Source organism: Enterobacter cloacae complex sp. ECL411 (genome assembly GCF_021869665.1).
In the GTDB taxonomy this organism is placed as follows: Bacteria; Pseudomonadota; Gammaproteobacteria; order Enterobacterales; family Enterobacteriaceae; genus Enterobacter; species Enterobacter intestinihominis.
Genome location: NZ_CP091486.1, coordinates 3,841,555 through 3,898,597, shown reverse-complemented (window position 1 = coordinate 3,898,597; position 57,043 = coordinate 3,841,555). Strand labels below are relative to the sequence as shown.

Here is a 57,043-nt window from a genome sequence, read left to right as displayed (position 1 = left end):
GCTGGTGACGTTCACTTCGGTCAGACGATCGCCGATGATATCGAGGCCAACGAAGATCAGGCCTTTGGCTTTCAGCGTAGGGGCGACGCGGCGGGCAATTTCCCAGTCGCTTTCGCTTAACGGACGCGGTTCGCCACGGCCTCCGGCCGCCAGGTTGCCACGGGTTTCACCACCCTGCGGGATACGCGCCAGGCAGTAAGGCACCGGCTCGCCGTCTACAACCAGCACACGCTTGTCACCGTCTTTAATGGCCGGCAGATAGTTTTGCGCCATGCAGTAGCGGGTCCCCAGCTCGGTCAGCGTTTCGGCAATTACGCCAATGTTCGGGTCGCCCTCTTTCACGCGGAAGATCGATGCGCCGCCCATGCCGTCCAGCGGCTTCATGATGATGTCGCCGTGCTTCTGCCAGAATTCTTTCAGCTGCGTTTTGCTGCGGGTGACCAGCGTTTCCGGCGTCAGGTCAGAGAACCATGCGGTATAGAGCTTCTCGTTGCAGTCGCGCAGGCTCTGCGGCTTGTTGACGATCAGCGTGCCTTTCTCTTCGGCACGCTCAAGGATATAGGTGGAGTAAATGTATTCGGTGTCGAACGGCGGATCTTTACGCATCAGGATGACGTTAAGGTCGGCCAGGGCAATATCCTGCTCGGTGCCGAATTCGTACCATTTTTCGTAGTTCTGCTCGACGTTAACGATGCGGGTACGTGCGCGGGCTTCACCGTTGATCAGGTACAGATCGTTCATCTCCATATAGTGGAGTTCATAGCCGCGACGCTGCGCTTCCAGCAGCATAGCGAAGCTGGAATCTTTCTTAATGTTAATGTTTGCGATGGGGTCCATCACGATGCCGAGCTTAATCATGTTCTTCTCCGGTTATGGGTCAGGCTTTGCTTCAACCCAGATCGCCAAATCGCACTTGTAGGGCGGTAATGGCGGTGAGTGCCGTTGTCTCAGTGCGCAGAACGCGAGGTCCCAACAGAATATCAGTAAACTGGTAACGCGCCGTCATGGCGATTTCGTCAGCCGACAGGCCGCCTTCCGGGCCAATCAGCAGGCGTACGCGCTCAACGGGCAGCGGCAGCGTATTGATGCTGGCGCTGGCGCGCGGATGAAGATTAAGCTTAAGCCCGCTTTCCTCTTCTGCACACCAGTCCTCCAGATCCATCGCCGGGCGGATCTCCGGGATGCGGTTGCGGCCACTCTGTTCACAGGCTGCAATGGCAATTTTCTGCCACTGCTGGATCTTTTTGTTCAGACGTTCCGCATCCAGTTTAACGCCGCAGCGCTCAGAAAAAAGTGGCGTAATGAGGCTTACACCCAGTTCAATGGATTTCTGAATGGTGAACTCCATCTTTTCCCCGCGCGACATCACCTGGCCAAGGTGAATGTGCAGCGGGGATTCCCGGTCGTCCACGTCGCCACGCAGCACCTTCACGTGCACGCTTTTTTTATCGGCGCGCGTAATTTCAGCGTCAAAAATCTGATTAGAGCCGTCAAAGAGCTGAATCGCCTGGCCTGCGCCCATGCGCAGCACGCGGCCTACGTGGTTTGCGGCATCATCAGACAGGGCGATTTCGCCGCCTGGGGTAATCAGTTCAGGGTGATAGATGCGAGGGATGCGCATAGTCAGAAATTCCATGTGTCATGCGATATAAGCGAATTGCCGTAGTGTAGGTTAGCTCTTTTGCGCCTGGCAAGCCCGCTGGACGTAAGGGTTGTGATTCCCCTGGACTTTGGCGATACGTTCGTCGCGCTGGCATTCCCAGTCCGTCACCGGGTAGAGCTTGTCCCAGGCATTGAAGAGCTGCGTCTGCTGGCGGGAAAGGTTGAGATCGTAGCGGTCGCGCATATAGAAGTAAGTGCGGGCGATGCTGCCGCGCGCGCGGGCAGGCGGTTCGGCGAGTTTCTCTTTGAAATCGACCTTCATGGCGCACTGACCGTACTGGCCTTCGCCACCGTTCCACTGGCTGTACATGAAGTTTCCGCGGTCGCCATTGACTTCACCCACGGCGGGTTGCAGGTTGTGCATATCGCTTTCCATCTGGCGGTAGACCGGATCTTTTGCGCAATTTTTACGTCCACCGTCCCGCCAGCACTGGCGCTGGTGGCCAAACTGCCAGGCCGGAACAACGTGTTCCCATTCGATTCGGCTGGCGCGGTTCTCGTTCTTGCGCACCTTATAGCCGCAGGATCCCAGATCCACGACCCCTTTCTTACCCTGCCAGTTAATTTTACAGCCGCAGTAGAAATCACCCGGTACGTCGGCGTTAATCTTTACGCCTGCGGTTTTTGCCTGTGAGAAACTGTGAATACCGTCGGCCAGAGCATGGCCGGAGAGCGCCGTCGCCAGAAAAGCGACTGCGAGAGAAACATTACGGGACATCTTACACTCCGTGTCAAAACGAGCCCGCAACGTAACGAATGTTGTTCCCGTATGCAATCAGTCAGATCAGGAAAGTTCCTGAAAGTTCGAGTGATTATTCCGCCACCAGTGGTTCGCCGCACTTTACGCAGCGATAGGTAGCCTCGCCGCGCACCACGCGGTTGTGACGGCGGACGGTAAGCTGGTGCTGCTGGCACTGGCAGCGGTAGGGAAACGTATTGCGGCGTACCGATTCCAGCTCGAACTGGTGGGTGCGGCGAGCCGGAACGCCGAGCACCGCCTCCATCATCCATTTCCACTCTTTGCCGTGCGGCGCGACGCGGCCAAAGTGTTTCCACACCAAAAGGTGGGCCAGCTCGTGCGGCACCACTTCTTCGATAAACGCCTGCTGATTTTCCATCATCAACACCGGATTCAGGCGGATCTCATACGATTCCAGCCAGGCGGTGCCTGCCGCGGTGCCACGCTGCTGATAGACCAGCTTCGGTTCAGGATAATCGCGGCCGAGCTTCAGGTTGGCCTGGGCGAGTTTTTCCCGCAGGCTGCGCATAACGGCTTGCTGAATGGCGATGGGGAGACGGGGAGATTTCATAGGGGCAGAGCATAAAGCGGGAAGCGGGGAGGCGCAAGAGGCGCCTCCCCGCAGGAGGATCAGTCGTGTGCGCCGATTTCGCGCAGAGGACGACCTTTCATCAGGTTACGTTCAATGTGTTCCAGTGAAACATGTTTGGTTTCAGGAACCAGCCAGATCGTGAGAACAATAAAGAACAGGTTCAGACCGGCGTAGACCCAGAAGGTATTGGCATTACCCAGGGTATTGAGCATGGTCAGGAACGTTGCGCCGACGATCATGTTGGCAATCCAGTTGGTTGCGGTAGAGCAGGTGATACCAAAATCACGCCCTTTCAGCGGCTGGATCTCAGAACACAGTACCCAAATCAGCGGACCGGCGCTCATCGCAAACCCAATAATAAACATCAGCAGCATCGCCACGGCGAAGTACTGTGCCGTTGGGGAGTGAATGCCCATGTGCATCATGGTACCCAGCACGCCCATCCCGACGGCCATGACCAGGAAGCCCAGCGTCAGGGTTGGCTTACGCCCCCAGCGGTCCACCAGACCGATAGCAATAAAGGTCGCCAGCACGTTGGTCAGGCCGACGATCACGGTGCCCCACATCTGTTCGGTGGTGTTGGTGTAGCCCGCCAGTTCGAAGATTTTCGGCGCGTAATACATGATGACGTTCATCCCGGTGAACTGTTGCATGATCTGTAACAGCACACCGAGGAACACCGCGCGGCGGAAGTTGCTGTTCTCTTTGAACAGCGCCCAGCCGGACTGTTTGACCTTAAGGCTTTCGCGGATCTCTTCCAGCTCGTTTTTGGCTTCGGCGCTGGTATCACGCAGGCGTAAGAGCACGCGTTCGGCATCGTGGAAGCGGCGTTTGGCGGCGAACCAGCGCGGGCTGTCCGGCAGGAAGAAGACACCAATCAGCAGCAGAATGGCCGGAATGATGATGACGCCCAGCATCCAGCGCCATGCGCCGCTGTAGCTGAAGGCGGTATCGGAAAGATAAGCCCCCAGAATACCGATGGTGATCATCAGCTGGTACATGGAAATCATGCTGCCGCGGATTTTTTCCGGTGCGATTTCAGACAGGTACAGCGGGGCAGTATAAGACGCCACGCCCACTGCCAGACCGAGCAGCACGCGGGAAAGGATCAGCACTTCAACGTTAGGCGCAGCGGCAGAGAACAGTGAGCCGGCAACGAACAGGATCGCGCCGATCATCAGGCTCTTTTTACGCCCGAGCTTAAAGGAGAGCCAGCCGCTGCCGACCGCGCCGACGGCGGCACCGAACATCATGGAGCTGACCACCCATTCCTGAGTGTGTGCGCTAATCTGGAACTCATCGGTGATGAAAGGTAATGCACCGGCAATTACGCCAATATCCAGGCCAAAGAGTAATCCTGCCAGAGCGGCGAGGAAGCAGACGAAGAACGTCATTGCCTTATTGGACGTACGCCCCTGTTTATTATTGTCAGGCATTATGCCCTCCAGTTGGGTTATCAGTTTTTACGATATTAAGAGTAGGTGAGCGGCTCATAAAAATATGTGAGTCAAATCACAACGGTGTAATCGGTTACACTAGTTTGTAACCGTAAAAATAATTAAAGCTTTGAAAATATAGAGGTAAATTAATTGATATGCATCGCGTTTGCACAAATTTCAGACTTAACTGAAAGGGAATGTAACAGCAGAAGAAATGCGATCATGCAAAGAGAATATTCTGAAAGCGGGGTATAGAGAGTGAGGTGTAAACGGTTCCAAACATTGCCGGGTGGCGGCTGCGCCTTACCCGGCCTACAAAAATTCACTACCCGTAGGTCGGGTAAGGCATAGCCGCCACCCGACATAAAAAAGGCCAGCACAAAGGCTGGCCTGTTTAAGCTGCTGGCAGTCGTTTATTTCAGACCGGCAGCATCACGCAGCAGGGCGGCTTTGTCGGTTTTTTCCCAAGGGAAATGTTCGCGACCAAAGTGACCGTACGCTGCGGTTTCCTGGTAGATTGGGTGCAGCAGATCCAGCATCTGAATCAGACCGTATGGACGCAGGTCGAAGAACTCACGCACCAGCAGGGTCAGCTGTTCAGAAGGCACTTTTTCAGTACCGAAGGTTTCCACCATGATGGAGGTTGGCTCAGCCACGCCGATGGCGTAGGAAACCTGAATTTCACAGCGGTCAGCCAGGCCCGCAGCAACGATGTTTTTCGCCACATAACGTGCAGCGTACGCCGCAGAACGGTCCACCTTAGACGGGTCTTTACCGGAGAACGCGCCGCCACCGTGGCGCGCCATGCCGCCGTAGGTATCTACGATGATTTTACGACCGGTCAGACCGCAGTCACCCATTGGGCCGCCGATAACGAAGCGTCCGGTTGGGTTGATGAAGAATTTGGTCGCAGAGCTCAGCCATTCAGTTGGCAGAACCGGCTTGATGATCTCTTCCATCACCGCTTCCTGCAGGGATTTCTGGTCAATATCTTCAGCATGCTGCGTGGAAAGAACCACGGCATCAATGCCGACGATTTTCCCGTCGTCATACTGGAAGGTCACCTGGCTTTTCGCATCCGGACGCAGCCACGGCAGGGTGCCGTTTTTACGCACTTCAGCCTGACGCTGCACCAGACGGTGTGCGTAAGTCACCGGCGCTGGCATCAGCACGTCGGTTTCGTTGGTCGCGTAGCCGAACATCAGGCCCTGGTCGCCCGCGCCCTGTTCCAGCGGATCGGCACGGTCAACGCCCTGGTTGATGTCCGGGGACTGTTTGCCGATAGCGCTCAGTACGGCGCAGGAGTTGGCATCAAAGCCCATATCAGAATGTACATAACCGATCTCACGCACCGTGTTACGGGTGATCTCTTCGATATCAACCCATGCGCTGGTGGTGATCTCACCGCCAACCAGAACCATGCCGGTTTTGACATAGGTTTCACACGCTACGCGCGCTTTTGGATCCTGCGCGAGGATCGCATCCAGCACCGCATCGGAGATTTGGTCAGCAATTTTATCAGGATGTCCTTCTGATACGGACTCGGACGTAAACAGGTGTTTTGCCATGTTTTATTTCACCTAAAAGGAATTTGGTTAGCTCGAACTGCTGTGTGGAATAGCCAAAGGAGATAATTCTACCAAGGCCTGCAGGATTTTGACACTGGCAGTCTGAGTGTTAATCGGTATGGATGGATTAACATCTGGACGTCTATTTTAGGTCACTTCTTCACCCGATTTCCAGTTTTTTTTGACTCACCTCTCACTGCGTTGAAAACACGGCTGGAAATTTTTCCTGACGGCGCTGGCAACCTGCGCATTTTTGTTTTGCTTTTTAGCGACCTTCTCGGTATAAAACGCGGCGCGCGGCTCATATAAAATAAGCGCTCGATGAACACATCGTGTCGCCACTTCCAGCCGGGTTAAGCAGTGAACTTTTAGCTTTGGCTTGTGGTCCGTTTCAGCAGAGGCGGCCGTGGAGGTGATACGAGATAATGAACCATTGTTTTCCGCTCATTCAGCGCAGTCGTTCTGGCGCGCATTTGATTCCCACCCGCACTTCTGGTCTAAACACCTGCCGATGTTATACCCATCTCGGTGCTTCTCAGGATTCCAGAGCCGGTCACGCTTTGTGAAAACTGAACAAGGGCGCTCTTGTTAATACAGGAGTTTTCTCGTGGTTTCGCCGAACCTTGTCATACAGAGTTCGGATACGTGTTTTACAATGATATGAATAAGAAACCGGTCGCACGGTCTGGATTTCAGCATACTCTGCTGGGAAATGGAGCCGTTAATGGGTTGTTATCGCCGTATAACGCTGCGATAGTAGTCAACTGTTTTACACTTAATACAAAGAGTTGAGGTTCGCTATGTCTGACGACATGTCTTCGCTTTCGCCTTCGTCAGCAGGCGAACAGGGTGTACTACGTTCTATGCAGGAGGTTGCGATGAGCTCCCAGGAAGCCAGCAAGATGCTGCGCACTTACAATATTGCCTGGTGGGGCAATAACTACTACGACGTTAACGAGCTGGGCCACATCAGTGTCTGCCCGGATCCGGACGTCCCGGAAGCGCGCGTGGATCTCGCTAAGCTGGTGAAAGCCCGTGAAGCCCAGGGTCAGCGCTTGCCTGCACTGTTCTGCTTCCCGCAGATCCTGCAACATCGCCTGCGTTCTATTAACGCCGCGTTCAAACGCGCGCGGGAATCGTATGGTTATAACGGCGACTATTTCCTCGTTTACCCGATCAAGGTAAACCAGCACCGTCGCGTGATTGAGTCCCTGATCCACTCCGGCGAACCGCTGGGCCTGGAAGCTGGCTCCAAAGCGGAGCTGATGGCGGTTCTGGCGCACGCGGGCATGACCCGGTCGGTGATCGTCTGTAACGGCTATAAAGACCGCGAATACATTCGTCTGGCGCTGATTGGCGAGAAGATGGGCCACAAGGTCTATCTTGTGATCGAGAAGATGACCGAAATCGCGATCGTGCTGGAAGAGGCCGAGCGTCTGAACGTGATCCCACGCCTTGGCGTGCGTGCGCGACTGGCGTCGCAGGGTTCCGGTAAATGGCAGTCTTCCGGCGGTGAAAAATCCAAGTTCGGCCTCGCGGCGAACCAGGTGCTTCAGCTGGTGGAAATTCTGCGCGAGCGCGGTCGTCTGGACAGCATTCAGCTGCTGCACTTCCACCTTGGCTCGCAGATGGCCAACATTCGCGACATTGCCACCGGCGTGCGTGAATCGGCACGTTTCTACGTTGAGCTGCACAAGCTTGGCGTAAATATTCAGTGCTTTGACGTGGGCGGTGGCCTGGGCGTGGATTACGAAGGGACACGCTCGCAGTCTGACTGCTCGGTCAACTACGGCCTGAACGAATACGCCAACAACATTATCTGGGCGATTGGCGATGCCTGCGAAGAGCACGGCCTGCCGCACCCGACGGTGATCACCGAATCCGGCCGCGCGGTCACTGCGCACCATACGGTGCTGGTCTCTAACATCATCGGCGTTGAGCGCAGCGAAATCACTGAAGCCACGCCTCCGGCAGACGATGCTCCACGTTCCCTGCAAAGCATGTGGGAAACCTGGCAGGAGATGCACGAGCCGGGCACGCGTCGTTCTCTGCGCGAATGGCTGCACGACAGCCAGATGGATCTGCACGACATTCACGTCGGTTATTCTTCAGGCACCTTTAGCCTGCAGGAACGCGCGTGGGCGGAGCAGCTCTATCTGAACATGTGCCATGAAGTGCAGAAGCAGCTCGATCCGAGCAACCGCGCACACCGTCCGATTATCGACGAGTTGCAGGAACGTATGGCGGACAAAATGTACGTCAACTTCTCCCTGTTCCAGTCGATGCCGGATGCCTGGGGTATCGACCAGCTGTTCCCGGTTCTGCCGCTGGAAGGGTTGAATCATGCGCCTGAACGCCGCGCGGTGCTGCTGGACATTACCTGTGACTCAGACGGCGCGATTGACCACTACGTCGACGGTGACGGTATCGCTACGACCATGCCAATGCCGGAGTACGATCCGGAGAACCCGCCAATGCTGGGCTTCTTTATGGTGGGTGCGTATCAGGAGATCCTCGGCAACATGCACAACCTGTTCGGTGATACCGAAGCGGTTGACGTGTTTGTCTTCCCTGACGGCAGCGTGGAGGTTGAGCTGTCCGACGAAGGGGACACCGTGGCGGATATGCTCGAATACGTTCAGCTGGATCCGAAAAAACTGCTCACCCAGTTCCGCGATCAGGTCAAAAACACCGGTCTGGACGATGCCTTGCAGCAGCAGTTCCTGGAAGAGTTTGAAGCGGGTCTGTACGGGTATACGTATCTGGAAGACGAGTAGTAAAACCTCCCTCTCCCGGTGGGAGAGGGTTGGGGTGAGGGCATCAGACCGCACGATGCCCTATACTCACTTGAACCCGTATGAATTAACGGCGATAATTCGCCCCACTATGCGATTTACGAATCAATCCCTTCCTCGTCGGGTTTAACGACGCGGAGGGGATTTTTTTTCATCTGTTTTAATGTATCGACTTTATAAGAGGTCAGGACATGAGCACTTTAGGTCATCAGTACGATAACTCTCTGGTATCTAACGCGTTTGGTTTTTTACGCCTTCCGATGAACTTCCAGCCTTACGACAGCGATGCTGACTGGGTGATCACCGGCGTACCGTTCGACATGGCAACGTCCGGTCGTGCGGGTGGACGTCATGGCCCGGCGGCAATCCGTCAGGTTTCCACCAACCTGGCCTGGGAGCACAACCGCTTCCCGTGGAACTTCGACATGCGCGAGCGCCTGAACGTGGTGGACTGCGGTGATCTGGTGTACGCCTTCGGTGACGCGCGCGAAATGAGCGAAAAATTGCAGGCGCACGCCGAGAAGCTGCTGGCGGCCGGTAAACGCATGCTCTCCTTCGGCGGTGACCACTTCGTGACCCTGCCGCTGCTGCGCGCCCACGCGAAGCACTTCGGTAAAATGGCGCTGGTGCACTTTGACGCGCATACCGACACCTACGCGAACGGCTGCGAATTCGACCACGGCACCATGTTCTACACCGCGCCGAAAGAAGGCCTGATCGATCCGAACCACTCCGTGCAGATCGGCATCCGCACCGAGTTCGACAAAGACAACGGCTTCACCGTACTCGACGCGGGCCAGGTGAACGATCGCGGCGTGGACGATATTCTGGCTCAGGTTAAGCAGATCGTCGGCGATATGCCTGTCTACCTGACCTTCGACATTGACTGCCTGGATCCGGCATTTGCGCCGGGCACCGGTACGCCGGTGATCGGCGGCCTGACCTCAGATCGCGCCATCAAGCTGGTGCGCGGCCTGAAGGATCTGAACATTGTCGGGATGGACGTGGTGGAAGTGGCTCCGGCCTATGACCAGTCCGAGATCACCGCGCTGGCCGCGGCGACCCTGGCGCTGGAAATGCTCTACATCCAGGCGGCGAAAAAAGGCGAATAAGCCTTACGCGCTGATTGCTGCTGCGCGGTGCATGCGCAGCAGCAACATTCCCCAGGCCAGCGTGAAGGTGTAGACAAACCCCGGTTATTTCGCGGGCGATGACCATTCCCGTCAGCGAGCCTAACAAAGGCGAAACCGCGCAGACCGCGGCCCAAATCGCAATGCTGCTTAATAATCCCTGCCGATAATGAAGTTTGCTTTCAATAACCGGCGTTAATAATAGAGCGGAAAAACCATAACCCAGAAGAAAGCAGGTCATGAGTAGACCCTGTAATATTCTGTTTTCATTTAACTGAAAATGTTCGGCAAATTCCGGGTAATGATACCAACGTGTTGATTTCGTATTTTCACTGACACCAGGATCATCCTGATGTTACAAGGATTGAATGACTACAGATTAAAATAGTCATCAACAGGTTGACAGCATTACCAAATTCCGGGTTTAAAATCGTTACCGAGATATTTACCCGATCGACGTACGAAATAATAATGAGTAATAAAAACGCAATCGTGCCTTGCCATCTTGCCGTCATCATGTCCGCCTTACGTTTTTTGTAACTTATATTTTTCATCAATGTGATTGTCACGGAGCTAAAATGATTCACCTGTGAAACTCATTGTTTATTAAAGATAAATTAAAAATCAGTTTCACCGGTGAAACGCGAAAGAGGTGACGTTAATTTATTTTTAAAGAGTAAAAAGAAAGGAAGTCAATATCTTTTATTCAAAATAAGAGACCATTAAAAAAACGTATTTCTCACGCTGTAATAATGAAAATTTCATATCGCTGCATTTTTTCGTGATCCCTTGCACACTTAGTTAATTAATTGCCGATCGATTAACAAATTCGTCACATTGTCGCTTGACGAAACATTCATCGCTTTTATATTGACCGTATTAAATAAGAAACAGAGTTTCATATATGAAACAAAAGCCTGGAGGATCGTGATGAGCTGGATAGGCGTATGTGACGCAGAACAAGTACAGGAAGATTTCCCTTTTAGCGGCAACGTCGACGGGAAAGAGATCGGCGTTTACCTGATCGACGGTGAATATTATGCGCTGGAAGACGTATGCCCCCACGCCTATGCCCTGCTGAGTCAGGGCTTCGTAGAAGACGGCAAGGTGGAATGCCCGCTGCACGAGGCGGTGTTCGACGTCAAAACCGGCCAGTGTCTGCACGGCCCCGGAGGACGCAACCTCAACCGTTACCCGGTTCGGGTCTTTGAAAATCAGATTCAGATTACCTTTGTTGAGGAGACCGTGGCATGAGCGACACGCTGAACTACAACCCGGCGCTGCCGGAAAGCCGCCAGTTTACCCCGCCGGCAGAGGGCGGTAATGGCGCCATTCACAAGCCGGGCGAGTACCAGAACCTGATCTGGCAGACCCGCAGCCGTGAGCCGGAAAGCTGGGAGGTGAAGCTGATTGCGACGCTGGAAGAGCTCTTCGAACAGGGCGTTGAAACCCTGCCGGAGCTGGTAAACGGGCTGAACGCGGTGCGCATGCACGACCAGCAGGGTGAGCCGTGGAGCGACGCCAGCTTCCAGGCATTCTTACAGGTTAACGGCTACTGAGGGCAACGCGATGACGACGACCGTACAACACTATCTGGATAAAGGCCTGCGCGGCCTCTGGTATCCGGTGCTGGCGAGCTGGGAAGTGCAGTCTGCGCCGGTGGGCATCACCCGCCTGGGCGAGCAGATTGTGGTCTGGCGCAACAAAGACGGCCAGGTGCAGGCGCTGGAGGACCGTTGTCCGCACCGCGGCGCGCGCCTGTCGATGGGCTGGAACCTCGGCGACCGCATCGCCTGCTGGTATCACGGCGTAGAGGTGGCGGGCAACGGCGAGGTGAAAGACGTGCCCGCTGTGGATAAATGTCCGCTGGTCGGCCAGCAGTGCGTGCGCAGCTATAACGTGCAGGAGGCGCATGGCGCCATCTTCCTCTGGTTTGGCGTCACCGCGGATCAGCAGCCGGACGAACTGACCTTCCCGGATGAACTCGCCGACACGGACAGCTTCAGCAACTTCCTCTGCACCGCCGCGTGGAAATGCAATTACCAGTACGCGCTGGAAAACGTGATGGACCCGATGCACGGCACCTATCTGCACTCCTCCTCGCACTCGATGGCGGAAGGGGATCGCAAGGCCGACATGGTGCTCCAGCCGACCAAAACCGGCTTTATCTTTGAGAAGAAAGGGCAGAGCGGCGTCAACTTCGACTGGGTGGAGCTGGGCAACAGTGGCACCTGCTGGATGCGTCTCTCCATTCCGTACAAGAAGCGTTTCGGGCCGGGCGGCCACTTCTTTATCGTCGGCATGGTGGTGCCGGAAGATAACGACAACTGCCGCGTCTTCTTCTGGCGCATCCGCCGCGTGCAGGGCTGGCAGCGCGATATGTGGCGCTTCATGTACCGCAACCGGCTGGAAAAACTGCACTGGGAAGTGCTGGAGCAGGACCGCGTGGTGCTGGAGAGCCTGGCGCCAAACGCGCGCGATCATGAATACCTGTATCAGCACGACGTTGGCCTCTCGCGCCTGCGTCGCATGATGCAAAAGGCCGCCAAAGAGCAGCTGGCGATGCGTGAAGCACAGCAGGGGGCCGCCTGATGAACGGGCTGCTGAGCGGTAAGCGCATCGTCATAACCGGCGCCGCGCGCGGGCTGGGCTTTCACTTTTCCCAGGCCTGCGCGGAGCAGGGCGCGGCGGTGGTGATGTGCGACATCCTCAAAGGCGAGCTGGCCGAGAGCGCCCACCGGCTGAGCGAGCGGGGATATGCGATCGAATCGCACGTTATCGATCTGGCCGATCCGCAGTCCATTGAGCAGGTGTTCAGCGCGATTGGCGAGCAGGGGCTGATTGACGGCCTGGTGAACAACGCGGCGATGGCGACGGGCGTCGGCGGCAAAAATATGCTCGATTACGATCCGGATCTCTGGGATCGGGTGATGAGCGTCAATGTCAAAGGCACCTGGCTGGTGACGCGCGCCGCGGTGCCGCTGCTGCGCGAGGGGGCGGGCATCGTGAACGTTGCGTCCGACACCGCGCTGTGGGGCGCGCCGCGCCTGATGGCCTACGTCGCCAGCAAGGGCGCCGTGATTGCCATGACCCGCTCAATGGCGCGCGAACTGGGTGAAAAGCGTATACGCATTAACGCCATCGCGCCGGGGCTAACCCGCGTCGAGGCGACGGAATATGTCCCCGCCGAACGGCATCAACTCTACGAAAACGGCCGCGCGTTAACCGGGGCACAGCAGCCGGAAGACGTCACCGGCAGCGTGGTCTGGCTGTTAAGCGATCTGTCGCGGTTCATCACCGGACAGCTGATCCCGGTCAACGGCGGTTTTGTCTTTAACTAAGGTAGGGCGATGATGGCAAACGATCAGGAAGTGAAGTATCTGGTGCCGGGGCTGGAGCGCGGTTTACAGCTGCTGTTGGCCTTTGGCGAGCAGCATCGCGATCTGACCTTTGCCGAACTGCATCGGCTGGTGGATATGCCGAAGGCCACCGCCTATCGCGTGGTACAGACGCTGGAGTACATGGGATTTCTGGAGCGCAACACGCGCACCAATACCTTTTCGCTGGGCATGAACGTGCTGCGTCTTGGCTTTGAGTACATCGCCTCGCTGGACGTGGCGCAGGTCGGCCAGCCGGTGATCGAGCAATTGCGCGACGTGAGCCAGTGCAGCAGCCATCTGGCGATCCGCGACGGGCGCGACATTATCTATATCGCCCGCGTCAGCGCCGCCGGGTCGCGTATCAACCAGGTCAGCATTGGTACCCGTCTGCCGGTGCACTGCACCTCGCTGGGCCGCATGCTGTTGACCGATATTTCCCGCGCTGATTTCGAACAGCTGTTCCCGCATGAGCGCCTGCCGGGCAACACGCCGGGGCAGCTTCACGACCGCGAAGCCCTGTGGCAGATGGTGCAGCAGGACAAAGCCCGCGGGTATGTCATCGGCGAATCCTTCTTCCGCCACGGCATCTCTTCCATCGTCTACCCGGTGTATGACCGAAGCGGCCGCGTGGCGGCGGTGGTCAGCATTCTGGTGCCGTCGGAGGAGATCCCACTGAGCGACCGCGAGCGCCTGCAAAACGAGGTTCGCCTTGCGGCGGATAAAATTTCTGGCTTCTTAGGGTATCTGTCACAGGCCAGTTAAATCAGTGAGTTAACGTCAGGCGCTTGACTGCGTCGGGCATGTTTTACGCCCAATCTGGGCCAGATGAGGCAACGAACGATGAGTATAACCGGAATTGAAAAGCTGGAATTTGGTGTGGAAGATCTGACGCACTGCGCCAAATTTATGCGTGATTTTGGCCTGACGGGCGATGCCAGCGGCCAGCGTTTCACCACCCTGAGCGGCGCGCGCGTGGAGCTTAACCCGATCGACAGCCCCGACCTGCCGCCCGCGTTTGAAGCGGGCAACACCCTGCGCCGCATGACCTGGGCGGTTGCCAGCCAGTCTGAGCTGGATGCGCTGCGCCCGAAGCTGGCGCAACAGCCAGGTTTTCGTGAAGTGGGCGACGCGCTGGAATGCCTGGATCCGAACGGCATGACGCTGCGCGTGCAGGTGACCCAGCAGACCGACGTGGAGCTTAACGTCGAGCCAATAAACCAGTGGGGCGATGCCCGCCGTATCGACACACCCAGCCCGGTTTACGATCGCGCCCAGCCGATCAACGTGGGGCATGTGGTGTTCTTCGTGGAAGAGCTGGCGGCAGTAGAGAAATTCTACCGCGAGGTGCTCGGCTTCCAGGTCTCGGATCGCTATATCAACCGCGCCGTGTTCCTGCGCTGCGGGGCGCGTGGCGGCCATCACAACCTGTTCCTGCTGCAACTGCCGAACCGCAAGCGCGGCCTTAACCACGTGGCCTTCACCGTGCGCGACATCCACGAGGTGATCGGCGGCGGTATCGCGATGAATAAACATGACTGGAGCACCTTTATCGGGCCGGGCCGTCATCCGGTGTCGTCGGCGTACTTCTGGTACGTCAACAGCCCGACAGGCGGCGCGTTTGAGTATTACACCAACGACGACTACCTGACCGAAAACTGGCAGCCGCGCGAGCTGGAGCACTCCCTGGTCTCCTTTACCGAATGGGCGGTGGAGGGCGGGATTGACCACGACACGCGCCGTCAGCAGAAAAAGCCGGAGGCGGTATGACATCGCGCATTGTCATTATCGGCGGCGGCCAGGCGGGCGGCTGGGCGGCGAAAACCCTGCGTGACGAGGGCTTCGACGGCGAGATTTGCGTGGTGGCGGAAGAGGAATGGGATTTCTACGAGCGGCCGCCGCTGTCAAAAGCGTCTCTGCTGGAGCCGGACTCCGCGCTTCCGCGGCTGTTTAGCGAAGAATCGCAGCAGGCACTGAACCTGATCTGGTACCGCCCGCTGCGTGCTGAATCAGTCGATCGTGAAGAGAAAATCGTGCGTTTAAGCAACGGCGAATGTCTTAGTTACAACATCCTTTTAATCGCTACCGGCGGTCGGGCGCGCCTGCCTTCGCAGGCGTGGGCCAGCCATCCGCAGGTCTATACCCTGCGCCACTGGCAGGACGCGCAGCGCCTGAAAAGTCGTCTGGCGGAAAGTCACAAACTGGCGATCGTCGGCGGCGGCTGGATTGGCCTTGAGATTGCCGCTTCCGCGCGGAAAAGCGGCGTGGCGGTCACCCTGTTCGAGCAGCAGCCTGCGCTCTGCATGCGCTCGGTGAGCGGCGAGGTGTCCCAGCGCCTGGAGGCCATCCACCGCGAGCAGGGGGTGGAGATCCGTACCGGCTGCGGCGCGCTGGAGCTGGAGGACGACGGCGGCCTGCCGGTCATCCACTGCGACGGCAACCGTGAAACCTTTGATGCGGTGGTGGTCGGGATCGGCGTCGATCTCAATCTGGAACTGGCGCGCGATGCGGGGCTGAAAACCGGGCGCGGGATCGTGGTGGATGCCCAGGGACGCACGTCGGATCCGTTCATCTTTGCCGCAGGAGATGTCGCCCAGCACCATCACTACGGCTTGTGCATCCAGTCCTGGGCCTTCGCCCAGAACCAGGCGGCGGCGACGGCGAAAGCGATGCTCAACCCCGATGCGCCAGGCTACGACGACGCGCCGTGGCTGTGGTCGGATCAATATCAGCACAATATTCAGATCCTCGGTATTCCGCAGCCAGGCAGCAGAACGGTCGTGCGTGAAGAGGCGCTGTTCTTCTCGCTGGATGAAAACGGGCGGCTGACGCAGCTGGTAGCGTTCAACGATGCGCGCACCGTCAAGCTGGCGAAGCGCTGGATGGCGGCGGGGCGGGATCTGTCGAACGTACCGCTTGCCGACCCGACATTTTCACTGATGTCACTGCGATAGCTAACCCGCACCCGTAGGGGGAGAGATGACCACACTAGAGACGAACACCGCGCCGGTTGAGGCGAGCGGTGAGGGGACCCGCACGCCCGAAAAAGCGGTGCGCTGGGCCATCCCGCTGTCGCTGCTGGCCTGCGTGCTGCTGGCGTTTTTCGACAAAATCAGCATCGCGGCGCTCTTTTCGGATACCCATTTCCAGCAGGCGATGGGCATTGATTTCGACACCACGCGCCTCGGCATATTGATGAGCGCCTTCCTGCTGAGCTACGGCTTTTCGTCGGTATTTTTGAGCGGTTTAGGCGACAAAATCGCGCCGCTGCGCCTGCTCACCGGGATGATGGCTGTGTGGTGCGTGCTGATGGTGGCGATGGGCTTTACCCATAACTACACGCTGATGATCGTCCTGCGCATCCTGCTGGGCGTGGCGGAAGGGCCGCTGTTCCCGCTGGCTTTCGCCATCGTGCGCCACAACTTCCCGCAGCATCTGCAGGCGCGCGCCACCATGCTGTGGCTGCTGGGCACACCGGTAGGGGCGGCAATTGGCTTCCCGCTCTCCCTCTGGCTGCTGAACACCTTCGGCTGGCAGAGCACCTTCTTTGTCATGGCCATGCTTACCGTGCCGGTGCTTATCTTTGTACGCATCGGCCTGCGCGGGATCCGTCTGGAGGCTAAACCCGGCACTTCGCAGGCGTCACAGGACGAGCGGCGTGCCGCGCGGCGCGAGCTGTTCGTCAGCCCGCACTTCTGGATCATCTGCATCTTTAACATCGCGTTCCTGACCTACCTGTGGGGCATCAACGGCTGGCTGCCGGGCTACCTGATCAAAGGCAAAGGCATTCACCTTGAGCATGCAGGCTGGCTGTCGTCGATGCCGTTCATCGCCATGCTGGCGGGGGAAGTGATTGGCGCGTGGCTCTCGGACAGGGTCGATAAGCGCGCGGCGGCCTGCTTTATCTCGATGGCGGGGGCGGCGGTGGGGCTGGCGGCTGTGATGCACCTCGATACCCCGCTCGCCGTCATCGCGGCGATGAGCTTCAGCACCTTTATGTGGGGCACCGGCGCGCCCAACATTTTCGCCCTGCTGGCGAAGGCCACCCATCCCCGGGTGAGCGCCACGGCGGGCGGCATTTTCAACGGGCTGGGAAACTTTGCAGGCGCGCTGTCGCCGGCGGTGATGGGCGCGCTTATCGCCTTCACCCACAGCATGGATTCCGGGCTGATTTTTCTGGCGGTGATGGCGGCGGTGGGCTGCGTCCTGTTACTGCCGCTGCTGAGACGTTACTGAGGAGAGTGTCATGACTGATTCAACCGTAACCCACAAAACGGGCATCAAACCTGACCATCTGACGATGGAAGAGTGGGTCGAGTCGCGCATCGCGCGCTTCGAAGGCCGTAAATACGACTGGAACGCGCTGAAGTTCCAGGCCGATTTTGACCCGAAATACCGCCGGGCGCAGATGCGCTACATCGGCACCGGCGCAACCGGCGTGGCGAACGACACCAATACCGTGCAGGCGGACCATTTTACCTTCTCCACCATGGTACTGCCGTCGAAGTGCGAAGGGCCGCTGCACCTGCACGACGACGTGGAAGAGGTGTTCTTCATGCTCAAGGGGCAGATCACGCTGATGATCCAGGACGGCGACAACTACACCGAAACCGTGCTGCGCGAGCGTGACCTGATCTCCGTCCCGCCGGGCATCTATCGCGGCCTGTTTAACCACGGGGAAGAAGAGGCGCTGATGTGCGTCATGCTGGGAACCAACAAGCCGGAAATCCCGACCTATCCGTCCGACCATCCGCTCTCGAAAGTGAAGCGGAACTAAGGGGGCGCCATGACGGGTTTTCGTGAACAGGGAAGCGGCATTCCGCTGATGCTGCTACACGGGATCAGCTCTGGCGCTGCGTCCTGGCACAAGCAGATGGCGCTGAACGGTTTTCGCGTGCTGGCGTGGGACATGCCCGGTTATGGCGAAAGCCCGATGCTGGCCGTCGCGCGGGCAAACGCGGGGGATTACGCCGACGTGCTGGCGGCGATGCTGGATCGCGCCGGTGTCTGGCAGGCGGTGCTGGTGGGCCATTCCCTGGGGGCACTGGTCGCAAGTGCGTTTGCGGCGAAGTTCCCGGATCGTGTCATTCATCTTGTACTGGCCGACGCTGCGCAGGGCTACGGCAATGCCGCGCCGGAGCAGCGGGAGCAGGTCTGGCGCAACCGCGAGCAGCAGATGGCATTGGGCGGCGAAATCCTCGCCCAGACCCGTGCCGCGAAGCTGCTGCGCCCCGGCGCGCGCGCGGAAGATATCGCCACCGTCGCGGCGGGCATGCGCACGCTGCGCCCGGAAGGCTACCTTGCAGCCGCGTGGATGCTGGCGCATGACGACATTCACGGCTGGCTTAAACGATACTCCGGCACGTTTGAAGTCTGGTGTGGCGAGCAGGACGCGATAACGCAGCCCGAACTGGTGCAGGGGCTGGCGCTGCGCTACGGCATGCCGTTTACCGCCATTCCGCAGGCCGGGCACGCCAGCTATCTCGATAACGACGTGTTTTTCAACCAACAGCTTTTACGCATTAACGAAGAGGTGCGCGATGAATGCACAAATTGACGGGCGCGTAGCGGTAGTCACCGGCGGTTCTTCTGGCATTGGCTTTGAAACGCTGCGCCTGCTGCTGGGGGAAGGGGCGAAAGTCGCCTTCTGCGGCCGTGACCCGGACCGGCTCGCCAGCGCCCATGCGACGCTGCAAAACGAATTCCCCCACGGGGAGATTTTTTCTTACCGCTGCGACGTGCTGAACGCCGACGAGGTTCAGGCCTTTGCGGATGCGGTGCAGGCGCGCTTTGGCGCGGCTGATCTGCTGATCAACAACGCCGGGCAGGGCTACGTGGCGCACTTCCATGACACCCCGCGCGAGGCGTGGCTGCACGAGGCAGAGCTGAAGCTGTTTGGCGTCATCAATCCGGTGCAGGCGTTTCAGCCGCTGCTGGAGCAGTCAGACATTGCCTCTGTTACCTGCGTCAACTCCCTGCTGGCGCTACAGCCGGAGGAGCACATGATCGCCACCTCCGCTGCTCGTGCCGCGCTGTTGAACATGACGCTCACGCTCTCGAAAGAGCTGGTGGGTAAAGGCATTCGCGTCAATTCCATTTTGCTCGGCATGGTGGAGTCCGGCCAGTGGCTGCGCCGCTTTGAAAACCGGGCGGACAAAAGCCAGAGCTGGCCGGAGTGGACGGCGGATATCGCGCGCAAGCGCGGCATTCCAATGGCGCGCCTCGGCAAGCCGCAGGAGCCCGCGCAGGCGCTGCTGTTCCTCGCCTCGCCGCTGGCCTCGTTTACCACCGGCGCCGCACTGGACGTTTCCGGCGGCTTCTGCCGCCATCTGTAAGGACGCATCATGAAAAAGGTAATGTTGATTGGTTTTGGCGCCATGGCGCAGGCGGTGATTGAGCGCCTGCCCGCCGGTGTGGCTATCGGCTGGATCGTGGCGCGCGCGTCTCACCATGCCGCCATTCACGACCAGTTTGGCGATGCGGTCGAGGCGCTGACGTCGCCAATGGTGTGCGCGCAAACGCCGGATCTGGTGCTGGAATGCGCCAGCCAGCAGGCGGTGGCCCAGTACGGGGAAGAGATCCTGCGTCGCGGCTGGCATCTGGCCGTCATTTCCACCGGCGCGCTGGCGGACAGCGCGCTGGAGCAGCGTCTGCTCGCCGCGGGCGGAAAACTGACTCTGCTTTCCGGTGCAGTGGCCGGTATCGACGGGCTGGCGGCAGCGAAAGAGGGTGGGCTTGAGCGCGTCACCTATCAGTCGCGCAAAAGCCCGGCCAGCTGGCGCGGCAGCTATGCCGAGCAGCTTATCGATCTGAATGCGGTGTCAGAGGCAGAGGTCTTTTTTGAAGGCAGCGCCCGCGAGGCGGCGCGGCTGTTCCCGGCGAACGCCAACGTGGCGGCGACCGTGGCGCTCGGCGGCGTCGGGATGGATGACACCCGCGTGCAGCTGATGGTTGACCCGGCAACGAAACGTAACACCCACACGCTGCACGTCGAAGGATTATTCGGCGAGTTCCATCTGGAGCTGAGCGGGCTGCCGCTGGCGTCTAACCCTAAAACCTCCACCCTGGCGGCACTGAGCGCGGTGCGCGCCTGCCGCGAGCTGGCCCTGAGCTGAGGAGTGACGATGGACGATCTGAAGATTTTTATCGGCGGACAGTGGCGACACGGCGGAGGTAACCCGATGCAGAGCCACTTCCCGGCAGACGGGTCGATCAACGCGACGCTGAACGCCGCCAGTCTGGATGACCTGGAGGAGGCGGTAGACGCCGGAGAGCGCGCCTGGCGCGATCCCGCCTGGCGTAACAGCCTGCCGCACGTGCGGGCGAAGATCCTGCACAAGGTGGCGGATCTTATTGAATCCCGTGTGGATGAACTGGCGCAGATGCAGAGCCGGGATAACGGCAAGCCGCTGGCGGAAGCGTGCGGGCTGGTGATGAGCGCGGCGGGAACGGCGCGCTACTTTGCCGCCGCCTGCGAGCTGCTGGAGGGTGAACTTCCGACACCGCGCCAGCCGGATCTGCTGACGCTGAGCCGCTACGAGCCCCTTGGCGTGGTGGCGGCCATCACGCCGTGGAACTCGCCGATTGCCAGCGAAATGCAGAAGGTCGCACCGGCGATTGCCGCCGGGAACGCGGTGATCCTCAAGCCCGCCGAAGCCACGCCGCTGATGGCGCTGGAGCTGGCGCGGATTTTTGAACACGCCGGGCTGCCCGCCGGGCTGCTGAGCGTGCTGCCGGGCAAAGGCTCGGTGATTGGCGATGCGCTGGCGCGTCATCCTCGCGTGCGCAAAATTTCCTTTACCGGCGGAACCACTACGGGCCGTCATCTGGCGCACGTGGCGGCGGAAAAACTGATCCCGGCCTCGCTGGAGCTGGGCGGCAAATCGCCGACTATCGTGCTGGAGGATGCCGATATCGAACAGGCCGCGCGCGGGATCTGCTACGGCATTTTCAGCTCGGCGGGGCAGGCGTGCATCGCCGGATCGCGGCTGTTTATCCACGAGAGTATTTACGCCCCGCTGATGGCGAGGCTGCTGGAATTAACTCGCGGGCTGCGCGTCGGGCATCCGTTTACCGACGGCGTGCATGTAGGACCGCTGATCGGCGAGAAACATCGCCAGAGCGTGATCGAGTACGTCGAACTTGCGAAGCGGGAAGGGGGCCGCGTGCTGTGCGGCGGCGAGATCCCCGCCGATCCCGCTCTGGCAAACGGCAGCTTCTTCCAGCCAACCATTATCGAAGGGCTACACAACAGCGCCCGCGCATGTCAGGAAGAGATCTTCGGCCCGGTGCTGGTGGCGATGCCGTTTGGCGATGAAGCGGCGCTTATTCGCGAGGCGAACGACTCGGTTTACGGCCTGGCGGCGGGGATCTGGACGCGCGATTCCGGGCGCGCCCTGCGTCTCAGCGAGCAGCTGGAGGCAGGCACGGTGTGGATCAACACCTACAAAGTTTTTGCGATTTCGACCCCGTTCGGGGGCTTTAAAGAGAGCGGTCTGGGCCGCGAGAAGGGTATCCAGGGGCTGAAAGCCTGGATGCAACAAAAGAGCATTTATCTGGCGACGGGTAACAGCGTCAACCACTGGTGCGACTGAGAAAGGGTGAGCAATGAGCGAAATGATAACCGTCGGCGACGCCATCGCCAGAACGCTGGAGCAGTATCAGGTTGAGGCCATCTACGGCGTCATCTCCATTCACAACCTGCCGATAGCGGATGCGGTTGGGCAGCGGGGCAATATCCGCTTTGTACCCGCGCGCGGTGAAGCCGGTTCCGTCACCATGGCCGATGCTCACGGGCGCTTTTCCGGCCTCGGCGTGGCGCTGACCAGCACCGGCGCGGGGGCCGGGAACGCGGTAGGCGCGCTGGTGGAAGCGATGAATGCCTGCACGCCGCTGCTGCATTTAACCGGGCAGGTAGAGAAAGCCTGGCTGGACGCCGACACCGGGTTTATCCATGAAACCCGCGACCAGCTGACCTTCCTGAAGGCCAGCTCAAAACGGGCGTACCGTATCAGCAATACGAATCAGGCGATAGCCATTCTGCATAAAGCCATCCAGGACGCGCAGACCCCGCCGTGCGGACCGGTTTCAGTGGAAATCCCGATTGATATTCAGGGCGCCAAAATTCCGCTGTCGCTGGTAACTGCCCCGGTCAAACCGGCATCGGTTCCAGCCGTGGATACCGGGATGGTTGACGCGCTGTGGGCGCAGCTCAAACAGGCGAAACAGCCGCTGCTGTGGCTGGGCGGCGGGGCGCTGGGAAGCGCTGAGGCGGTGAAAAAACTGGCGGATGCGGGCATCACCGTGATTTCCAGCACCCACGCGCGCGGCGTGCTGCCGGACGACCACCGCGCCAGCCTGCGGGCGTTCCACAACTCGCCGTCGGTGGAGGCGCTCATTGCGCAGTGTGATTTTACGCTGGTCGCCGGTTCACGTCTGCGCAGCAACGAAACCCGCTCCTGGACGCTTGAGCTGCCGTCCCCGTGCGTGCAGATTGATATCGACCCGGCGGCAGCCAGCCGTAACTACTTGATGGATAGCACGTTGATAGCCGATTGTTCCGCGCTGCTTGGCGCGCTGGCTGAAAAAGTGCAGGGCCGCGAGTGGGGCAACGCGCAGTGGGATATGCAGGTGCAGCAGGCGGTCGGGCAAGCTGAGCAGGGGCTGCGCGAGCAGTGCGGCGCCTATGCGAAGCTTAACGACGCCATAGAAAAAGCCCTGCCGAAAGACGGCCTGCTGGTGCGCGATATCACCGTGTCCGGCAGCCTGTGGGGTAGCCGTCTGTTCAGGGCTAACGGTCCGCTGCTGAACATTCACTCCCTCGCCGGGGCGATTGGTATGGGACTGCCGATGGCCATCGGCACCGCGATTGCTAACCCGCAGCGCAGGGTGGTGGGACTGGTGGGCGACGGCGGCCTGAGCCTGAATTTAGGCGAGCTGGCGACGCTGGCGCAGGAGAAAGCCAACGTGACGCTGCTCATCATGAACGACGGGGGCTACGGCGTAATGCGCGGTATTCAGGATAAATATTTTGGCGGGCGTCAGTATTATAACGAACTGCATACACCGGACTTTACCCTGCTGGCGCAGGCGATTGGCCTACAGGCCTGGAGCGTTGAGCGGGCTGAGGACTTTGATGCGGTGATGACGGAAGCGCTGGCGATGCCGGGGCCGTCGGTGGTGGAAGTGCGGATGGGGCAGATTGGCGCCCTGAAGTTTGCCGGGCCGCCACAGAAAACGCTGTACTGATTGAGCCTTGTTGCCCGGTAGCGCGGCGCGCACCGGGCCGAAGTTTTATTTAATTCCGTCTGCCGCCATGCGGTCACGGATATGCTGCGCGCGTTCAACGGAGGCCGGGTGATCGTCAAACATGGAGCTTTGACGGCCTTCCTCCAGTTTCGCCAGTTTTTCGAAGCTGGTGGCTAAACCCGATGGATTGATGCCGCGTTTGCGCAACAGATCGTAAGAGTAGTCATCCGCTTCCGACTCCTGACGCTGGGAGAACTGGGAGTTAACCAGTTTCTCACCCACGTCGCCCAGCTGCGACTGGGACAGGCTGCCGACAATGCCGCCCGCAGAGGCCGCCGCAGCACGCACGGCATTGGTGCCCAGCGCAACCTGCATCCCTTTCTTCACGTGACCGAGAGCAACGTGACCCATTTCATGGCCGATCACCGCTTCCACTTCGTTGTCGGTCATCATGTCCATCAGGCCGCTGTAAACGCGGATACAGCCGTTAGCCATCGCGAAGGCGTTGACGTCTTTCGCCATATACACCTTGTAGTTCACCGGCTGACCGTTAATGTTGTCGCCCAGCGCGGAAGCAATCTTGTTCAGACGCTGCGTGTAGGTGCTGTTTGCCGGGGCAAGCGTAGCTTTTCCATCCATATCCTTACAGGCCTCGTCGCTCAGCGCTTTCACCTGCGCATCGCTCAATGAGTAGGCCTGAAAAGCTTCTGCGCCTGAGGTCATCAGGCCGTTAGAATCCATATTCTGACAGCCGCTTAGCAGGAGCGTTGTTCCCACAGCCAGCCCAATTGCACGCATTTTCATGATGTTGCTTCCGTACTCGTTAATCTGAATTAATTCCGAAAAATGCACCGTCAACGAAGCCGGTGTCGGGCTAAGTATAAGGAATATCTACAGGGGCGGGCGAGTAGATTGCGCAACATGCGAGCATGATCCAGAGATTTCTTAAGCTGCAAAAGAATGGTCCATGTACATGCCCTGCGGCTTGGGTTACATTGTTGGCACTTTTTTCCGGCGTAGCCCAAAACGCGCTGTCGTCAAGGGCATGGCCTTTAACAGTCCGATCTGGAGTTAAAATGTCCTCACGTAAAGAGCTTGCTAATGCTATTCGTGCGCTGAGCATGGACGCAGTACAGAAAGCCAAATCCGGCCACCCGGGCGCCCCTATGGGCATGGCTGACATCGCCGAAGTCCTGTGGCGTGATTTCCTTAACCACAACCCGCAGAACCCGGGATGGGCAGACCGCGACCGTTTCGTGCTGTCTAACGGCCATGGCTCTATGCTGATCTACAGCCTGCTGCACCTCACTGGCTACGATCTGCCAATCGAAGAGCTGAAAAATTTCCGTCAGCTGCACTCCAAAACTCCAGGTCACCCGGAAGTGGGCTACACCGCTGGCGTTGAAACCACTACCGGTCCGCTGGGTCAGGGCATTGCGAATGCCGTGGGTATGGCGATTGCTGAGAAGACCCTGGCGGCACAGTTCAACCGTCCTGGCCACGACATCGTTGACCACTTCACCTATGCGTTCCTGGGCGACGGCTGCATGATGGAAGGCATTTCTCACGAAGTGTGCTCCCTGGCAGGCACCCTGAAGCTGGGTAAACTGGTTGCGTTCTACGACGACAACGGCATCTCCATCGACGGTCACGTTGAAGGCTGGTTCACTGACGACACCGCCGCACGTTTCGAAGCCTACGGCTGGCACGTTGTGCGCGGCGTTGATGGCCACGATGCTGACTCGATTAAACGTGCCGTAGAAGAAGCGCGCGCCGTGACCGACAAACCGTCCCTGCTTATGTGCAAAACCATCATCGGCTTCGGTTCTCCGAACAAAGCGGGCACTCACGACTCCCACGGCGCACCACTGGGCGACGCGGAAATCGCACTGACCCGTGAAGCGCTTGGCTGGAAACACCCTGCCTTCGAAATCCCATCTGAAATCTACGCGCAGTGGGATGCGAAAGAAGTGGGCCAGGCGAAAGAAGCGGCCTGGAACGAGAAGTTCGCGGCTTACGCGAAAGCCTTCCCACAGGAAGCGGCTGAATTCACCCGTCGTATGAAAGGCGACATGCCGTCTGACTTCGACGCGAAAGCGAACGAGTTCATCGCGAAGTTGCAGGCGAACCCGTCTAAAATCGCCAGCCGTAAAGCGTCTCAGAATGCGATCGAAGCGTTTGGTCCTCTGCTTCCAGAATTCCTCGGCGGCTCCGCTGACCTGGCGCCATCTAACCTGACCCTGTGGTCTGGCTCTAAGCCAATCAACGAAGACACTGCCGGTAACTACATCCATTATGGTGTACGTGAATTCGGTATGACTGCGATTGCCAACGGTATCGCTCTGCACGGTGGTTTCCTGCCGTACACCTCTACCTTCCTGATGTTCGTAGAATATGCACGTAACGCCGTGCGTATGGCTGCGCTGATGAAACAGCGTCAGGTGATGGTCTACACCCACGACTCCATCGGTCTGGGCGAAGATGGTCCAACTCACCAGCCGGTAGAGCAGGTGGCTTCCCTGCGCGTGACCCCGAACATGAGCACATGGCGTCCATGTGACCAGGTTGAATCTGCGGTGGCGTGGAAATACGGCGTTGAGCGTCAGGACGGCCCGACCGCGCTGATCCTCTCCCGTCAGAACCTGGCGCAGCAGGAACGTACCCCAGAGCAGCTGGCAAACATCGCCCGCGGTGGTTACGTGCTGAAAGATTGCGCGGGCCAGCCTGAGCTGATCTTCATCGCGACCGGTTCAGAAGTTGAACTGGCCGTTGCAGCATGGGAAAAACTGACTGCTGAAGGCGTGAAAGCGCGCGTGGTTTCCATGCCGTCTACCGATGCGTTCGACAAGCAGGATGCCGCGTACCGCGAATCTGTACTGCCTAAAGCGGTCTCCGCTCGCGTGGCAGTGGAAGCGGGTATTGCTGATTACTGGTTCAAATACGTGGGCCTGAACGGCGCTATCGTCGGTATGACCACCTTCGGTGAATCTGCTCCGGCAGAGCTGCTGTTCGAAGAGTTCGGCTTCACCGTTGAGAACGTTGTCGCTAAAGCGAAAGAACTGCTGTAAATCTCTCCGTGAGGCAAACGGGTCGCTCAGGCGGCCCGTTTTTATTTTGGTGGTATTTTCTTTGGTGTTAACAACATATATTTGGTGATTTCCATCACAAATACGAAAAGTTATAATATGTTTAATTTGCAATGGATATCACATATATAGGCTTGCTTTTTAATTTCTTATTTTTAACGATCTGTTTTTATTCGTTTTATTAAAATCTACTCTGACATGCTCGCTATTTTCTCTCCATTTGATTTCATTTTACCGCAGGCGTATTTTGTTTTTAGCGATACGTTGTACCCTAAAAATAAAATAAGGATGATATATGCGGTTAATTGATTATTTCCCTGGATCCTCAATATCAATAAAATCCGCAGCAAAGGACTGGCAGGAAGCCATTGATTTTTCCATGTCGTCTTTGCTGCAAAATCATTGTATTAACGCTGATTATATTGAAGCAATTAAAACCTCGACGCTCACTAATGGTCCTTATTACATTCTCGCTCCGGGTGTAGCAATGCCTCATGCCCGTCCGGAGTGCGGTGCCTTAAAAACAGGTATGTCATTAACGCTTCTTAAACAGGAAGTGCAGTTTGCCGACGACGATGAGCCCGTAAAATTACTCATTGGTTTATCTGCGGCGGATGCGGATTCACATATCGACGCTATCCAGGCATTAAGCGAATTATTATGTGAAGAAGATATGCTGTCAGCGTTGTTAACCGCTAAGTCAGAAAAGCAACTGGCGGATATTATCGCTCGCGCATAATTATTCTCTCCTTTACAGGATATTATTATGGAACACAAGTCTGCTCGTGCAAAGGTCCAGGCTTTTGGGGGCTTTTTGACTGCAATGGTCATCCCGAATATTGGCGCTTTTATTGCCTGGGGATTTATTACCGCATTATTTATACCAACCGGATGGATGCCAAATGAGCATTTCGCCAAAATTGTCGGACCGATGATCACCTATTTACTGCCGGTGATGATTGGCTCTACCGGTGGACACCTGGTTGGCGGCAAACGTGGGGCGGTGATGGGGGGGATCGGCACTATCGGCGTGATCATCGGCGCGGATATTCCTATGTTCCTCGGCTCAATGATCATGGGGCCACTCGGCGGCCTGGTGATTAAGCATATCGACCGAATGCTGGATAAACGCATTCCAGCGGGTTTTGAGATGGTCATCAACAACTTCTCGCTGGGTATTGCGGGCATGATCCTCTGCCTGCTGGGGTTTGAAGTCATCGGTCCTGCGGTGTCGATTGCCAATAACTTTATTAAAGAGTGTATTGAATCACTGGTACATGCAGGCTACTTGCCGCTGCTGTCGTTGATTAACGAACCGGCAAAAATCCTGTTTTTAAATAACGCTATCGATCAGGGGGTTTATTATCCGCTGGGGATGCAGCAGGCTTCCGAGACGGGTAAATCCATCTTCTTTATGGTGGCCTCCAACCCCGGGCCGGGTTTAGGCCTGCTGCTGGCTTTTGCTTTTTTCGGCAAAGGAATGGCGAAAAAGTCAGCCCCCGGCGCGATGATCATTCACTTCCTGGGCGGCATTCATGAGCTCTATTTCCCTTACGTACTGATGAAACCACTGACGCTGATTGCGATGATTGCTGGCGGCATGAGCGGGACGTGGGTATTTAACCTGTTAGGCGGCGGACTGGTGGCTGGCCCAAGTCCGGGTTCGATTTTCGCCTACCTCGCGTTAACGCCTAAAGGCGCATTCCTCGCCACGATTGCTGGCGTAACGGCAGGCACGCTGGTCACCTTTGCGGTCGCCTCTTTAATCCTGAAGATGGATAAAAATAGCGAAGCTGAAACGGAAGATACCTTCAATGATTCTGCCAACGCCGTTAAAGCCATGAAGCAGGAAGGCAAGTTTTCTTACCAGGATGTTAAGCATATCGCTTTTGTCTGCGATGCCGGAATGGGCTCCAGCGCTATGGGCGCGACGACATTCCGGAAGCGCCTGGAAAAAGCCGGACAAAATATCGAAGTAAAACATTATGCCATCGAAAATGTGCCTGACGACGCGGACATTATTGTTACCCATGCCAGCCTGGAGGGGCGCGCTAAACGGGTTAGTGACAAACCGTTAGTGTTGATAAAAAACTATCTCGGCGATCCGAAGCTTGACGAATTATTTAAGCATCTAACGGCGAATTAATCTATCTGGTTCCTGGAGTCATTATGAAAACGAAAGTGGCTGCCATTTATGGCAAGCAGGATGTTCGTATCCGCGAATTTGAACTGCCCGAAATAAGCGACAATGAACTGCTGGTGAGCGTAATTTCCGACAGCGTTTGTTTATCCACCTGGAAGGCAGCCAAATTAGGCAGTGAACATAAACGTGTGCCGGACGATCTGGAAAATCATCCGGTCATTACCGGACATGAATGCGCCGGGGTGATTGTTGAGGTCGGAAAAAACCTTGCCGGGAAATATAAAAAAGGTCAGCGCTTTGTTTTACAACCGGCAATGGGATTGCCAAGCGGTTATTCCGCTGGATACAGCTACGAATATTTTGGCGGCAATGCGACGTATATGATTATTCCAGAAGTCGCGATTAATCTGGGCTGCGTTTTACCTTATCATGGCTCCTATTTTGCGGCAGCTTCGCTGGCGGAACCCATGTGCTGCATTATCGGCGCGTATAACGCCAATTATCATACGACGCAATATGTCTATGAACACCGGATGGGTGTGAAACCGGGAGGTAATATTGCGCTTCTGGCCTGCGCCGGGCCGATGGGAATTGGCGCTATTGATTATGCGATTAACGGCGGGATTCAGCCGTCGCGCGTTGTGGTGGTAGATATTGATGAGGCCCGCCTTGCGCAGGCGGAAAAACTCCTGCCGGTTGAGCTGGCGGCACAAAAGGGTATTGAGCTTATCTATGTCAATACCTCTGTACTGGAGAACCCGGCCGCTACGTTACGCGCATTAACTGACAATGCAGGCTTCGACGACGTGTTTGTCTATGCTGCGGTTCCGGCGGTCATTGAACTGGCTGACGATCTTCTCGCCGAGGACGGGTGCCTGAATTTCTTCGCCGGACCAACGGACAGCAATTTCAAGGTGCCGTTTAATTTTTACAACGTCCATTACAACAGTACCCACGTGGTGGGCACCTCCGGCGGCTCGACGGAGGACATGAAAGAGGCGATTGCGCTGAGTGCGACGGGCCAGCTTCAGCCGTCGTTTATGGTGACCCACATCGGCGGCCTTGATGCGGTGCCGCATACGGTACTCAATCTGCCGGACATTCCTGGGGGCAAGAAGCTTATCTATAACGGTGTCACCATGCCGTTAACGGCCATTGCCGATTTTGCCGAAAAGGGTAAAACCGATCCGCTTTTCCGGGAGCTGGCAAGGCTTGTGGAAGAGACTCACGGCATCTGGAATGAAAAAGCAGAGCGCTATTTGCTGGCGAAGTTTGGGGTGGATATTGGGGAGGCGGCAGCATGATGTCTCTGGCATGGCCGCTCTTTCGCGTTACGGAACAGGCGGCGCTGGCCGCCTGGCCGCAAACCGGATGCGGCGATAAAAACCGAATCGACGGGCTGGCGGTAACCGCCATGCGCGAGGCGCTAAACGCGATAGCGATTCGCGGGCGTATCGTCATCGGCGAAGGTGAGATTGACCATGCGCCAATGCTGTGGATTGGTGAGGAGGTTGGAAGCGGCGTCGGCCCGGCGGTAGATATTGCCGTCGACCCCATAGAGGGCACCCGCATGGTGGCGATGGGGCAAAGCAATGCTCTGGCAGTGATGGCGTTTGCGCCTGAGGGCAGCCTGTTTCATGCCCCTGATATGTACATGAAAAAACTGGTGGTTAACGCAGCGGCCGCCGGGGCAATCAGCCTCGATCTCCCGCTGGCAGAAAACCTTCGCAACGTTGCCCGGGCGCTGGGCAAGCCGCTGGAGCATCTGCGGATGGTGACGCTGGACAAACCGCGCCTGCAAAATGCAATTGCCGAGGCGACGCAGCTGGGCGTGAAAGTGTTTGCGCTGCCCGATGGCGATGTCGCTGCCAGCGTACTGACCTGCTTACAGGATAACCCTTATGATCTGATGTACACCACAGGCGGCGCGCCGGAAGGGGTGATCTCCGCCTGCGCGGTGAAAGCGCTGGGCGGCGATATGCAGGCGGAACTGATCGATTTCTGTGAAGCGAAAGGGGAGAGTCCTGAGAACCGTCGGGTCGCCATGCAGGAGCACCGCCGCTGTGCGGAGATGAAAGTGGAAGTCAATCGTATCTATACCCTTAGCGAACTGGTAAAGGGCAATGACATCCTGTTCAGCGCGACGGGCGTGACGGGCGGCGAACTGGTTAAAGGTATTCAACAGGTTGCGAAGGGTGTGCGCACGCAAACTTTACTGATCGGCGGCGCAGATCGAACGTGTAATATAATAGACTCTCTGCATTCACGGTGATTTATCGAGATACAAATGACGACGCTGACAGAAGACGATGTGCTTGAGCAACTGGATGCTCAGAATAACCTCCTCGCATTCATGACGACGGCACAGTCTTTTTTGCTCCAGGGCATTAAATGTTTTCTGCCGTCGCTGTTTGTCGATAACGATGAAGAGATCGTGGAATATGCAGTGAAGCCGTTACTCGCCCGGAGTGGGCCGCTTGATGACATCGATGTGGCGTTACGCCTGATCTATGCGCTGGGGAAAATGGAAAAATGGCTCTACGCCGACATTACGCATTTTTCGCAGTTTTATCAGTATCTGAAAGAGCAGGATACGATCCCTGGCTTCGCCGATGACATCACCTGGGATTTTATCAGCAACGTTAATTGCATCACCCGTAACGCGACGTTATTCAGCGCGCTGGAGTCGATGAAATTTGCTGACTTTGCCGCATGGTCTGAGGTGCGCTTTACCGCAATGATCAAGACGGCGCTCACCCTGGCGGTAACGACAATTTTAAAGGAACTGACGCCGTGAAAATTGGGCTAACGGTTAACGGGCTACATGTAGAAGCACATTACCCTGATGACGAAATCGAAAATGTTCATAAGCCTTTGCTGCGGCAACTGGCGAAACTGCATTCTGCCAGCGCCAGCAAACGTACGATTGTTTTTCTCAGCGCGCCGCCCGGGACGGGCAAATCCACGTTGACCGCCTTCTGGGAATTCCTCTCTCGTCAGATGGAGGGGATGCCGCCGATCCAGACGTTGCCGATGGATGGTTTTCATCACTACAACGCGTGGCTTGAGGCCCATAACCTGCGTGCGTACAAAGGCGCGCCCGAGACCTTTGATGTCGACAGGCTTGCGCAACATCTGCGGCAGATAAAAGAAGGCGACAGTACCTGGCCGCAGTATGACCGACAAACGCACGATCCTGTCGAAGAGGCTATTGTGGTAACGGCCCCTGTCGTGATTGTTGAGGGTAACTGGCTGCTGCTTGATGACGAACGATGGCGAACGCTGATGGAATACTGCGATTTTTCATTGTTCATTCGCGCGCCCGCTGAAGTGTTACGTACGCGCCTGGTAGCGCGTAAGCTGGCCGGGGGACTCTCTCAGGCCGACGCCGACGCGTTTTATGCGCGCACCGACGGGCCAAACGTGGAGCGTGTTTTGCGTCACAGCCGTTCTGCCAATGTGGAACTGATGATGTTGGCAAATGGCAAATACCGACTCGTCTGATCTTTCGCGGCTTTCCATGGGGGCACCGTTCAACCCGCCGCGTTTTACGTGGCGGGAAGAAAAGGGATTATTCCGGAAAAATGTGATGGAGATCAGATAAAATCGCTCTTGATCTGTACAGAGATTCCTTTTATTCCCCGATTCGCTTATTCTTGCTGAAGCGTTTCAGTCGATTAAATGTTCGACAATTGACCAATCAATCGCAGTTTGTGACAGCAAGGATTCCCCTTCGGGCGTCGCTGGATTACTCTTTCAGCCACCTCAAACTCAGGGATAGCTTTGCAGGAGATCTATGACCGTACGCGTAGCGATTAATGGCTTCGGTCGCATCGGGCGCAACGTGGTTCGTGCTTTATATGAATCCGGGCGTCGTGCGGAAATCACCGTGGTGGCAATCAATGAACTGGCGGATGCTGCGGGCATGGCGCATTTGTTGAAATATGACACCAGCCACGGTCGCTTTGCCTGGGACGTTCGCCAGGAAAGGGAACAGCTGTTCGTCGGTGACGATGCCATCCGCGTGCTGCATGAGAACAGTATTGAAGAGCTGCCCTGGCGCGAACTGGGTGTGGATGTGGTGCTGGACTGTACCGGCGTGTACGGTAACCGTGAACATGGCGAAGCGCATCTGAATGCTGGCGCGAAAAAAGTGCTGTTCTCCCATCCCGGCAGTCACGACCTCGACGCCACCGTCGTGTTTGGTGTCAACCAGCACGAGCTGCAGGCTGAACACCGCATTGTCTCCAACGCCTCCTGTACCACCAACTGCATTATTCCGGTCATTAAACTGTTAGACGATGCGTATGGCATTGAATCCGGTACCGTGACCACGATTCACTCCGCCATGCACGATCAGCAGGTTATCGACGCCTACCATCCGGATTTACGACGCACTCGCGCGGCGAGCCAGTCCATCATTCCGGTGGATACGAAACTGGCTGCCGGGATCACGCGTATTTTCCCGCAGTTTAACGACCGTTTCGAAGCGATTGCCGTGCGCGTCCCGACGATAAACGTCACCGCAATCGATCTTAGCGTGACGGTGAAAAAACCGGTAAAAGCCTGTGAAGTCAACCTGTTGCTGCAAAAAGCGGCACAGGGAGCATTTCATGGTATAGTTGACTATACGGAATTACCGTTGGTCTCAGTAGATTTTAACCACGACCCGCACAGCGCCATCGTGGATGGCACGCAGACGCGAGTCAGTGGTGCGCACCTCATCAAGACGCTGGTCTGGTGTGATAACGAATGGGGCTTTGCTAACCGAATGCTCGACACCACGTTAGCCATGGCCGCAAAAGGTTTCAGGTAGAGCGCACCTTGCGCTTGCAAAACTTTAAGAATCAACGAGAGGATTCACCATGTCTGTAATTAAGATGACCGATCTGGATCTGGCAGGTAAACGCGTTTTCATCCGTGCCGATCTGAACGTACCGGTTAAAGATGGCAAAGTGACCAGCGACGCGCGTATCCGTGCATCTCTGCCAACCATTGAACTGGCTCTGAAGCAGGGCGCTAAAGTGATGGTCACCTCCCACCTGGGCCGTCCAACTGAAGGCGAGTACAACGAAGAGTTCTCTCTGCTGCCGGTTGTTAATTACCTGAAAGACAAACTGTCCAACCCGGTTCGCCTGGTGAAAGATTACCTGGACGGCGTGGAAGTTGCCGAAGGTGAGCTGGTTGTTCTGGAAAACGTTCGCTTCAACAAAGGCGAAAAGAAAGACGACGAAACCCTGTCCAAAAAATACGCTGCGCTGTGCGACGTATTCGTGATGGATGCATTCGGTACGGCTCACCGTGCGCAGGCTTCTACCCACGGTATCGGTAAATTCGCAGACGTCGCCTGTGCAGGTCCACTGCTGGCTGACGAACTGGAAGCGCTGGGTAAAGCACTGAAAGAACCTGCTCGTCCGATGGTCGCTATCGTTGGTGGTTCTAAAGTTTCTACCAAACTGACCGTTCTGGATTCCCTGTCCAAAATCGCTGACCAGCTGATCGTTGGCGGTGGTATCGCGAACACCTTCGTTGCTGCGCAAGGCCACAACGTGGGTAAATCCCTTTACGAAGCGGATCTGGTTGACGAAGCCAAACGCCTGCTGAGCACCTGTGATATCCCGGTTCCAACTGACGTTCGCGTGGCGACCGAGTTCTCCGAAACTGCTACCGCAACCCTTAAATCTGTTAATGACATCAAAGATGAAGAGCAGATTCTGGACCTGGGCGACGTTTCTGCACAGAAACTGGCTGAAATCCTGAAAAACGCAAAAACTATCCTGTGGAACGGTCCTGTCGGCGTGTTCGAATTCCCGAACTTCCGCAAAGGGACTGAAATCGTGGCTAACGCTATCGCAGACAGCGAAGCGTTCTCTATCGCAGGCGGTGGTGACACCCTGGCAGCTATCGACCTGTTCGGTATCGCTGACAAGATCTCCTACATCTCCACTGGTGGCGGCGCATTCCTCGAATTCGTGGAAGGCAAAGTCCTGCCAGCAGTAGCAATGCTCGAAGAGCGCGCTAAGAAGTAAGCCATTCAGGGGCAGGGAAACCTGCCCAATTTTCAGCGCGCTTATCAGAGCTCGCACCTTTTCTAACGGCCGAAGATACAGGACTAAGCAACATGTCTAAAATTTTTGATTTCGTAAAACCTGGCGTTATCACTGGTGATGACGTACAGAAAGTGTTCCAGGTAGCTAAAGAAAACAACTTCGCTCTGCCAGCAGTTAACTGCGTAGGTACCGACTCCATCAATGCCGTACTGGAAACCGCTGCAAAAGTTAAAGCACCGGTTATCGTTCAGTTCTCTAACGGCGGCGCTGCGTTCATCGCAGGTAAAGGCGTGAAAACTGACGTTCCTCAGGGCGCTGCCATCCTGGGTGCTATCTCTGGCGCACATCATGTTCACCAGATGGCTGAGCACTACGGTGTTCCGGTTATCCTGCACACTGACCACTGCGCGAAAAAACTGCTGCCATGGATCGACGGTCTGCTGGACGCAGGTGAAAAACACTTCGCAGCAACCGGTAAGCCACTGTTCTCTTCTCACATGATCGACCTGTCCGAAGAGTCTCTGGAAGAAAACATCGAGATCTGCTCTAAGTACCTGGCGCGTATGTCCAAAATGGGCATGACCCTGGAAATCGAACTGGGTTGCACCGGCGGTGAAGAAGACGGTGTGGACAACAGCCACATGGACGCTTCTGCTCTGTACACTCAGCCAGAAGACGTTGATTACGCTTACACCGAGCTGAGCAAAATCAGCCCACGCTTCACCATCGCAGCATCCTTCGGTAACGTGCACGGCGTGTACAAGCCAGGTAACGTGGTTCTGACCCCGACCATCCTGCGTGATTCTCAGGAATATGTGTCTAAGAAACACAACCTGCCGCACAACAGCCTGAACTTCGTCTTCCACGGCGGTTCCGGTTCTTCTGCTCAGGAAATCAAAGATTCCGTAAGCTACGGCGTAGTGAAAATGAACATCGATACCGACACCCAGTGGGCAACCTGGGACGGTATCCTGCAATACTACAAAACCAACGAAGCTTACCTGCAAGGTCAGCTGGGCAACCCGAAAGGCGAAGACCAGCCGAACAAGAAATACTACGATCCACGCGTATGGCTGCGCGCTGCCCAGACTTCTATGATTACTCGTCTGGAGCAGGCTTTCAAAGAACTGAACGCGGTTGACGTTCTGTAATTTGAACTGCTGACAGCACATCAGAAGGCCCGCAAATGCGGGCCTTTTTTTATGCTTTTTCAATATCCTGCAATACCTGATTTTGTGATCTGTTTGGCATTACCCGCTCTTTTTGTTTACCCTTTACTGACCTGCCTGTCCCCTTAAGGGATAGATTTTGTGTTTTGGTTTAGCAAAAGGAAGAATAAATGGAACAACTTGATGTTGTAGACAGCATCAATCACGCGGGTAACTGGCTGGTGCGCAACCAGGCGCTACTGCTGAGCTACGCTGTGAATATTGTTGCCGCTATTGCCATCATCATTGTCGGGATGATCGTGGCGCGTATCGTATCGAACGCGGTCAACCGGGTGATGGTTGCACGACACATTGACGCCACGGTCGCCGATTTCCTCTCCGCGCTGGTGCGTTACGGCATCATCGCCTTTACGCTGATTGCGGCGCTGGGGCGTGTCGGCGTGCAGACGGCATCCGTCATCGCTGTGCTCGGTGCTGCCGGTCTGGCCATTGGTCTGGCATTACAGGGTTCGCTGTCGAACCTGGCGGCGGGCGTACTGCTGGTAACCTTCCGTCCGTTCCGTTCCGGTGAATACGTGGATTTAGGCGGGATCGCGGGTACCGTGTTGCAGGTACAGATTTTCTCTACCACTCTGCGTACTGTCGACGGTCGTATTGTGGTGGTACCGAACGGGAAAATCATTGCCGGCAATATCATTAACTTCTCCCGCGAGCCGGTGCGTCGTAACGAGCTGATCATCAGCGTGGCGTACGATTCCGATATCGATCAGGTGAAGTCTCTGATTACCAACATCATTGCTTCAGATGACCGTATTCTGAAGGACCGCGAGCAGACCGTTCGTCTGAATGAACTGGGCGCATCATCCATTAATTTTGTGGTGCGCATCTGGAGCAAAAGCAGCGATCTGCAAAACGTATACTGGGATGTGCTGGAGCGCATTAAGCGTGACTTCGATGCTAACGGCATCAGCTTCCCGTACCCGCAGATGGACGTAAACGTCAAAAAAGTCAAAGAAGCAGAGTAACGTCTCCGTAGGCCCGGTAAGCATCAGCGACACCGGGCTTTTCTTTTATTAGCCTCGCTAATCCCCAATTAATATTATCCATTTCCTCTAATGTCGTTCCCGCAGTATAGTCTGCCCCAGGACAACTCTGCGAGAATTACGTTATGTTATCTTACTATTTTCAAGGGCTTGCGTTAGGTGCGGCCATGATCCTTCCCCTTGGTCCACAAAATGCGTTCGTGATGAATCAGGGCATTCGCCGTCAGTACCATCTGATGATTGCCTTGCTGTGCGCGGTGAGCGATCTGCTGCTGATTTGCGCCGGGATTTTTGGCGGCAGCGCCCTGTTGATGCAGTCGCCGTGGCTGCTGGCACTGGTTACCTGGGGCGGCGTAGCGTTTCTGCTGTGGTACGGGTTTGGCGCCCTGAAAACGGCCATGAGCAGCAATCTTGAGCTGGCGAGCGCCGAAGTGATGAAGCAAGGGCGCTGGAAGATTATCGTCACCATGCTCGCCGTGACATGGCTTAACCCGCACGTTTATCTTGATACGTTCGTGGTGCTCGGCAGCCTGGGTGGACAGCTGGACGTTGAGCCGAAACGCTGGTTTGCGCTCGGTACGGTCAGCGCCTCCTTCCTCTGGTTCTTTGGTCTTGCGATCCTGGCGGCGTGGCTGGCGCCACGACTGCGTACCGCCAAAGCGCAGCGCATTATCAATACCCTGGTGGGGCTGGTGATGTGGTTTATTGCCTTCCAGCTGGCGAAAGAGGGCATTCATCACGTACAGGGATTGTTCAACTAAGCGTTGTCTTATGGACATCTGAACAAGACCCGCTAAGCTTGCTGGCATGAGCCCTGTTAACAGGGCACTCTTCGCAACATGGAGGAATGACAGTGAAGTTTAAGGTGATGGCCCTGGCGGCATTAGTAAGTTTAGGTGCGGTGTCGGTGCAGGCGAATGAACTGCCAAACGGCCCGCACATTGTCACTTCAGGTACGGCAAGCGTGGATGCGGTACCGGATGTTGCAACCCTGGCAATTGAAGTGAACGTGGCGGCGAAAGATGCTGCTTCCGCCAAGAAACAGGCAGACGATCGTGTTGCGCAATACCTCTCTTTCCTGGAACAGAACGGTGTCGCGAAAAAAGACATCAGCTCTGCGAACCTGCGTACTCAACCGGATTACGATTACCAGAACGGCAAAAGCATCCTGAAAGGCTATCGCGCCGTGCGTACTGTAGAAGTGACCGTCCGCCAGCTTGATAAGCTCAACGGATTGCTGGATGGTGCGCTGAAGGCAGGGCTGAACGAAATTCGTTCCGTCTCGCTGGGCGTTGCGCAACCGGAGAAGTATAAAGACGAAGCGCGTAAAGCGGCGATTGATGATGCCATTCATCAGGCACAGCAGCTGGCATCCGGCTTCAAGAGCAAGCTCGGTCCGGTTTACAGCGTGCGTTACCACGTCTCAAACTACCAGCCAAGCCCGATGGTGCGGATGATGAAAGCGGACGCCGCGCCGGTTTCTGCTCAGGAAACCTACGAGCAGCCAACCATTCAGTTCGACGATCAGGTTGATGTGGTGTTCCAGCTGGAGCCGACTGAAAAGCCAGCTCAGTAACCCGTAGGCCGGGTAAGGCGAAGCCGCCACCCGGCTTGTTTTTCAATCCTGTCTTAACACCTTATGCCCAAACGCCAGCAGCGCGTCGGTGACGTTGCGCATCATGCGGCTTTCCGGCGCAAAACGGTGCCAGTACAACATCCGGCGCTGATACAGCCCCGGAGTTAAATCAATCAGCTCACCGCTTTTCAACTCTTTCTCAATCTGCAGATGCGGGATCATGCAGCAGGTGGTTCCCTGACGTGCAAGCTGCACGAAGGCTTCGGACGAGTTAACGATATGACACGGCACGCTGCCCGGCGGCAGATCGAAGTTTTGCTGCAGGAAGGCCTGATGCATATCGTCCAGATGGTCGAACGCGACGGCAGGCGCTTTCAGCAGCGCGGCGCGGGTCACACCGTTCGGGAAATAGCGCTCGGCAAAGGCTTTTGAACCGACGAAGAGGTAATCCAGCGCGCCCAACTGATCCACCAGACAGCTTGGCAGCGCCTGAGGCTGAATACTGACGGCACCAACCACTTCGCCGCGACGCAGACGTTCCTGGGTGCGGGTTTCATCTTCAACCTGGAGATTCAGGCGGATAGGGGAGTCGGCCAGCACCGGCGCAAGGGCCGGCAGCAGCCAGGTTGCCAGACTGTCGGCGTTCACCGCCAGCGACAGCAGCAGCGGCGTGGAGCCGGTCTGTTCATCGCCCAGCCACTCATCTTCCAGCAGTTCAACCTGACGTAGCAGGGCGAGGAGCTTTTGTCCTTGCTCCGTTGGACGCGGCGGTACGGTACGCACCAGCAGCGGCTGCCCGAACATGTTTTCAAGCTGTTTGATACGCTGTGATACGGCGGACTGGGTGATGCACAGCTTTTGCGCTGCGCGCTCAAAACCGCGTTCACGAATAACTGCATCAAGTGCCTGTAGTGTTCTGTAGTCCGGACGTTTCATTGCTCTGGCTGACTCCTTAATTTTGCTTAATCTGCACTATGACACAATTTTCCCTTCGTGGCAGACGAAATCCATTCGACGTGTTCTATAATGCGCCCTGAGTTTTCACACCACAGGCAAAACGATCATGACGCAGGATGAACTGAAAAAAGCAGTAGGATGGGCGGCTCTCCAGTACGTACAGCCGGGTACCATTGTCGGTGTTGGTACGGGATCGACGGCGGCGCACTTTATCGATGCGCTGGGCACGATGAAGGGGCAAATCGAGGGCGCGGTTTCGAGCTCCGATGCTTCCACGGAAAAGCTGAAAAGCCTCGGCATCACTGTTTTCGACCTCAACGAAGTGGACCGTCTGGGCATTTACGTTGATGGCGCGGATGAAATCAACGGCCACATGCAGATGATCAAAGGCGGTGGCGCGGCGCTGACCCGCGAAAAAATCATTGCCTCCGTGGCGGATAAGTTCATCTGCATCGCGGACGCCTCCAAGCAGGTCGACATTCTGGGGAGTTTCCCGCTGCCGGTCGAAGTGATCCCGATGGCGCGCAGTGCCGTGGCACGTCAACTGGTGAAGCTGGGTGGTCGTCCGGAATACCGTCAGGGTGTGGTGACCGACAACGGCAACGTGATCCTCGACGTTCACGGCCTTGAGATCCTCGATGCCATTGCGCTGGAAAATGCGATCAACGGCATTCCGGGCGTCGTTACCGTAGGGTTATTTGCCAACCGTGGCGCGGACGTAGCGCTGATCGGCACGGCTGACGGTGTAAAAACCATCGTAAAATGATCTGACGGGGGGAGCGCTCCCCCCGCTAAAAAATTTTGAAAAGCTAAATTCGGTGACTTGTGTCACGTTTTTCCGCCTCTTTTGCCGATCCTGCCGCGTTTGTAAATTTCCATAGCATTTTCCTCTGTCATTTTGCTCTGTATGACTTTTCTTCAGAGTGCCGACGCAAACGTTCATATTGCTGCAATAGTTTTTTTTGATATGTTGGCTGCACGGGATTTATATCCAGCACAACATCAGTTCAGATAAAAACAGGGTCGGGTAAATGGCAAAGGTATCACTGGAGAAAGACAAGATTAAATTCCTGCTGGTTGAAGGCGTGCACCAGAAAGCGCTCGATAGCCTTCGCGCTGCAGGTTACACCAACATCGAATTTCACAAAGGCGCGCTGGATACTGAAGAGCTGAAAGCGTCCATCCGTGATGCCCATTTCATTGGCCTGCGATCCCGTACCCAACTGACTGAAGACGTTATTGCTGCGGCGGAAAAGCTGGTGGCGATTGGCTGTTTCTGTATCGGTACCAATCAGGTTGATCTGAATGCCGCCGCAAAACGCGGTATCCCGGTTTTTAACGCCCCGTTCTCCAACACCCGTTCCGTGGCGGAGCTGGTGATTGGCGAGCTGCTGCTACTCCTTCGCGGTATTCCGGAAGCTAACGCCAAAGCGCACCGCGGCGTGTGGAATAAGCTGGCCGCGGGCTCCTACGAAGCGCGTGGTAAAAAACTCGGGATTATTGGTTACGGCCACATCGGTACGCAGCTTGGTATTCTGGCGGAATCCCTTGGCATGCACGTGTTTTTCTACGATATCGAAAACAAACTGCCGCTGGGTAACGCGACGCAGGTGCAGCATCTTTCTGACCTGCTGAACATGAGCGACGTGGTCAGCCTGCACGTGCCGGAAAATGCGTCCACAAAAAACATGATGGGAGCGGAAGAGCTGGCGCTGATGAAGCCGGGCTCACTGCTGATCAACGCCGCGCGCGGTACAGTAGTCGATATTCCTGCGCTGTGCGATGCGCTGAAGCGTAAGCATCTGGCGGGTGCGGCGATTGACGTGTTCCCGACGGAACCGGCCACCAACAGCGATCCGTTCACCTCTCCACTGTGCGAGTTCGACAACGTGATCCTGACGCCGCACATCGGCGGTTCTACTCAGGAAGCGCAGGAGAATATCGGCCTGGAAGTGGCGGGCAAGCTGAGCAAATATTCCGACAACGGTTCAACGCTCTCTGCGGTAAACTTCCCGGAGGTGTCTCTGCCGCTGCACGGTGGGCGTCGTCTGCTGCACATTCACGAAAACCGTCCTGGCGTGCTGACCGCCATCAACCAGATCTTTGCCGAACAGGGCGTTAACATTGCCGCGCAGTATCTGCAAACGAACGCGCAGATGGGTTATGTGGTGATTGATATTGAAGCGGATGAAGACATTGCCGAGAAAGCATTGCAGAGCATGAAGGCCATTCCGGGGACGATTCGCGCGCGTCTGCTGTACTGATAGTGCGGTCTGTGGTGTCGGGTGGCGCTTACGCTTACCCGACCTACAGCGGTCGTGCGGTCTGCGTGTCGGGTGGCGCTTACGCTTACCCGACCTACAATGTTCGTGCGGTCTGTGTGTCGGGTGGCGCTTACGCTTACCCGACCTACAATGTTCGTGCGGTCTGTGTGTCGGGTGGCGCTCACGCTTACCCGACCTACAAAGTTCGAGGATTTATGTAGGCCGGGTAAGGCGTAGCCGCCACCCGGCTTTGTTCTACCAGGTCCAGGTTTTACTGGGCGTCACCACCGCCGGCAACGGCACATCCCATTTCTCCACGGGTAATGCCTCCACGCCCTGACAATCATGCGCATAGCCCACCGGCTGCAACCCGTACTGCTGCCAGTTTTGTAGCGTTCTGTCGTAAAAACCACCGCCCATTCCCAGGCGCTGTCCCTGCTCGTCAAACGCCACCAGCGGCGTAATCAGCACATCCAGTTCAGATAGCGGCAGCACATCGCGCACGTCGAGTTTGGGTTCGGTGATTTTCAGACGATTCACCACCAGCTCGCTGTGCGGATGGTAGTGCAGAAACAGCAGATTGCCCCGGCTAAAGGGATGCAGCACCGGCAGATAAACTTTTTTCCCGGCGCGCCAGAGCTGGTCGATAAGTGGTTGGGTATCCAGCTCACCATCAAACGAAAGAAACAGGGCGACGGTGTTTGCCATCACCACAGGCGGATAGGCCATCATACGGGCGGCGGCCTGCTGGGCAAACTGTGTCTGTTGTTCGGCGCTTAAGGCACGACGACGCTGGCGAATGAGCTGACGGATATCCTGGCGTGAAGCAGAAACTTCAGGGAATTGAGTCATGGTTGTTGGTAGAAGAAGAGAGAGGGAATCTCCGAGATGCCGCCGCAGGCTGTAACCCTTGAACCCTTGGTTCAAGGTGAATGTGTCGTCATAGTTTTAAGGCTTCTCGGACGGACCGAGCATGCTCACCAACCATGGAGCGCCACATTCTTGTGGTATGAAATATCGGCTCAGGGGACTGGCCCGCTTGCAAACATCTCAGAGAAATTTTGTCTTCACAGTTACTCTACCATAGTCAACTGAGAAGTGTTATTCAAACTTTGGTCCCGGTCTTTCAGGACTGCGACCTTGATCAAGCAATGCCTGTTCAATGGTCTGCTGGAGCATTTTAATGCGCTGCTCCATGCTTGCCGCGTAATCGCGGGTCTTCGCTTTTTCCTGAGTCAGTTCATAGCTGATGTTCAACGCGGCGATGAAAACCAGCTGCTCAGTATTTGTGACTCTAGTGCGTTCTTTTAGATCTTGCAACCGCTGATTCAAATCGTCCGCAGCCTGATTCAAAGCATCCCTTTGTTCAGGCGGACAATTCACTCGCAGTGAACGGCCAAAAATCTGGAGATCGACGGGTTGTGCAGACATGCCACCTTCCTGCTGATTGACTGCGCTGCCTTCGCTTACTGCCCTGGGGGCTGCGAAGGGGCGACACTATAGCTACCCTGATGTGAAGATACAAGCCCTTTTCTGGTATCACCAGGGTCCAAAGTGGTAGCATATCATGAATATCCTCCCTTTGATGACGAATGCGTATGTCTATACAGAACGAAATGCCTGGTTACAAGGATTTAAACCAGTTACTGAACCAGCAGGGAGTCGGTCTAACCCCTGCCGAAATGCACGGTCTGATCAGCGGCATACTGTGCGGCGGAAACAGCGACAGCTCATGGCAGCCGCTGATCCACGACCTCACCAACGAAGGGCTGGCGTTTGGCCACGAACTGGCGGAAGCGCTGCGTAAAATGCACGCCGCAACCAGCGATTTCCTGGAAGACGATGGCTTTCTTTTTCAGCTTTATCTGCCTGAAGGCGACGATGTCAGCGTCTTCGATCGCGCTGATGCGCTCGCGGGTTGGGTAAACCACTATCTTCTTGGCCTGGGCGTAACCCAGCCTAAACTGGATAAAGTGACCGGCGAAGCGGGTGAAGCCATCGACGATCTGCGCAACATCGCCCAGCTCGGCTACGATGAAGACGAAGACCAGGAAGAGCTGGAGATGTCTCTCGAAGAGATTATCGAGTACGTGCGCGTGGCGTCTCTGCTGTGCCACGACAACTTTACGCGCTCGCAGCCGACCGCGCCGGAAGTTCGCAAGCCAACATTACACTAAGAAAAATAACGCACAGGAGGGTGTCATGGTTATCTCCAGTCAAGAGTATTCTCGCCGTCGTCAGGCGCTGCTGGCAAAAATGCAGCCGGGAAGCGCTGCCCTGATTTTCGCCGCGCCGGAAGTGACGCGCAGCGCCGACAGCGAATACCCCTATCGCCAGAGCAGTGATTTCTGGTACTTCACCGGGTTTAACGAGCCGGAAGCGGTACTGGTGCTGATTAAAAGCAATGACACCCACAACCACAGCGTGATTTTTAACCGCGTGCGCGATCTGACCGCGGAAATCTGGTTTGGCCGCCGCTTAGGGCAGGAGGCGGCGCCGGAAAAACTGGGCGTGGACCGCGCGCTGGCCTACAGCGAAATCAACCAGCAGCTCTATCAATTGCTCAACGGCCTGGACGTGCTGTACCACGCGCAGGGTGAATACGCGTATGCGGATGAGATTGTTTTCACTGCGCTGGATAAGCTGCGTAAAGGCTCACGTCAGAATTTGTCTGCACCCGCAACCCTGACAGACTGGCGACCGGTAGTGCACGAGATGCGCCTGTTTAAGTCTGAAGAAGAGCTGAATGTGATGCGCCGCGCGGGCGAAATCAGCGCCCTGGCGCATACCCGTGCCATGGAAAAGTGCCGTCCCGGTATGTTCGAGTACCAGCTTGAAGGCGAAATTCACCATGAATTTAACCGTCACGGCGCGCGCTTCCCGTCCTATAACACCATCGTAGGCGGCGGGGAAAACGGCTGCATTCTGCACTACACCGAAAACGAAAGTGAACTGCGCGACGGCGATCTGGTGCTGATTGACGCCGGCTGTGAATATCAGGGTTACGCGGGCGACATCACCCGTACCTTCCCGGTGAACGGTAAATTCACCCCAGCGCAGCGTGAAATCTATGACATCGTGCTTGAGTCTCTGGAGACCGCGCTGACGCTGTTCCGCCCTGGCACCTCCATCCAGGAGGTTACGGGCGAGGTGGTGCGCATCATGATTACCGGGCTGGTGAAGCTCGGCATTCTGAAAGGCGATGTGGACACCCTTATAACCGAAAACGCCCATCGTCCGTACTTTATGCATGGCCTGAGCCACTGGCTGGGGCTGGATGTGCATGACGTGGGGGCATACGGTCCGGAACGTTCGCGCGTGCTGGAGCCAGGCATGGTGCTGACCGTTGAGCCGGGGCTGTACATCGCGCCGGATGCCGACGTGCCGGAACAGTACCGCGGGATCGGCATTCGTATTGAAGATGACATCGTCATCACCGAAACCGGTAACGAAAACCTGACCGCGACCGTGGTGAAAAAAGCCGACGACATCGAGGCGCTGATGGCGGCGGCACGCGGATGAGCGTAATCATCGTTGGCGGAGGCATGACCGGCGCTACTCTGGCGTTGGCTATTTCTCAGTTAACCCAAGGCCAGCTTCCGGTGCATCTGGTTGAGGCGGTCGCGCCGCAGGCGGCCGATCATCCCGGTTTCGACGCCCGCGCTATCGCGCTGGCGCAGGGAACCTGTCAGCAGCTTACGCGTATTGGGATCTGGCAGGCGATAGCGGATTGCGCAACGGCGATCGGCACCGTTCACGTCAGCGATCGCGGGCACGCCGGGTTTGTGACGCTGGATGCCCACGATTACCGGATCGAGGCGCTGGGGCAGGTTGTCGAGCTGCATGACGTAGGGCTGCGGCTGTTCCGTCTTTTACAGGACGCGCCTGGCGTCACGCTGCACTGTCCGGCGCGCGTCGCCAGCTTTAGCCGCCGTGACGAAGCCGTCAGCGTGACGCTGGACAACGGCACCACGCTGGAGGGGGAACTGCTGGTGGCGGCGGATGGTTCACGCTCCGCGATCGCCACGCAGTGCGGCGTCGAATTGCGCTCTGAACCCTATGGGCAGGTGGCGGTCATCGCTAACGTCTCTACGGCTGGCACGCATAACGGCAGGGCATTTGAGCGCTTCACTGAGCACGGCCCGCTGGCCATGCTGCCGATGTCGAACGGGCGCTGCTCGCTGGTGTGGTGCCATGCGCAGGACCGGGCCGATGAGGTTCTCTCCTGGTCCGACGAACGTTTTAGTTCCGAGCTGCAGAAAGCCTTCGGCTGGCGGCTTGGGCGTATCACCCAGGCCGGAAAACGCGTGGCCTATCCGCTCGCGCTGACGACCGCATCGCAGACTGTCTCCCATCGCGTCGCTCTGGTCGGCAACGCCGCGCAGACGCTGCACCCCATCGCTGGGCAAGGCTTTAACCTTGGCCTGCGCGACGTGATGAGCCTGGCTGAACTACTGGCGCAGACGTGGAGCGAACAACAGGATTGTGGCGCATACTCAGTGCTTAGCCATTACCAGAAACGACGTCAGGCGGACAAAGCGGCGACCATTGGCGTTACCGACGGTTTAGTCCACCTGTTTGCCAATCGCTGGGCACCGCTGGTTGCGGGTCGCAACCTTGGGCTGATGGCGATGGAACTGTTCATTCCGGCACGTGACGTGCTGGCGCAGCGGACCCTGGGTTGGGTCGCGCGTTAAGGAGTAATCACCGTGCAAAATGTTGATGTCGCCATTGTCGGCGGCGGAATGGTAGGACTGGCGCTGGCCTGTGGTTTACAGGGCAGCGGCCTGCGCGTGGCGGTGCTTGAGCAAAACGCGCCGCAGCCTGTGGCGCAGGATGCACCGCCGGAGCTGCGCGTCTCGGCGATCAATGCCGCCAGCGAAAAGCTACTGACGCACCTTGGCGTCTGGTCTGAAATCGTGGCGCTGCGTGCCAGCTGTTACCATGGCATGGAAGTGTGGGATAAAGACAGCTTCGGCCATATCGCGTTTGACGATGAAAGCATGGGCTACAGCCACCTTGGGCACATCGTTGAAAACGCGGTGATCCACCACGCGCTGTGGCAAAAAGCGCAGCAGTGCAGCGACGTCACGCTGATCGCGCCGGCGAAACTTCAGCAGGTGGCGTGGGGCGAAAACGACGCGTTTATCACTCTTGAAAGCGGCGACATGCTGACCGCGCGGCTGGTAGTGGGTGCCGACGGCGCCAATTCCTGGCTGCGTAACAAAGCGGATATTCCGCTGACCTTCTGGGATTACCGTCATCACGCCCTGGTTGCCACAATCCGCACCGAAGAGCCGCATGGCGGCGTGGCGCGCCAGATTTTCCACAATGATGGCATTCTGGCCTTCCTGCCGCTTGCTGATCCGCATCTCTGCTCCATCGTCTGGTCTTTAGAGCCGGAGAAAGCGCAGCAGATGCAGGAGGCGACGCCGGACGCCTTTAATCAGGCGCTATGCGTGGCGTTTGATAACCGTCTGGGCCTGTGCACGCTTGAAAGCGAACGCCAGGCGTTTCCGTTAACCGGTCGCTACGCGCGTCAGTTTGCGGCGCACCGTCTGGCGTTGGTGGGGGATGCGGCGCATACGATTCATCCGCTGGCCGGGCAGGGGGTGAACCTCGGCTTTATGGACGCGGCCGAGCTGGTTGAAGAGCTGCGTCGTCTGCATCGGGAAGGTAAAGATATTGGTCAGCATCTGTATCTGCGTCGCTACGAGCGCAGCCGCAAACACAGTGCGGCGATGATGCTGGCGGGTATGCAGGGCTTCCGCGAGCTATTTGCCGGAGCGAACCCGGCGAAAAAACTGCTGCGCGATATCGGCCTCAAACTGGCCGACACCCTTCCCGGCGTCAAACCGCAGCTTCTTCGTCAGGCAATGGGCCTTAACGATCTTCCCGACTGGTTACGTTAATCTCGATCCCCGTCACACTTTATTTTCCCGGCCTTCGCGCCGGGGAAATCTCCTCGTTTGAAATAATCTAATTTCACGTCATTTTTCGCATTAGAAAATCTAATCTTACTATTTTTATGTTACTGAAATTCGGCCCGTTTTTCCGCACGAAATATCACCATCTGCTAAATCCTGTTAGCTCGATGTTAATTTTATGCGGGTTTAATCGCATTTTACCAGTGAATAACTCTGTAGGCTTTTCAGCGATTTTTGGTCATAAGCTAATGTGATGACCCGTTTTACCTTATGGTTAACCGCCGGTTTCGGTGGTAAGTTCAGGTAAAAGAGAACGTTTGCGTCGGCCCTCGATCGCGAGGTCGACACCGGGTTTCACGGTGAATTTTTCAACGAGGAAAAGATGGCTCAACAGACTCCTTTGTACGAACAGCACGTGTTATGCGGCGCCCGCATGGTGGACTTCCACGGCTGGATGATGCCGCTGCACTACGGCTCGCAGATTGATGAGCACCACGCGGTGCGCACCGATGCCGGTATGTTCGACGTGTCTCATATGACGATTGTCGACCTGCGCGGAAGCCGCACCCGGGAGTTTTTGCGTTATCTGTTGGCAAACGACGTCGCCAAACTAAAAACGCCGGGCAAAGCGCTCTATACCGGCATGCTCAATGCCTCTGGCGGCGTGATTGACGACCTCATCGTCTACTACTTCACCGAAGATTTCTTCCGCCTCGTTGTAAACTCCGCCACCCGCGAAAAAGACCTCTCCTGGATTTCCCAACACGCTGAACCTTACGCCATCGACATCACCGTTCGTGACGATCTGTCGCTGATTGCGGTGCAGGGGCCAAACGCCCAGGCGAAAGCCGCGTCTCTGTTCAGCGACGAGCAGCGCAAAGCAACCGAAGGCATGAAGCCGTTCTTCGGCGTGCAGGCGGGGGATCTGTTTATCGCCACCACCGGCTACACCGGTGAAGCGGGCTACGAAATTGCAATGCCAAACGAAAAGGCCGCCGATTTCTGGCGTGCGCTGGTGGAGGCGGGTGTGAAGCCTGCGGGCCTGGGCGCGCGCGATACGCTGCGTCTGGAAGCGGGGATGAACCTCTACGGTCAGGAGATGGACGAAGGCGTCTCACCGCTGGCGGCCAACATGGGCTGGACCATCGCGTGGGAACCGGCTGACCGTGATTTTATTGGCCGTGAAGCGCTGGAGATGCAGCGCGAGAAGGGCACTGAACAGCTGGTTGGCCTGGTGATGAAAGAAAAAGGCGTTCTGCGCGGCGAGCTGCCGGTGCGCTTCACCGATGCCGATGGCAATCATCGCGAAGGCGTGATCACCAGCGGAACGTTCTCCCCGACGCTCGGCTACAGTATTGCACTGGCACGCGTGCCAGCGGGGATTGGCGAAACGGCGGTGGTGCAGATCCGCAACCGCGAAATGCCGGTCAACGTGACCAAACCGATTTTTGTTCGCGCCGGTAAGCCGGTCGCCTAACTATTTTTATCAGGAGAACTTCAATGAGCAATGTGCCAGCAGAACTGAAATACAGCAAAGAACACGAGTGGCTGCGCAAAGAGGCGGACGGCACTTACACCGTTGGGATCACCGAGCACGCGCAGGAACTGCTGGGCGACATGGTGTTTGTTGACCTGCCGGAAGTGGGCGCAACCGTGAGCGCAGGCGACGACTGTGCGGTGGCGGAATCCGTTAAAGCGGCCTCTGACATCTACGCTCCGGTGAGCGGTGAAATTGTTGCCGTGAACGACGCGCTGAGCGACTCCCCGGAGCTGGTGAACAGCGAGCCTTATGAAGGCGGCTGGATCTTTAAGATCAAAGCCAGCGACGAAGCGCAGGTTGCCGCGCTGCTGGATGCGACCGCGTACGAAGCACTACTGGAAGACGAATAACGTTGTGCCGGATGGCGCTGCGCTTATCCGGCCTACAGATCTACGTAGGCCCGGAAAGCGTTAGCGCCACCGGGCAACAGCGTTACAGATAATTACGATTCACTGCACGTTTCAGGAACCATCGCTCATGACACAGACTTTAAGCCAGCTTGAAAACCGTGGCGCCTTCATTGAACGTCACATTGGGCCGGATGCTCAGCAACAGCAGGAGATGCTGAAGACAGTTGGCGCGGATTCATTAAACGCACTGATCGGCCAGATCGTGCCAAAAGACATCCAGCTTGCCACACCGCCGCAGGTAGGCGAGTCCACGACGGAGTTCGCCGCGCTGGCGGAGCTGAAGGCCATCGCCGGCCTTAACAAGCGCTATAAGTCTTATATCGGCATGGGCTACACCAACGTGCAGTTACCGCCGGTGATCCTGCGTAATATGCTGGAAAATCCGGGCTGGTACACCGCTTACACCCCGTATCAGCCAGAAGTCTCCCAGGGCCGTCTGGAAGCGCTGCTGAACTTCCAGCAGGTGACGCTGGATCTGACCGGTATGGATATCGCCTCTGCCTCGCTGCTGGATGAAGCCACTGCCGCCGCTGAAGCGATGGCGATGGCGAGGCGCGTGAGCAAGCTGAAAAACGCCAACCGCTTCTTCGTCGCGGCGGACGTGCATCCCCAGACGCTGGACGTGGTGCGCACCCGTGCGGAAACCTTCGGCTTTGAGGTGATTGTCGACGACGCTGACAAAGTGCTGGATCACCAGGACGTCTTCGGCGTGCTGTTACAGCAGGTGGGCACCACCGGGGAAGTGCATGATTACAGCGCGCTGATCGCCGAGCTCAAATCCCGTAAGGTTATTGTTAGCGTCGCCGCTGATTTTATGGCGCTGGTGCTGCTGACGGCGCCAGGTAAACAGGGCGCGGATATTGTCTTCGGCTCAGCGCAACGCTTCGGCGTGCCGATGGGCTACGGCGGCCCGCACGCGGCGTTCTTTGGCGCGAAAGATGAATTTAAACGTTCCATGCCAGGCCGTATTATCGGCGTATCGAAAGATGCCGCCGGTAACACCGCGCTGCGCATGGCGATGCAGACCCGCGAGCAGCATATCCGCCGCGAGAAAGCGAACTCCAACATCTGTACCTCGCAGGTGCTGCTGGCTAACATTGCCAGCTTATACGCGGTGTTCCACGGTCCGGCAGGTCTGAAACGCATTGCCAGCCGCATCCACCGTCTGGCCGATATCCTGGCCTGCGGTCTGCAACAGAAAGGTCTCAGACTGCGTCATGAGCACTACTTCGACACTCTGTGTGTCGATGTGGCAGACAAAGCGGCCGTGCTGGCGCGCGCCGAGGCAGCACAAATCAACCTGCGCAGCGACATTCACAATGCGGTCGGTATTACGCTGGACGAAAGCACCACCCGTGACGATATCCTGACCCTGTTCAACGTATTGCTGAGTGACGCACAGGGTCTGGACGTTGATACGCTCGACAAAGAGGTTGCGCTCGACAGCCGCTCCATTCAGGAAAGCATGCTGCGCGACGACGCGATCCTGACTCACCCGGTGTTCAACCGCTATCACAGCGAAACCGAGATGATGCGTTACATGCACTCTCTGGAACGTAAAGATCTGGCGCTGAACCAGGCGATGATCCCGCTGGGCTCCTGCACCATGAAGCTGAACGCCGCGGCTGAGATGATCCCAATCACCTGGCCTGAATTCTCCGAGCTGCACCCGTTCTGCCCGGCTGAGCAGGCGGAAGGTTATCACATGATGATCAACCAGCTCTCCGACTGGCTGGTGAAGCTGACCGGGTACGACGCGCTCTGCATGCAGCCGAACTCCGGTGCGCAGGGTGAATACGCCGGTCTGCTGGCGATCCGTCACTATCACGAAAGCCGCAACGAAGGCCACCGCGATATCTGTCTGATCCCAAGCTCTGCCCACGGCACCAACCCGGCCTCTGCCCAGATGGCAGGGATGGAAGTGGTGGTCGTGGCGTGCGACAAAAACGGCAACATCGATCTGGCCGACCTGCGCGCGAAAGCCGAGCAGGCAGGCGACAAACTCTCCTGCATCATGGTGACCTACCCGTCCACCCACGGCGTGTACGAAGAAACGATCCGTGAAGTGTGTGAAGTGGTGCATCAGTTCGGCGGCCAGGTTTACCTCGACGGTGCGAACATGAACGCCCAGGTGGGCATCACCTCTCCGGGCTTTATTGGCGCGGACGTGTCGCACCTCAACCTGCATAAAACGTTCTGCATTCCGCACGGCGGCGGCGGCCCGGGCATGGGCCCAATCGGCGTCAAAGCGCACCTGGCACCGTTTGTGCCAGGCCATAGCGTGGTGCAGATTGAAGGCATGCTGACCCGTCAGGGCGCGGTCTCCGCGGCACCGTTCGGCAGCGCCTCTATCCTGCCAATCAGCTGGATGTACATCCGCATGATGGGCGCGGAAGGGCTCAAGCAGGCCAGCCAGGTGGCGATCCTCAACGCCAACTACATCGCAACACGTCTGAAAGACGCCTATCCGGTGCTCTACACCGGCCGCGATGGTCGCGTGGCGCACGAATGCATCCTCGATATTCGTCCTCTGAAAGAAGAGACGGGCATCAGCGAGCTGGATATTGCCAAGCGCCTGATCGACTACGGCTTCCACGCGCCAACCATGTCCTTCCCGGTTGCAGGAACGCTGATGGTTGAGCCGACCGAGTCTGAAAGCAAGGTGGAGCTGGATCGCTTTATCGACGCGATGCTGGCGATCCGCAGCGAAATCGACCGCGTGAAAGGCGGGGAATGGACGCTGGAAGATAACCCCCTGGTTAACGCGCCGCATACCCAGAACGAACTGGTGGCAGAGTGGAACCACGGTTATACCCGCGAGCTGGCTGTCTTCCCGGCAGGTGTAGCAAACAAATACTGGCCAACCGTGAAACGTCTTGATGATGTTTACGGCGACCGTAACCTGTTCTGCTCCTGCGTGCCGATGAGCGAATACCAGTAACGTTGTTCCTGTAGTAACGTAGGCCGGGTAAGGCGAAGCCGCCACCCGGCTTTTTTATTGGGAGAAAAGAATGGCAATTGCATTGGTCACCGGCGCCAGCCGGGGTATTGGTAAAGCCACCGCGCTACAGCTGGCAAGCGAAGGCTACACCGTTGCGGTGAATTTTCATCACAACATCAAAGCCGCGACAGAGGTCATTAATCAGATCGTGGACGCGGGCGGTAAGGCCTTTGCCGTGCGCGCGGATATCAGCGATGAATCGCAGGTGATGGCGATGTTCGACAGCATCGATCGCGAAGGTGAGCCGCTCGCCGCGCTGGTGAACAACGCCGGGATTTTGTTTGAACAATCCTCCATCGAAAACCTCTCAGCTGAACGTATTAACCGCGTGCTGTCCACCAACGTCACTGGCTATTTTCTCTGCTGCCGTGAGGCGGTGAAGCGCATGTCGCATAAACACGGCGGCAAGGGCGGCGCGATTGTGAATGTCTCCTCGGCGGCCTCACGACTGGGCGCACCGGGGGAGTATGTGGATTATGCTGCCTCCAAAGGGGCGGTGGATTCCCTGACAACCGGCCTCGCGCTGGAGGTGGCGGCGCAGGGCATTCGCGTTAACTGCGTGCGGCCAGGCCTGATTTATACCGATATTCACGCCTCCGGCGGCGAGCCGGGGCGTGTGGATCGGGTGAAGTCGATGTTACCGATGCAGCGTGGCGGTCAGCCGGAGGAGGTCGCCCAGGCCATTACCTGGCTGCTGAGCGACAAAGCTTCCTATGTCACCGGTAGCTTCCTGGAGCTGGCTGGCGGGAAGTAACGCTACGACGCCAGCCACAGCCGCAGGCGCATTCCCCAGCCGCTGGTCCAGCCGGTGGTGATCGACTTCACTTCACCGTGAGAGATCACCACAAGCGTTGGCGTCACCTGAACGTCCCACTGACGCGCCAGTTCTCCGCTGGCGTCGTTGACCGTGGGCATCATCGCCTTCTTCTTTCTCATCCATGTTTCGAGCGTCGCGTTATCGCCCGAGCGCAGCGCAACCGACATCACGTTACCCCCGTCCGCGGCAATCGCCGCCACCGACGGCGTGGTGTAGCGGCAGACGCCGCACCATGTCGCCCAGACGTAGACCAGCAGCGGTCGCTCCTTACTCATGGCGATAAGATCGACGGGCTGACCATCGAGGGTGTGCAGTGCCGTCGCGGAGAAATTCTGCGGCAGCGCGGGCTGGCGGAAATAGTCCACCGCCAGGCTCACGGCTACGCCAATCAGCAGCCACACGGCCAGCTCGCGCAGCAGGCGAGGAAGCTTACTTGCCACGGGCGTTTGCCAGCTGTTCTTTGACCAGCCCCTCCAGATCGTCATACGGGATTGCGCCCGCCACCATCTGGTCACCGATGATGGTCGCCGGGGTGCCCTGAATATTCAGCACCTGCGCCAGGATCAGGTTCATCTTTACGCTGTCCATGGTTTTATCATCGGTTTTAATGCTGTCCGTCCCGGTCTTCACCTGCGCGGCGGCGATGCTGGCGTCATCGTGATAGCCCTTTTTCATCATCAGCCGCTGGTGTAGTGCCCAGAATTGATCCGGCGCCTGCTGCCACGTTGAGAGCGCCGCTTTCGCGGCATTTACCGAGCTTTGTCCCTTGAACGGCAGCAGTTTGATGATGAGCTGCACGTCGGGATTTTCCTGCACGATTTTCTCCAGCATTGGGTCGAACTGCTTGCAATACGGGCAGTTGTAGTCTGTGAAGGAGACGATGGTGAGCTTCGGCGATGTCGCGCCGGTTCGCGGGCTGTTGGGGTCGTTAAACAGCAGTTTTGCCAGCTGGTCGTTGGAAGCGTCATCTGACGGTGCGGCGAAACCGAACGTTGATAACGACAGCAGAAGTAAGGCAACGAAGGTTCTCATGTTATTTTCCTTTTGCATCGGACAGGGTGCTCAGCACCGCTTCGCGGCTTAACAACGCAGGCAGCACGTGGCCCTGAGGTAATCCCGGTCCGTAGATCTGGTTAAACGGCACGGCGGCGCTGCCGCGCGTGGTTAAAAACTGGCTGATGGTATCTGAGGGGCGGCTCCAGTCGCCGCGCAGGGCGACAACGTCCGGGGCGGAGAGCGCGACCTGCACGTCGTCGCGCAGCAGTACGTTGTATTTATTGGCTTTACAGGTCACGCACCAGTCGGCGGTCACGTCGACGAACACCCGTTTGTTCTCCGCCAGCGCGCGGACAATGGCCTGCTCGCTGAGCGGCTGCCAGTGAATACGATCGCGGCGGGAGCCCTCGCCGCCGGAGCCGGAAACAAACGCGACTACCCCGGCCACCAGTACAGCTAATACCCCGGCGCGCAGTGCCGTTTGCCAGCGGTAGCGCCAGGCGGTGACCAGCAGCAGCGCAAGGATCAGCAGCACGCCCAGCGTAATGACCGGCAGGCTGCCAATGTGCACCGTCAGCAGGCTCAGCAGCCACAGCGATGAGCCGAGCATCATCATCCCCAGCACTACGCGTACAACGTTCATCCAGCGCCCCGGACGCGGCAACCGCTGGGCCAGCCCCGGCCAGGCCGCCACCAGCAGCCACGGCAGGCTCATGCCGATACCCATCGCCAGGAAGATCCCCCACAGCAGGGGAAGCGGTGCCGCCAGCGCGACCGAGACCGCCGTCCCCAGGAACGGCGCGGTGCAGGGTGTCGCCAGCAGCGTGGCAAACGCGCCTTGCCAGAAATGACCCGCAAGCCCGTTGCCGCCGCGCGTGGCGAGGAAGGTGCTGGCGCCGGAAGGGAGACGGATTTCAAACAACCCCAGCAGGCTGGCGCTGAAAAGCACCATCACCAGCGCCATCGCACCAATAAACCACGGGTTCTGGAACTGGATCCCCCAGCCGAGCGCCTGATTGCCTAAGCGTAATACCGTCATCATCAGCGCCAGTGCGAGGAACGAGATCACGATCCCGGCTACCGATGCAAGAAACTGTCGGCGTACCTGACCCCGCGCCTGCCGTTCGGTTTGCATCAGCGTGCCCAGCTTCATGGCCAGCACCGGCAGTACGCAGGGCATGACGTTAAGGATCAGACCGCCAGCCAGCGCCATCAGCAGCACCCAGCCTAACGGGAGCGTCGGCGCGGCGTTCCCCGGCTGAATGCTCAGGCTGGACTCCTGCGCCTGCCCGCTATCGGCCAGAACCAGTGACAGGGTTTTGCCGCTGAGGTTGGGCGCGGCCTCGCCCCAGCTGTCCGTCACGGGCACGGTGGCGACCAGCGAATCACCGCGCACGGTGAGGGCCGGTTTGCCGAAATCAACATCATCCATACCGTCGATAAACAGCGACGGCGCCTGCCAGCCTGCGTCACGCTGCGCCGTTACGGTCAGCTTGCCGGGGGCATAGGTGGCGTTAAGCGTTGAGGTCAACCCGCCGCTGAGCGGAAGGGTGCCCATGGCCCGACTGAAATCGTAATCAAAACCGGCGCCTGCGGATGCGGTCATGTTCAGCGAAAACGAGTAGTCGGTAAGAATACAGACGTTGCTACAGGTGGAGAGCGTCAGCACGCCGCTCAGGATCGTCGGGACGTCGCCCCGCAGAGTGAGGGGAAAGCTGACATCGCCGTGATAGCCCTGCGTGGTGATGCCCGCGACGTCGAAACGCTGCGGCACAGGCCAGCGCCAGATCGCCTCGACGGGCTGATGCCATTTAATCGCGGGTGCGACGCCGCCTTCGCCCGGCGAGCGCCAGTAGGTTTTCCAGCCTTTTTGCAGGGCGACGTCCAGCAGCAGGCGGGTTTCGCCAGTGCTTTCAGGTTGCGCACGCAGCCTGACGCTGGCGTGCTGATTATCGGCGGCGCGCAGCCAGCCGCTGTCGGCAGCCTGGCTGAGGGGCAGCCATAGCCAAAGCAGGCAGACCAGCAGTCGCCTGAATACAGTAAACATAAATTTTCTCCGTAAATGATGAATTAACCTGAAGTAACAGGCGAAGGCTCATTCACGGAAGACGCATAATCGCAGATGCACCCTTAACCGGGGCGGGGAGATAACGCGGGGAGGCCACTGCCGTTCGCGGCGCGGTGGACTGGCTGCCAGCAACGCCAGCAGCAGGGTGACGGCAATCAGGGCGCCTTCAAACAAAACAGGCGGGACCGACATCAGCGACTTGGCGCTTAGCTCACACGGGGTTACCGGTGCGTCGGCACTCTCCTGCCCCTGCTGGACAAACTGGCTCGTGGCGGTGACGTTCATGACAAGCGCGTGCATCCCGGCCATCCGCTGGGCGGTACATATCAGCACCACCAGACAGGCCAGGGCTACAAGCAGGATAGCGTTGCGTTGTCGCTTAATCATGTTCGCCTCAAATATTCAGGATGCCTATATTATCGGGCGAACATATTTTGGCAACGCAA

Annotated in this window: 55 protein-coding genes, 1 other RNA gene and 1 pseudogene (1 of these 57 cut by a window edge); 41 read left to right on the top strand and 16 right to left on the bottom strand. The window is 57.4% G+C overall.

Annotated elements, in window-relative coordinates; genetic code table 11:
- The 6 genes from gshB to metK form a co-directional block, all read right to left on the bottom strand.
- A protein-coding gene (gene gshB / locus L3069_RS18690; protein ID WP_038416709.1) for a glutathione synthase crosses the window boundary here: on the bottom strand, positions 1–858 show its 5' portion. It extends 90 nt beyond the left edge of the window; the window shows 858 of its 948 coding nt (coding positions 1–858); the start codon lies at positions 856–858; its stop codon lies off the left edge, out of view.
- A gap of 31 nt (positions 859–889) precedes the next feature.
- On the bottom strand, positions 890–1,621 hold the full coding sequence (gene rsmE, locus L3069_RS18685) for a 16S rRNA (uracil(1498)-N(3))-methyltransferase (protein ID WP_003860033.1): 732 nt from the start codon (positions 1,619–1,621) through the stop codon (positions 890–892).
- A gap of 51 nt (positions 1,622–1,672) precedes the next feature.
- Positions 1,673–2,380 (bottom strand): deoxyribonuclease I, encoded by a 708-nt coding sequence (gene endA / locus L3069_RS18680; protein WP_038416708.1) that lies wholly within the window; start codon positions 2,378–2,380, stop codon positions 1,673–1,675.
- 94 nt (positions 2,381–2,474) lie between these two features.
- Complete coding sequence (locus L3069_RS18675) at positions 2,475–2,972, bottom strand: SprT family zinc-dependent metalloprotease (RefSeq protein ID WP_032621896.1); 498 nt, start codon at positions 2,970–2,972, stop codon at positions 2,475–2,477.
- A gap of 59 nt (positions 2,973–3,031) precedes the next feature.
- Positions 3,032–4,429 (bottom strand): galactose/proton symporter, encoded by a 1,398-nt coding sequence (gene galP, locus L3069_RS18670; protein WP_023298566.1) that lies wholly within the window; start codon positions 4,427–4,429, stop codon positions 3,032–3,034.
- A 416-nt stretch (positions 4,430–4,845) separates the two neighbouring features.
- The gene (metK, locus tag L3069_RS18665; protein WP_022649349.1) at positions 4,846–6,000 is read right to left on the bottom strand and encodes a methionine adenosyltransferase; all 1,155 of its coding nucleotides are present in this window, start codon (positions 5,998–6,000) and stop codon (positions 4,846–4,848) included.
- 660 nt (positions 6,001–6,660) lie between these two features.
- Between metK and yqgB the strand changes: the two genes are divergently transcribed.
- The 3 genes from yqgB to speB all read left to right on the top strand — a co-directional run bounded on the left by yqgB (position 6,661) and on the right by speB (position 9,907).
- Positions 6,661–6,792, top strand: coding sequence for an acid stress response protein YqgB (gene yqgB / locus L3069_RS18660; protein ID WP_057979949.1), 132 nt, complete (start codon positions 6,661–6,663; stop codon positions 6,790–6,792).
- An 8-nt stretch (positions 6,793–6,800) separates the two neighbouring features.
- Complete coding sequence (gene speA / locus L3069_RS18655; protein ID WP_022649348.1) at positions 6,801–8,777, top strand: biosynthetic arginine decarboxylase; 1,977 nt, start codon at positions 6,801–6,803, stop codon at positions 8,775–8,777.
- A 209-nt stretch (positions 8,778–8,986) separates the two neighbouring features.
- Entirely contained in the window at positions 8,987–9,907 is a 921-nt protein-coding gene (gene speB, locus L3069_RS18650) for an agmatinase (protein WP_017382921.1), read from the top strand.
- Positions 9,908–9,983: 76 nt separating this feature from the next.
- On the opposite strand, the pseudogene L3069_RS27480 reads toward speB, so the two are convergent.
- Positions 9,984–10,440, bottom strand: a pseudogene (locus L3069_RS27480) (hypothetical protein); the annotation flags it as partial.
- A 415-nt stretch (positions 10,441–10,855) separates the two neighbouring features.
- Here L3069_RS27480 and L3069_RS18635 point away from each other — a divergent pair.
- The 14 genes from L3069_RS18635 (at position 10,856) to L3069_RS18570 (ending at position 23,550) form a co-directional block, all read left to right on the top strand.
- A complete protein-coding gene (locus L3069_RS18635) occupies positions 10,856–11,179 on the top strand; it encodes a non-heme iron oxygenase ferredoxin subunit (protein WP_003860044.1) in 324 nt (107 codons plus the stop codon).
- Positions 11,176–11,484, top strand: a complete 309-nt coding sequence (locus tag L3069_RS18630; RefSeq protein WP_022649346.1) for a recombinase-like helix-turn-helix domain-containing protein — start codon at positions 11,176–11,178, stop codon at positions 11,482–11,484. The genes L3069_RS18635 and L3069_RS18630 overlap by 4 nt, the downstream gene beginning before the upstream one ends.
- A 10-nt stretch (positions 11,485–11,494) precedes the next feature.
- Complete coding sequence (locus tag L3069_RS18625) at positions 11,495–12,517, top strand: aromatic ring-hydroxylating dioxygenase subunit alpha (RefSeq protein ID WP_003860047.1); 1,023 nt, start codon at positions 11,495–11,497, stop codon at positions 12,515–12,517.
- Positions 12,517–13,266 carry an SDR family oxidoreductase gene (locus L3069_RS18620; RefSeq protein ID WP_038416707.1) on the top strand — a complete coding sequence of 250 codons (750 nt, stop codon included), beginning with the start codon at positions 12,517–12,519 and terminating at the stop codon, positions 13,264–13,266. The genes L3069_RS18625 and L3069_RS18620 overlap by 1 nt, the downstream gene beginning before the upstream one ends.
- Before the next feature lie 12 nt (positions 13,267–13,278).
- Entirely contained in the window at positions 13,279–14,067 is a 789-nt protein-coding gene (locus L3069_RS18615) for an IclR family transcriptional regulator (RefSeq protein WP_032671673.1), read from the top strand.
- A gap of 78 nt (positions 14,068–14,145) precedes the next feature.
- Positions 14,146–15,072 carry a VOC family protein gene (locus L3069_RS18610; protein WP_038416706.1) on the top strand — a complete coding sequence of 309 codons (927 nt, stop codon included), beginning with the start codon at positions 14,146–14,148 and terminating at the stop codon, positions 15,070–15,072.
- Positions 15,069–16,256, top strand: coding sequence for an NAD(P)/FAD-dependent oxidoreductase (locus L3069_RS18605; RefSeq protein ID WP_038416705.1), 1,188 nt, complete (start codon positions 15,069–15,071; stop codon positions 16,254–16,256). Before L3069_RS18610 ends, L3069_RS18605 begins: the two co-directional genes overlap by 4 nt.
- Before the next feature lie 25 nt (positions 16,257–16,281).
- Positions 16,282–17,538 (top strand): MFS transporter, encoded by a 1,257-nt coding sequence (locus tag L3069_RS18600; RefSeq protein WP_022649340.1) that lies wholly within the window; start codon positions 16,282–16,284, stop codon positions 17,536–17,538.
- A gap of 10 nt (positions 17,539–17,548) precedes the next feature.
- Positions 17,549–18,079 (top strand): cupin domain-containing protein, encoded by a 531-nt coding sequence (locus L3069_RS18595; RefSeq protein WP_022649339.1) that lies wholly within the window; start codon positions 17,549–17,551, stop codon positions 18,077–18,079.
- Between the two features lie 9 nt (positions 18,080–18,088).
- Entirely contained in the window at positions 18,089–18,859 is a 771-nt protein-coding gene (locus L3069_RS18590) for an alpha/beta fold hydrolase (protein WP_038416704.1), read from the top strand.
- The gene (locus L3069_RS18585) at positions 18,843–19,637 is read left to right on the top strand and encodes an SDR family oxidoreductase (protein ID WP_038416703.1); all 795 of its coding nucleotides are present in this window, start codon (positions 18,843–18,845) and stop codon (positions 19,635–19,637) included. Before L3069_RS18590 ends, L3069_RS18585 begins: the two co-directional genes overlap by 17 nt.
- Positions 19,638–19,646: 9 nt before the next feature.
- Complete coding sequence (locus L3069_RS18580) at positions 19,647–20,417, top strand: aspartate dehydrogenase (protein ID WP_038416702.1); 771 nt, start codon at positions 19,647–19,649, stop codon at positions 20,415–20,417.
- A 9-nt stretch (positions 20,418–20,426) separates the two neighbouring features.
- Positions 20,427–21,896 (top strand): aldehyde dehydrogenase, encoded by a 1,470-nt coding sequence (locus L3069_RS18575; RefSeq protein WP_038416701.1) that lies wholly within the window; start codon positions 20,427–20,429, stop codon positions 21,894–21,896.
- 13 nt (positions 21,897–21,909) lie between these two features.
- Positions 21,910–23,550 (top strand): thiamine pyrophosphate-binding protein, encoded by a 1,641-nt coding sequence (locus tag L3069_RS18570; RefSeq protein WP_038416700.1) that lies wholly within the window; start codon positions 21,910–21,912, stop codon positions 23,548–23,550.
- Positions 23,551–23,595: 45 nt separating this feature from the next.
- Here L3069_RS18570 and L3069_RS18565 read toward each other — a convergent pair whose 3' ends face one another.
- On the bottom strand, positions 23,596–24,354 hold the full coding sequence (locus L3069_RS18565; RefSeq protein WP_003860073.1) for a M48 family metallopeptidase: 759 nt from the start codon (positions 24,352–24,354) through the stop codon (positions 23,596–23,598).
- A gap of 272 nt (positions 24,355–24,626) precedes the next feature.
- On the opposite strand from L3069_RS18565, the gene tkt reads away from it, so the two are divergent.
- The 13 genes from tkt to L3069_RS18500 all read left to right on the top strand — a co-directional run bounded on the left by tkt (position 24,627) and on the right by L3069_RS18500 (position 38,617).
- On the top strand, positions 24,627–26,618 hold the full coding sequence (tkt, locus tag L3069_RS18560) for a transketolase (protein WP_038416699.1): 1,992 nt from the start codon (positions 24,627–24,629) through the stop codon (positions 26,616–26,618).
- A gap of 313 nt (positions 26,619–26,931) precedes the next feature.
- Entirely contained in the window at positions 26,932–27,375 is a 444-nt protein-coding gene (gene cmtB, locus L3069_RS18555; protein ID WP_038416698.1) for a PTS mannitol transporter subunit IIA, read from the top strand.
- Positions 27,376–27,402: 27 nt separating this feature from the next.
- Positions 27,403–28,782: a PTS mannitol transporter subunit IICB gene (locus L3069_RS18550; RefSeq protein ID WP_038416697.1), complete on the top strand. Its 1,380-nt coding sequence runs from the start codon at positions 27,403–27,405 to the stop codon at positions 28,780–28,782.
- A gap of 23 nt (positions 28,783–28,805) precedes the next feature.
- The gene (locus L3069_RS18545) at positions 28,806–30,083 is read left to right on the top strand and encodes a zinc-binding dehydrogenase (RefSeq protein WP_038416696.1); all 1,278 of its coding nucleotides are present in this window, start codon (positions 28,806–28,808) and stop codon (positions 30,081–30,083) included.
- Positions 30,080–31,051, top strand: coding sequence for a class II fructose-bisphosphatase (glpX, locus tag L3069_RS18540; RefSeq protein ID WP_038416695.1), 972 nt, complete (start codon positions 30,080–30,082; stop codon positions 31,049–31,051). The genes L3069_RS18545 and glpX overlap by 4 nt, the downstream gene beginning before the upstream one ends.
- 15 nt (positions 31,052–31,066) lie before the next feature.
- A complete protein-coding gene (locus L3069_RS18535; RefSeq protein ID WP_022649328.1) occupies positions 31,067–31,576 on the top strand; it encodes an MltR family transcriptional regulator in 510 nt (169 codons plus the stop codon).
- Entirely contained in the window at positions 31,573–32,283 is a 711-nt protein-coding gene (locus tag L3069_RS18530; protein ID WP_038416694.1) for a nucleoside/nucleotide kinase family protein, read from the top strand. Before L3069_RS18535 ends, L3069_RS18530 begins: the two co-directional genes overlap by 4 nt.
- A 292-nt stretch (positions 32,284–32,575) precedes the next feature.
- Positions 32,576–33,595, top strand: a complete 1,020-nt coding sequence (epd, locus tag L3069_RS18525; RefSeq protein WP_022649326.1) for an erythrose-4-phosphate dehydrogenase — start codon at positions 32,576–32,578, stop codon at positions 33,593–33,595.
- Positions 33,596–33,644: 49 nt separating this feature from the next.
- On the top strand, positions 33,645–34,808 hold the full coding sequence (pgk, locus tag L3069_RS18520) for a phosphoglycerate kinase (RefSeq protein ID WP_023298554.1): 1,164 nt from the start codon (positions 33,645–33,647) through the stop codon (positions 34,806–34,808).
- A gap of 92 nt (positions 34,809–34,900) precedes the next feature.
- Positions 34,901–35,980 carry a class II fructose-bisphosphate aldolase gene (gene fbaA / locus L3069_RS18515; protein WP_017692704.1) on the top strand — a complete coding sequence of 360 codons (1,080 nt, stop codon included), beginning with the start codon at positions 34,901–34,903 and terminating at the stop codon, positions 35,978–35,980.
- Positions 35,981–36,168: 188 nt separating this feature from the next.
- On the top strand, positions 36,169–37,023 hold the full coding sequence (locus L3069_RS18510) for a small-conductance mechanosensitive channel MscS (RefSeq protein ID WP_022649325.1): 855 nt from the start codon (positions 36,169–36,171) through the stop codon (positions 37,021–37,023).
- A gap of 143 nt (positions 37,024–37,166) precedes the next feature.
- The gene (gene argO / locus L3069_RS18505) at positions 37,167–37,802 is read left to right on the top strand and encodes an arginine exporter ArgO (RefSeq protein ID WP_003860085.1); all 636 of its coding nucleotides are present in this window, start codon (positions 37,167–37,169) and stop codon (positions 37,800–37,802) included.
- Positions 37,803–37,894: 92 nt separating this feature from the next.
- Positions 37,895–38,617 (top strand): oxidative stress defense protein, encoded by a 723-nt coding sequence (locus L3069_RS18500; RefSeq protein WP_022649323.1) that lies wholly within the window; start codon positions 37,895–37,897, stop codon positions 38,615–38,617.
- Positions 38,618–38,659: 42 nt separating this feature from the next.
- On the opposite strand, the gene argP is transcribed toward L3069_RS18500, so the two are convergent.
- Positions 38,660–39,553 (bottom strand): DNA-binding transcriptional regulator ArgP, encoded by an 894-nt coding sequence (gene argP, locus L3069_RS18495; RefSeq protein WP_003860089.1) that lies wholly within the window; start codon positions 39,551–39,553, stop codon positions 38,660–38,662.
- Positions 39,554–39,680: 127 nt separating this feature from the next.
- Here argP and rpiA point away from each other — a divergent pair, with 127 nt between their 5' ends.
- The 3 genes from rpiA (at position 39,681) to L3069_RS18480 (ending at position 42,059) form a co-directional block, all read left to right on the top strand.
- Complete coding sequence (gene rpiA, locus L3069_RS18490; RefSeq protein WP_022649322.1) at positions 39,681–40,340, top strand: ribose-5-phosphate isomerase RpiA; 660 nt, start codon at positions 39,681–39,683, stop codon at positions 40,338–40,340.
- A 265-nt stretch (positions 40,341–40,605) separates the two neighbouring features.
- A complete protein-coding gene (gene serA / locus L3069_RS18485; RefSeq protein ID WP_022649321.1) occupies positions 40,606–41,838 on the top strand; it encodes a phosphoglycerate dehydrogenase in 1,233 nt (410 codons plus the stop codon).
- A gap of 14 nt (positions 41,839–41,852) precedes the next feature.
- Positions 41,853–42,059: a hypothetical protein gene (locus L3069_RS18480; RefSeq protein WP_126509587.1), complete on the top strand. Its 207-nt coding sequence runs from the start codon at positions 41,853–41,855 to the stop codon at positions 42,057–42,059.
- A 34-nt stretch (positions 42,060–42,093) separates the two neighbouring features.
- On the opposite strand, the gene L3069_RS18475 is transcribed toward L3069_RS18480, so the two are convergent.
- The 3 genes from L3069_RS18475 to zapA all read right to left on the bottom strand — a co-directional run bounded on the left by L3069_RS18475 (position 42,094) and on the right by zapA (position 43,269).
- Complete coding sequence (locus L3069_RS18475) at positions 42,094–42,690, bottom strand: 5-formyltetrahydrofolate cyclo-ligase (RefSeq protein WP_038416693.1); 597 nt, start codon at positions 42,688–42,690, stop codon at positions 42,094–42,096.
- A 24-nt stretch (positions 42,691–42,714) separates the two neighbouring features.
- A non-coding RNA gene (gene ssrS / locus L3069_RS18470) (6S RNA) lies at positions 42,715–42,898 on the bottom strand.
- Between the two features lie 41 nt (positions 42,899–42,939).
- On the bottom strand, positions 42,940–43,269 hold the full coding sequence (zapA, locus tag L3069_RS18465) for a cell division protein ZapA (RefSeq protein ID WP_003860096.1): 330 nt from the start codon (positions 43,267–43,269) through the stop codon (positions 42,940–42,942).
- 167 nt (positions 43,270–43,436) lie between these two features.
- Here zapA and L3069_RS18460 point away from each other — a divergent pair, with 167 nt between their 5' ends.
- The 8 genes from L3069_RS18460 (at position 43,437) to L3069_RS18425 (ending at position 53,470) form a co-directional block, all read left to right on the top strand.
- Positions 43,437–44,015: a YecA family protein gene (locus L3069_RS18460; protein WP_074133658.1), complete on the top strand. Its 579-nt coding sequence runs from the start codon at positions 43,437–43,439 to the stop codon at positions 44,013–44,015.
- A gap of 31 nt (positions 44,016–44,046) precedes the next feature.
- Positions 44,047–45,360 carry a Xaa-Pro aminopeptidase gene (gene pepP, locus L3069_RS18455; protein ID WP_088581805.1) on the top strand — a complete coding sequence of 438 codons (1,314 nt, stop codon included), beginning with the start codon at positions 44,047–44,049 and terminating at the stop codon, positions 45,358–45,360.
- Positions 45,357–46,535 (top strand): 2-octaprenyl-6-methoxyphenyl hydroxylase, encoded by a 1,179-nt coding sequence (gene ubiH, locus L3069_RS18450; protein ID WP_038416691.1) that lies wholly within the window; start codon positions 45,357–45,359, stop codon positions 46,533–46,535. The genes pepP and ubiH overlap by 4 nt, the downstream gene beginning before the upstream one ends.
- 12 nt (positions 46,536–46,547) lie before the next feature.
- Positions 46,548–47,750 carry an FAD-dependent 2-octaprenylphenol hydroxylase gene (gene ubiI / locus L3069_RS18445; RefSeq protein ID WP_022649317.1) on the top strand — a complete coding sequence of 401 codons (1,203 nt, stop codon included), beginning with the start codon at positions 46,548–46,550 and terminating at the stop codon, positions 47,748–47,750.
- A gap of 397 nt (positions 47,751–48,147) precedes the next feature.
- Positions 48,148–49,242 carry a glycine cleavage system aminomethyltransferase GcvT gene (gene gcvT, locus L3069_RS18440; protein ID WP_003860107.1) on the top strand — a complete coding sequence of 365 codons (1,095 nt, stop codon included), beginning with the start codon at positions 48,148–48,150 and terminating at the stop codon, positions 49,240–49,242.
- Between the two features lie 23 nt (positions 49,243–49,265).
- Positions 49,266–49,655: a glycine cleavage system protein GcvH gene (gene gcvH, locus L3069_RS18435; RefSeq protein ID WP_006811885.1), complete on the top strand. Its 390-nt coding sequence runs from the start codon at positions 49,266–49,268 to the stop codon at positions 49,653–49,655.
- A 127-nt stretch (positions 49,656–49,782) separates the two neighbouring features.
- Positions 49,783–52,656: an aminomethyl-transferring glycine dehydrogenase gene (gene gcvP / locus L3069_RS18430; RefSeq protein WP_236901891.1), complete on the top strand. Its 2,874-nt coding sequence runs from the start codon at positions 49,783–49,785 to the stop codon at positions 52,654–52,656.
- A gap of 70 nt (positions 52,657–52,726) precedes the next feature.
- Entirely contained in the window at positions 52,727–53,470 is a 744-nt protein-coding gene (locus L3069_RS18425) for an SDR family oxidoreductase (protein WP_023306889.1), read from the top strand.
- Positions 53,471–53,472: 2 nt separating this feature from the next.
- Here the strand turns inward: L3069_RS18425 and L3069_RS18420 are convergent, their stop codons facing one another.
- The 4 genes from L3069_RS18420 to L3069_RS18405 are packed head-to-tail and all read right to left on the bottom strand — an operon-like array spanning position 53,473 to position 56,984.
- Positions 53,473–53,973: a protein disulfide oxidoreductase gene (locus L3069_RS18420; RefSeq protein ID WP_032626112.1), complete on the bottom strand. Its 501-nt coding sequence runs from the start codon at positions 53,971–53,973 to the stop codon at positions 53,473–53,475.
- Entirely contained in the window at positions 53,963–54,565 is a 603-nt protein-coding gene (locus L3069_RS18415) for a DsbA family protein (protein ID WP_038416687.1), read from the bottom strand. The genes L3069_RS18420 and L3069_RS18415 overlap by 11 nt, the downstream gene beginning before the upstream one ends.
- Before the next feature lies 1 nt (position 54,566).
- Positions 54,567–56,576: a protein-disulfide reductase DsbD gene (locus L3069_RS18410; RefSeq protein WP_038416685.1), complete on the bottom strand. Its 2,010-nt coding sequence runs from the start codon at positions 56,574–56,576 to the stop codon at positions 54,567–54,569.
- A gap of 48 nt (positions 56,577–56,624) precedes the next feature.
- Positions 56,625–56,984, bottom strand: a complete 360-nt coding sequence (locus tag L3069_RS18405; protein WP_038416683.1) for a hypothetical protein — start codon at positions 56,982–56,984, stop codon at positions 56,625–56,627.
- Between the last annotated feature and the right edge of the window lie 59 nt (positions 56,985–57,043).

What these genes read in the sequence shown, in the direction of transcription:
- rsmE (WP_003860033.1), bottom strand. Translation starts at nt 1,621, where the DNA reads ATGCGCATCCCTCGCATCTATCACCCTGAACTGATTACCCCAGGCGGC.
- endA (WP_038416708.1), bottom strand. Translation starts at nt 2,380, where the DNA reads ATGTCCCGTAATGTTTCTCTCGCAGTCGCTTTTCTGGCGACGGCGCTC.
- L3069_RS18675 (WP_032621896.1), bottom strand. Translation starts at nt 2,972, where the DNA reads ATGAAATCTCCCCGTCTCCCCATCGCCATTCAGCAAGCCGTTATGCGC.
- galP (WP_023298566.1), bottom strand. Translation starts at nt 4,429, where the DNA reads ATGCCTGACAATAATAAACAGGGGCGTACGTCCAATAAGGCAATGACG.
- metK (WP_022649349.1), bottom strand. Translation starts at nt 6,000, where the DNA reads ATGGCAAAACACCTGTTTACGTCCGAGTCCGTATCAGAAGGACATCCT.
- yqgB (WP_057979949.1), top strand. Translation starts at nt 6,661, where the DNA reads ATGAATAAGAAACCGGTCGCACGGTCTGGATTTCAGCATACTCTGCTG.
- speA (WP_022649348.1), top strand. Translation starts at nt 6,801, where the DNA reads ATGTCTGACGACATGTCTTCGCTTTCGCCTTCGTCAGCAGGCGAACAG.
- speB (WP_017382921.1), top strand. Translation starts at nt 8,987, where the DNA reads ATGAGCACTTTAGGTCATCAGTACGATAACTCTCTGGTATCTAACGCG.
- L3069_RS18635 (WP_003860044.1), top strand. Translation starts at nt 10,856, where the DNA reads ATGAGCTGGATAGGCGTATGTGACGCAGAACAAGTACAGGAAGATTTC.
- L3069_RS18630 (WP_022649346.1), top strand. Translation starts at nt 11,176, where the DNA reads ATGAGCGACACGCTGAACTACAACCCGGCGCTGCCGGAAAGCCGCCAG.
- L3069_RS18625 (WP_003860047.1), top strand. Translation starts at nt 11,495, where the DNA reads ATGACGACGACCGTACAACACTATCTGGATAAAGGCCTGCGCGGCCTC.
- L3069_RS18620 (WP_038416707.1), top strand. Translation starts at nt 12,517, where the DNA reads ATGAACGGGCTGCTGAGCGGTAAGCGCATCGTCATAACCGGCGCCGCG.
- L3069_RS18615 (WP_032671673.1), top strand. Translation starts at nt 13,279, where the DNA reads ATGGCAAACGATCAGGAAGTGAAGTATCTGGTGCCGGGGCTGGAGCGC.
- L3069_RS18610 (WP_038416706.1), top strand. Translation starts at nt 14,146, where the DNA reads ATGAGTATAACCGGAATTGAAAAGCTGGAATTTGGTGTGGAAGATCTG.
- L3069_RS18605 (WP_038416705.1), top strand. Translation starts at nt 15,069, where the DNA reads ATGACATCGCGCATTGTCATTATCGGCGGCGGCCAGGCGGGCGGCTGG.
- L3069_RS18600 (WP_022649340.1), top strand. Translation starts at nt 16,282, where the DNA reads ATGACCACACTAGAGACGAACACCGCGCCGGTTGAGGCGAGCGGTGAG.
- L3069_RS18595 (WP_022649339.1), top strand. Translation starts at nt 17,549, where the DNA reads ATGACTGATTCAACCGTAACCCACAAAACGGGCATCAAACCTGACCAT.
- L3069_RS18590 (WP_038416704.1), top strand. Translation starts at nt 18,089, where the DNA reads ATGACGGGTTTTCGTGAACAGGGAAGCGGCATTCCGCTGATGCTGCTA.
- L3069_RS18585 (WP_038416703.1), top strand. Translation starts at nt 18,843, where the DNA reads ATGAATGCACAAATTGACGGGCGCGTAGCGGTAGTCACCGGCGGTTCT.
- L3069_RS18580 (WP_038416702.1), top strand. Translation starts at nt 19,647, where the DNA reads ATGAAAAAGGTAATGTTGATTGGTTTTGGCGCCATGGCGCAGGCGGTG.
- L3069_RS18575 (WP_038416701.1), top strand. Translation starts at nt 20,427, where the DNA reads ATGGACGATCTGAAGATTTTTATCGGCGGACAGTGGCGACACGGCGGA.
- L3069_RS18570 (WP_038416700.1), top strand. Translation starts at nt 21,910, where the DNA reads ATGAGCGAAATGATAACCGTCGGCGACGCCATCGCCAGAACGCTGGAG.
- L3069_RS18565 (WP_003860073.1), bottom strand. Translation starts at nt 24,354, where the DNA reads ATGAAAATGCGTGCAATTGGGCTGGCTGTGGGAACAACGCTCCTGCTA.
- tkt (WP_038416699.1), top strand. Translation starts at nt 24,627, where the DNA reads ATGTCCTCACGTAAAGAGCTTGCTAATGCTATTCGTGCGCTGAGCATG.
- cmtB (WP_038416698.1), top strand. Translation starts at nt 26,932, where the DNA reads ATGCGGTTAATTGATTATTTCCCTGGATCCTCAATATCAATAAAATCC.
- L3069_RS18550 (WP_038416697.1), top strand. Translation starts at nt 27,403, where the DNA reads ATGGAACACAAGTCTGCTCGTGCAAAGGTCCAGGCTTTTGGGGGCTTT.
- L3069_RS18545 (WP_038416696.1), top strand. Translation starts at nt 28,806, where the DNA reads ATGAAAACGAAAGTGGCTGCCATTTATGGCAAGCAGGATGTTCGTATC.
- glpX (WP_038416695.1), top strand. Translation starts at nt 30,080, where the DNA reads ATGATGTCTCTGGCATGGCCGCTCTTTCGCGTTACGGAACAGGCGGCG.
- L3069_RS18535 (WP_022649328.1), top strand. Translation starts at nt 31,067, where the DNA reads ATGACGACGCTGACAGAAGACGATGTGCTTGAGCAACTGGATGCTCAG.
- epd (WP_022649326.1), top strand. Translation starts at nt 32,576, where the DNA reads ATGACCGTACGCGTAGCGATTAATGGCTTCGGTCGCATCGGGCGCAAC.
- pgk (WP_023298554.1), top strand. Translation starts at nt 33,645, where the DNA reads ATGTCTGTAATTAAGATGACCGATCTGGATCTGGCAGGTAAACGCGTT.
- fbaA (WP_017692704.1), top strand. Translation starts at nt 34,901, where the DNA reads ATGTCTAAAATTTTTGATTTCGTAAAACCTGGCGTTATCACTGGTGAT.
- L3069_RS18510 (WP_022649325.1), top strand. Translation starts at nt 36,169, where the DNA reads ATGGAACAACTTGATGTTGTAGACAGCATCAATCACGCGGGTAACTGG.
- argO (WP_003860085.1), top strand. Translation starts at nt 37,167, where the DNA reads ATGTTATCTTACTATTTTCAAGGGCTTGCGTTAGGTGCGGCCATGATC.
- argP (WP_003860089.1), bottom strand. Translation starts at nt 39,553, where the DNA reads ATGAAACGTCCGGACTACAGAACACTACAGGCACTTGATGCAGTTATT.
- rpiA (WP_022649322.1), top strand. Translation starts at nt 39,681, where the DNA reads ATGACGCAGGATGAACTGAAAAAAGCAGTAGGATGGGCGGCTCTCCAG.
- serA (WP_022649321.1), top strand. Translation starts at nt 40,606, where the DNA reads ATGGCAAAGGTATCACTGGAGAAAGACAAGATTAAATTCCTGCTGGTT.
- L3069_RS18475 (WP_038416693.1), bottom strand. Translation starts at nt 42,690, where the DNA reads ATGACTCAATTCCCTGAAGTTTCTGCTTCACGCCAGGATATCCGTCAG.
- zapA (WP_003860096.1), bottom strand. Translation starts at nt 43,269, where the DNA reads ATGTCTGCACAACCCGTCGATCTCCAGATTTTTGGCCGTTCACTGCGA.
- L3069_RS18460 (WP_074133658.1), top strand. Translation starts at nt 43,437, where the DNA reads ATGTCTATACAGAACGAAATGCCTGGTTACAAGGATTTAAACCAGTTA.
- ubiH (WP_038416691.1), top strand. Translation starts at nt 45,357, where the DNA reads ATGAGCGTAATCATCGTTGGCGGAGGCATGACCGGCGCTACTCTGGCG.
- gcvT (WP_003860107.1), top strand. Translation starts at nt 48,148, where the DNA reads ATGGCTCAACAGACTCCTTTGTACGAACAGCACGTGTTATGCGGCGCC.
- gcvH (WP_006811885.1), top strand. Translation starts at nt 49,266, where the DNA reads ATGAGCAATGTGCCAGCAGAACTGAAATACAGCAAAGAACACGAGTGG.
- gcvP (WP_236901891.1), top strand. Translation starts at nt 49,783, where the DNA reads ATGACACAGACTTTAAGCCAGCTTGAAAACCGTGGCGCCTTCATTGAA.
- L3069_RS18425 (WP_023306889.1), top strand. Translation starts at nt 52,727, where the DNA reads ATGGCAATTGCATTGGTCACCGGCGCCAGCCGGGGTATTGGTAAAGCC.
- L3069_RS18415 (WP_038416687.1), bottom strand. Translation starts at nt 54,565, where the DNA reads ATGAGAACCTTCGTTGCCTTACTTCTGCTGTCGTTATCAACGTTCGGT.
- L3069_RS18410 (WP_038416685.1), bottom strand. Translation starts at nt 56,576, where the DNA reads ATGTTTACTGTATTCAGGCGACTGCTGGTCTGCCTGCTTTGGCTATGG.
- L3069_RS18405 (WP_038416683.1), bottom strand. Translation starts at nt 56,984, where the DNA reads ATGATTAAGCGACAACGCAACGCTATCCTGCTTGTAGCCCTGGCCTGT.